This window comes from Rhodococcoides fascians A44A (assembly GCF_000760735.1).
In the GTDB taxonomy this organism is placed as follows: Bacteria; Actinomycetota; Actinomycetes; order Mycobacteriales; family Mycobacteriaceae; genus Rhodococcoides; species Rhodococcoides fascians_E.
Genome location: NZ_JMEX01000001.1, coordinates 57,539 through 102,650, shown reverse-complemented (window position 1 = coordinate 102,650; position 45,112 = coordinate 57,539). Strand labels below are relative to the sequence as shown.

Here is a 45,112-nt window from a genome sequence, read left to right as displayed (position 1 = left end):
TCCCCGTCCCCTCTAGCGCCGTGGCCACCACCGCGCATGACATCCCCGCAGAGACCACCGAACAGGAGCACAGCAGATGAGTCCGCAGACCGAAGAACGCGTGGTCCGCACTTACGCGGGATGGTTCAACGAACGCCGCGTGTTCGCCTTCAACCTCACCCCGATCGCCTTCGCCTCCCTCGCTGCCATCCTCGTCATCACCCTGGGCATCATGTTCACCGCCGGTGTTCCGGCCGCGTTGACCATCGGTATCCCGCTGGTGGTGTTGTGGCTGCCGCTGATAATCAGCATGGGCGACAAATCCGCCTACGAAGCACTACTGCTGGGCCGCCAGTGGGGCCGCCAACGCCGCACAGCCCAGCACATCTACCGCGCCGGACCACTGTCCAATCAAGCGGGCGGACGCTCCCGTCTGCCCGGTATCGGCGCGGACACCGAACTGTGGTGGGCCCTCGACAAGTTCGGTAACCGCTTCGGTTTCGTACGCATGCCCTCCACGCACCAGTACACCGTCACCTTGCGGTGCAGGGTCGGCGGCGCCGCCGGTAACGATCAAGAGCTGATCGATTCGTTCGTCGGGTCGTGGGCGAACTTCCTCGCCGGACTCGGCCAGGTCGGCAACATCGCCGCGATGTCCGTCACCGTCGAAACCCTGCCCGAAACCGGGGAACGCGCGCAGGCGAACCTCGCGGCGATCACCGATCCCGGCGCACCGGCCGAAGCCCTGGCGATCATGGCCGAACGCATCGCCGCCGCCGACAACACCGGCTACCGGGTGCATTCGCGGATCTCGATCACCTTCGATGCCACCACCCCCGCTCAACGCAAGGACCCCATGCTCGCCGCCGCGGTGATCGGCAACCAACTCCCCGTCTTCTACGGCCAGCTGGCGCACTGCAACGTCACCGCCCTGCCGATGTCCGATACCGAGATCTCAGCGACGGTGCGACGCGCCTACGACCCGGCCGCCGAATCCGACATCGAAGCCGCGCTCGCCCGTGGGGACTACGTCAGCGACTGGGCTGATGCCGGTCCGATCACCGCCGAAGAAACCAAGGACACCTACCTGCACGATTCGGGATGCTCTCGGGTCTGGGTGATGCGCACCCCGCCCTCGGGATTTCCCACCGAACGGGTCCTGCTGGGGCTTTTGGCCCCGAACTCGTCGGTGCCGCGTAAACGCATCACCCTGATCTACCGCCCCTACAGTCCCGGTGATGCCGCGAAAACCGTGGAGGGGGACTTCAAGTCCGCCGTCGGGAAAGTCAACACCGCCCGCGGAATCGCCTCCGCACAAGCCGGTCTCGAACTCGAAGCCAGCTCCGCTGCCCGTGTCGCCGAAGCCCGCGGCCACGGTCTGGTGCGGATGTCGATGATCGTCACCGCCACCTGCCTGGACGAGAACGACCTCGACGCACTGGAGCCGGAGATGAAAGCCCTCGCCTCAGGCGCACGCCTGAACCTGCGGCCCGCGTACCGCCATCAAGCCGCCGCATTCCTGTCCGGTCTCGCGCTGGCCGGTGTGCTGCTACCCGACCACGCCACCATCCCCAAATCACTACGCGCATAACCCAGATCAACCATCGCGAAGGAGTTTTCATGAACGCCGCCACACCGCAGCCCCGCTCGACGCCCGGACCCGACCAGAACACAGGAGTGTTCCCCGCCTCTGCACTGCTCACTGTCTCCGCCGAGCTACACACCGGCGACCTCACACACCGCATGGACATCGCCCGTCCCGCCGCTAAGAACGATTCCGGTTTCCTCGGCCGCGCCTTCCGAAACCTCGACGATGCGGCGGTGCTCTGATGGCCGCGCTGTCGGGCAAGTTGCTCATCCGCAGGCGGATCGCGGATCTGACCGGGGCGAGTGAACCGCGTCAGGTCCGCTCGACCCGGCAGGTCACAGATCCGATGAAACGGGCGCGTGAGCGCCGCGTCGCCGAAGCGAAGGCCCGCAAGAAGCAAGAACGCGCGGACGCGATTGCCGCCCGCCTCGCACGCGACCCTTCACGCGCCGACCGGATCGAAACACCCTGGCGCAAGGCGCATCGGCTCAAAGCCCGTGGTTTCGCCGGCCGCGGCGGTGGCCGGATGGGCGTCGTGGAACATCCACCGACGTTCCGGGCGACGACCGATCAGGCGTGCGGGATGTGGCCGCACTACGTCGGCACCGGGCATCCGCAGATCGGCACACCCCTCGGTGTGGATCCCGACAGCGGCCAAACCGTCTGCTACGATCCGATCTCCGCGGTCTACCGGGCTCACCTGCAGAACACTCCGTCAGCGTTCCTGCTCGGGCTGCCCTCGCTCGGCAAGTCCACAGTCGCTCGCATCATCGTCGCCGGGGCGATCGCGCAAGGTCAGATCCCGATCATCCCGGCCGACCTCAAACCCGACGAAGCAAAGCTCGTCGAATCGTTCGGGGCATCGGTGACCCGCCTCGGACACGGTGAGGGCTACCTCAATCCCCTCGCGGTCGGGGCGCTCGGCTCGATTATCGCTCTGCTCGATGATTTCCCCGACGTCCAGCGCAAGGTCCGCGCCCAAGTGTTTCAGCGTCGCCGTCGCCTCGTCCTCGGGCTGTGCGAGCTCGAGCGCGGCGGTGAGCTGAACCAGAGTGAGCTCAACGTCGTCTCCGCCGCGCTGCGAGAGCTCGACGCCGATCCCCGCTTCACCGCCGAGCAGCCCCCACTCCTGGGGGATCTGTATGCGTTGATCGAGCACGGCTCGACCGAGCTGCACCGCAAGACCCTGACCACCGGAAACCCAGAGCGGTACCGGCAGAAGGTCGAACCACTCCTGGAAACACTGATGGCCCTGTTCGACGGTGAACTGGGGGAAGTGTTCTCCCGCCAGACCACCTCCCCCATCGATGTCTCAGGTGAGCGCCCACCGGTAGCGGTGTGTGTCGATATCTCCGGAATCGGTGTCGACGACCCGAAACTGGAAGCGGCGATCATGCTCGCCTGCTGGTCCGACGCGTTCGGGGCCATCGAAGCCGCACACGTCCTCGCCGACGTCGGGCTCCGTCCGCAACGCAACTTCCTCGTCGTCCTCGACGAACTGTGGCGAGTACTCGCCGGCGGATCGCGGATGGTGCTGCGGGTCGACCAACTCACCCGTCTGACCCGCACCATGGGCACCGCACTGTTGATGATCACCCACACCGTCAAAGACCTCGAAGCACTCGATTCCGACGTCGACATCTCACGCGCGAAAGGATTCATCGAGCGTGCGGGTGCGGTCATCGTCGGCGGTCTGCCCGATGCGGAGATGGACAAGCTCGACTCCATCGTCCCCTTCACCCGCCAGGACCGAGAACTCGTCTCCTCCTGGTCCACCCCAGCTGGGTTCGACGACAACGGTATCGAGCAAGCCCCACCCGGACGCGGGAAGTTTCTGCTGCGCATCGGCACCGCACGCCGGCCTGGGGTGCCGTTCAACACCATCATCACCGCCACCGAGGCCGCACTGGGCTACCACGACACCAACACCCGATTCGCCGGTGTCGCCGCCCAGAAGGCGGCGGCATGATCGCCGCCGGACGACGCGACAGCGACCTGCACACGACAGAGAGGCCCGCCATGACTGCACCAGCCGCCGATCCGTTGCCATTGGCTGCGTGGACGGTACTGATCGCCAAAGCCGCTGCGCTGGGGTTCATCACTCCCGAACCGGACGGTCCCGGTCCATTCGGCTTCCGCACCGCCGATCCCGCCGCTGGCGGTCTCGCATGAGAGGTCGCACCTTCCCGGCCGAAATCCGCAACCGCGCCGTCGAGCTCGTCTCGGAGTTGATCCCCTCCTCACGCTCGACGTGGGCTGCGATCGAACGCACGGCCGCGCACATGGGTCTGCATCCGAACACCGTCCGATTCTGGTATCGGCAAGCCCAAGGCGTCACCGACGAACGGCCTTTGCTTCCTTCCGAGCAGTCCGACGAAATCGCCCGTCTACGTGCAGAACTGGCACGAGCGCAGCAGCTGAACGCCGAGCTGATCACCGACAACTCGCACGAGCACCTCCGTCACCACACCACCGCCACATGGAACGAAAGGACTGCCCTGTGAGCACTGGCCGCGGAGCCCGCAATCCTCAATCCGGTCTCGACCCGACCCTGGCGATGTGTGGGGCTGCCGCCGTCCTCGCGATCAGCGCGTACGGCGGGATCGAAGCCGCCCTACACCTGGGCAGCCCACTCTCCGGGATCGACCAGATAATTCCGGTCGGGCCGATCACCCTGATCAGGGGCCTCGCCGACGGTTCGGTGGTGTGGTCGACCGGAGCGAGCGTGATCATGGTGTTCTTCGGTATCCTCGCCCTCGCAGCGACCGTGCTGGGAACTGCATGGATGCTCCGTCGCCGCAGGAAGATCACGCGCGTCGACGACGCCGGCCTGTATCTCGGGCGGCCACGGGAGATGAAACGTCTGACCGACAAGTCACTACGCGCCGACATCGCCCGTCTGGGAACAGCACTGGATGCCGACGAGGTTCCCGGCGGCACCCTCGGGCGGATGGTGCTCGGACCCAACCGATTCGGTGTCACTCTCTACCCCGGCCCGGAGGATGTGTGCACGCACATCTGGGGTCCACGTGTCGGCAAGACGACATGCGTGATCATCCCGCAAATCCTCGCCGCCCGCGGCGCGGTACTGACCACCTCGAACAAACGCGACGTCGTCGACGAAACCCGCACCTACCGCGCCGAGAAAGGGTCGGTGTGGGTGTTCGACCCACGCGGGGTCGCCTTGGAGATGCCGTCGTGGTTCTACGACCCGCTGTCCTGGGTTCGCTCGGCGCGCCCGTCCGCGACGGGTGTCTTGGTCGAGGAGGATTCGCCGGAAGCCGCGCAGCGCCGCGATGCTCTCACCGACCTGCTGGGCAGCGACTTCGTCTCCCGGATGAATCAGTCCGCCCAGGAGACGAAAGCGTCGATGCTCGCGAACATCTTCGCCACCTCCTCTGCCGGGGAGAAGGCGCGCCGTGATCCGTTCTTCGATCCGATGGGTGAACGTCTGCTCACCGGGCTGTTGCTGGCGGCCGCGGTGGCAGAGCTGCCGCTGCCGATCGTCTACACCTGGGCCAGCGACGTCGGCGATCGAACTCCGATCCGGTTGCTCGAAGAACACGGTTTCGAGGTGTGGGCGGCGGCGATGCAAGCCCAGTACACCGCCCCGGACAAGCAACGCGGCGGCGTGTTCGCCACCGCGAGCAACATGATCGGCTGCCTGGCCTACGCCGAACACCACCCGTGGATCAGCCGCATCGGGGACCACGACACCCGCCCCGAGTTCGACCCGGCCGCGTTCGCCGCCGAGACCTCCCCGACGCTGTATTCGTTGTCGATGGAAGGCGTCGGGGAATGCGGCGCCCTGGTCACTGCGCTGACCGTGGCCGTCACCGATGCCCTCGTCGACGCAGCCACCGCCACCCCGATCAGTACCTCACCACCGCTGCCTGCGGGCCGGTTGCGGGTTCCGGCGACCTACGCTCTCGACGAAGCCGCCAACGTGGTGCGGTGGAAGGATCTGCCGAACCTTTACAGCCACTTCGGCTCTCGCGGCATCCTCGTCTCGACGATCCTGCAATCGTGGTCCCAAGGTGAGGAGTGCTGGGGACAGGGCGGGATGCGCAAACTGTGGGGTGCCTCGACGATCCGCGTCTACGGCGGCGGTGGGTCGACCCAGGACGGCCGATTCCTCGACAACGTCTCCGAAGCGCTCGGTGATCACTGGGAGATGACCGAGACCGTCTCCGCCGGCCGCGGCGGAGCCTCTCGCTCGACCGCACGCCAGCAGATCCGCACCCTCACCAAGGCCGATCTCGTGGCCATGCCCGCTGGACGTGCGGTGCTCGCCGAAGTATCCAAATGCCCGGCGGCGCTGGTGGAAACGCTGCCCTGGTACACCGGGCCCTACGCCGAAGCAGTCGCGGCCGCGAAGATCCGTGCCGGTCAAGACCCCACGGTCGAGGCCTTGGCCGATGATCCCGAGCTCGGAGATCCGCAGTCGCTGCTTGCTGCGCCGAAGACGCGGCTACCGAAGGCATCGAGCGTGAGCTTGGAGAAGAATGCATGAGCGAACACGACGGCGACTACGAGTACACCGGCAGCCAGGGCGAACACGGCGAGCCGTACAGCGATGACCCCTACAACCACGGTGAGCCGTACGACGACAACGATCCGTACGCTCCTGCGACGTCCGAGCCGCCGCCGTCCGAAGAAAACTCTTCCCCCGCGATCGGCACCGAAACATCCGACCATGATCGCCGGACGGTCGCCGGTGCCGATGATCGAAGCCACGCAACACCATTGGGCGAGGGCGCGATACCGCAGCATGTGATCGAGGCCGCGGTCACCAAACGGTTGCGCCAGGAAGCCGAACGCGCGGCCGGGGCTGTGTTCGAGCAGCGGCTGACTCCGGAACTGTATGAACAGCTGATCGAGGCGACGACCCGCCGAGTCGATGCGCAGTTGACTCTCGATCTGCGAGCGGAACAGGCCGCAGCGGATGCCGCCGAAGAGGAGGTGAACAATCCACCACAGTTGGTGTATGCCAACAAGTTCGACTTCTTCGACGACTACCTCAGCGATCTCTATCGCCGCGAGGTGACGTCGGGAACCCAGAAGGCGTGGTGCCTGTCGTGGTGGAAGCACACCGAAGCGGTAGCGATCGTCGACGGGCTGTGGAGGGGATGGGAAAAAATGCGTACCGATCCCGGAACTGGCTGGTCGGTGTGGAAGAAGGACCATGCCGATCATCACATGAGCATCCTGTTCGACCCCAGCGGCACATTCGCCAAATGCTCGGTCCGAAACGGTCACTACCCGCTCGACCCTCTGCCCTCCGACCCCGTTCCCGCGGCGCTACGCGGGGAACCCATCGAACACGGACCACTGTCTGACTGATAACACGAGCACGATGCCAGCACCGTCGTAGCTCGTTGCACGACGCCCACCACCCGAACCCTTCACCGAATCGAGGTTCTGCATGAGTACCGAACACTCCGACATCTCCCGCGAACACTCCGCAGTGTTGCGCACAATGCTGCAAGTCGCCCTGCAAGTGAGCGAACAGCTCACCCGCCGCCGCGAACAACGCCTCCGCGAGGCCGCCGCCGCCAGTGACCGCCGCGGCCGCGAACTGACCACCCGGCTACGCGCCGAACAGTCCTCCGCCGAGACCGCCCTGCGCGCCGTACATCGCGACCGCTGGTGGGCCGATGCGCAGCCGGAGCAGATCGGGCAGCAGATGCGCCTGGCGAACACCTGGAAAGACCGCTCCCCCGTCGCAGCCGAAGCAGCCGAGGTCATCAACGAGCAACTACGCACCCGCTACAACATCACCCGCAGCCGCGAGAACCTCGACATGGCCGCCGTCAGTGCCGCGGTGCAGCGCGACATCTCCATCCAGCAGCGCCGCGACGCCGCCGCCGCGCAGTACACCACCGACGGTTTCACCGTCCTCGACGAGCAGCCGCGCGGACCCGGCTTCGTCGCAGATCGGTTCCTGCGCACCGGCGATACCTTCGATCGACCGGTCACCGACGAGACCGTCCGCCGCGCCCCAGGCACGTGGGCCGCGCACCTGACCTACTCACCCGACACAGACGCCGTGGTGGCTTCGTACTACTGCACGAACGTCGACTCGCTGCCCTACCTGAGCCACGAGCACCCCACTGCCGCCAGGCAGTTCGACGAGCTCTACCTCGACAGTGCCCCCGCTGACCGGCTCGCGGATCTGCACTACACCGCAACCGGTTCTGCGAAAGAGAACATGCGTGAGCGGATCCGGGAACGTTTCGGCATCGACGCCGGCTCGATCGACGCCGGCACCCGCACCGCGCCGCTCGGTGCACTCCTGGGCGAGGTCGAACGCGCACGCACCGACCCCGACGCGGCACGCAGAGAAGCCGCCGACGTCGATCGTGCGAGGGTGATCTCCGATGTCATCGACCCCGCCGGCGAACTCGACCGCGACCAGCTCGCCGCCGCCTGGCAGTGGCACACCGGCGTCAACCCGCGCACCGCCGAACACCAGCTCTACGGCGGCACTACAGGTAGCCGCGACGGAGAGGCATTCGAGAACTACCTCACCCACGTTGCCGCCGACTGGGCTCGCGAACACAAACCCGAACTGATCACCGACCGAGTGCCCGGAGCGCGTCGAGAAGCCATCGCACAAGCGTGGATCGAGAACACCGGCAGCGACTACCCCCGACTCGATCCCGAGGCGACACGAGCGCTCCTCGGCCCTGTCCCACCGCTCACCACCACCGACCTCGACACCGTCACCGAGTGGGGCGCGCAGCATGTCCCGCGCGATGTCGAGCGCTACCAGAACTACACCGGGACACAGAAGACTGCGGCCGAGAACGAACTGCGCCTGAGCTTCGACGTCCACCATGCACGCACGTGGGCCAACGATCACGCACCAGCCTTGGCGGCAGGCTTCGCCCAAGCCGAATCATCCCCCGACCGCCCCGCCTACCTCGCCAGTCGCGGCGAACTGATCGACGCCTGGAACAGCGCCCAGCGGCCCATCGACACCGACCTGACCGGTGGTACCGCCGGCGCCACGTCGACCGCCCCCCGGTCGACATCACAGCAGCCGCCGGGCACGCCTGCGTACGACAGCGCCGAACGCCGCACCCGGGACATGGATGCATTGCGCGCGGCCGGCGTCGACGCCGAGGCCGTCAACGCTCACCGCGTCACCGACATCGGCAACGCCAAGCCCGCGACCGCTATCGATCCAAGTGCACCGACGGGAGCACAAGCAAGCAAGGGCGACCGATCCGGCAGCACGAGCATCAGCCACGACCGCGGAAGCCGCTGAGTGCAAAGTCGTCGATTATTGCCCTATGCCCACACCACAACACTTGGTGTGGGCGTCGGGGCGGGCAAACTGTCCGATGCCCAGGGTGCTTGTGTTACCACCGCGCGGAAGGCACTGGAATCTCAACGGCACCACCAGTCACTTATGCCCCTCTAGACAAACCGTCTGTTGCGTTTCATAATTCGGGGGGTCGTATCAACCTGTGAGTCGTGACGTCACATGAGGGAGTTCGATGATCCGAAGGCTTCGGAAGATATCGCGTGCCACTACAAGTGCGAGCCTGGTTGGCGCAGTTGCCGTCGCACTACTGGTCGGCGCGGCGCCGCCGAGTTACGCGGACGAGAACAGCAATGGCCACAATGTCGGCGGAGCAATCCTTCAAGAATGGATTGCCGTCGGCCGCAACGGGTTCGCTGTCACCGACGAATTAAATGCCAACTACGGCGGGAAGTGGCAGGCGTTCTCCAACCACAATTCGATCTACTACCATCGTGATACCGGCGCTCACCAGGTGGGAGGGCTGATACGAGATCGCTGGGAACAGCTGGGCTGGGAGAACAGTGGTCTCCATTTCCCAACCTCGCGCGAACTGGATGCCCGCAAACCAGGCAGGTTCAACCGCTTTCAGGGCGGCAACATCTATTGGAAGTCTGGCGCGTCCGCCGCATACAATGTTCAGGGCGAAATTTTGAAGAAGTGGGGACAACTCGATTACGAGAACGGCGCTCTCGGGTTCCCTACCAGCAACGAAGTCAAGCTCACTCGTTACGGTGGCGCAGTCAGTTCATTCGAACGTGGAGCCATTTATTGGTCGCCCAACACCGGAACTCACGTCGTATGGGGTCAAGTTCTACAAGCTTGGGCGTCCCGCAATTACGAAAACGGACGGTTCGGCTACCCGACAAGTGACGAGTTCGACTTCATGGGCGGAAAGGCACAGAATTTCGAGTTCGCCACTATCGATTGGAAGCCGGGTGATCCATCTCCTCCCCCTGCTGACCTCAATCCCCAGGTAGCTCCAGCAATCGCTGATTACAGTGCGACCAATCCTCCGGTCGACGCACGACAGCAACAGAGTGTTCCGGAGGAATCGGTCCAACCATCAGACGCGTCGTCCCCGGCGGATGAACTCGAGCCCGCACCCGTGGAGGAAACAACCTCACCCGAGTCGAGCCCGAGCTCGGACACGACTTCGGAGTCCACATCTGTGCAAACCACCCCGTCACCGAATTCGGAAGCGGACCCGTCCTTGGAGCCGCAGCGAATCCCAACTGGATTCAACTTCATGGGCAATCGCTCGCTTCCGGCGCGAACGCAGGAAGAAGAAGATCAAGGAAATCCACTGCGCAACTGCGGTATTAGGGCCGACTTCAAAGGCAATCCACACCCGTCGCAGACCAGACGGAACGGCCAGCTAGCTTATCCGGGTCAGATTCACACAACGGCCGCATCGAACTGCAGTTACTTCCCGACTGCATCCAGACATTCGGTCGAAGGAGGCACCGGCGTCTATAGGTGGTGGTTCAACCGAGGGGTTGGTCTGCCACAGATTCCGGGCGGAGCGGCGAACAAGGTCATAACCAGAGGTGGTCTTCAGGTACGCATCGACAGTAACAAGGCCAGAATTGTTTTGACGTCAGCAGTGGGGTGCACCCCTGGGACCAAGTTCCGTTATTACAGTGAGTTCATCGGTACCTATCAGTATCCGCAGGACCGTGAAGCACAGCAAAAAACGGTAGGTGTGCAGAACGGACGAGGTGAAGAGCAGCTTTGCCTCGGAAATTGACCATCCGCACCGCGGCTTTGTTGATGACGCTGACTGTGGCGGGGTGCGCGCACAGCGCGGAAGCACCCACCACAGTCAGTTCATCGGCTGACCAGACCACGACCGGGACGAACGACCTTCCCTCGCTTCCTGAAGGATCGTTTACCGTCGCTGGCCCTCCCCCCATCGCAACTGTCGGCAGTCAGGTACTTGACCGCGTTGGGTACAGCTGGGTCGACGAGGACGACAACCAGGTCGTTACCGACGACCCGCCGGCTGTCAGCTGGACCAAGCTTGCGCAGGACAACCCGGTTACCGTAATCACTGTGGACAAGCGAGCCGTCCCCACGTCAGTGCTGTACACAGGCTATCCGGCAATCGATCCAACGAACCGGTACCCGGTGACGGGCCCTGGCGAGCCCCTGGAATGCACCTTCACGTCAGATCAAGAAATCGATGTTGAACCAGGCCGTTGCTACTACTGGCCGGCGAATGACACGATAGCGATCGCATTTTTGACGGCGCAGGACAACTACTTCTCGATCAACGCCTCATGGGTCTCGTATAGTCTTCCGTCTGGACAATTATCGATCTACCCTCATGCGAATGCGTCCTGGACAGCGACTTTCACGTAGAATGAGTTGAACACTCAATGATCAGCTGGACTCAGATCTCGGCCGATGCTGACGACCGCCTGATGGCGGAGGCAGGCTATCCGGACGAATGCAATCGAGGCTGGTTACCACAGTTCGCGGCACGGGCGCAGGTGCTCCATCCTGCATTCCGGACCGAGGTGATCGACGGTCGGCCACTTACCTATCCAGTGAGATGGAGAACGGTCGCCGAGACGTTAGGTACCGATCTCGATGACCACAGCACGTTCGGCTCCCTGATCTGTTCCAACACCCCGGATGCTGTTGTGGACGGTCTTTTCGATGTGCCCCCCGAAGTTGGTCAGCCTCCGCTTCCACTGCGCGCATTCTTCGATTCATTTGCCGACGTCAGCTGCCGCGGCTTGATATGGACATCGTTGCTTCGCGCACATAGTCCCCTGCAACAACGACCTGAAATGGGCTCCGAGATCCTCACCCGTGCAGGTTTGTCTTATCTCGCTGTCACCGCGTACATGGCCTCTACCGAGCCTGAAATAGTTCCAAACCTGTGGTGGCCCGCGGACAAGCGTTTCTGTGTTGCAACGGGTATCGACGAGCAACACACGACGCTACTTGCGAAGGATCCGCAGGTGTTGAACGATCTGTTGCACCTAGCCGACGAATTCGGAGTCGAGTACCGCAGGTCCGAGCGCTACTGCTGAAAGACGTAGCATCAGATCCTTCACACGTAGTTACACCGGACCCTGCCTGCGCGCCTTCCACATCGTATGCTCTCGGCTGAATGCTGCCTCCGCATCGTGAGCAAACTGCGCCCATTCGTCTTCGGTTCGGTTTTCCTGAACCGCGGACGCTAGCAGCGAGATGTCATGGCTGGTCACCGAATAAGCTTCGGACAGCTGCGTATATTTTTTGGCTTGTACCCAGGTTATAATTCCAGTCGTACCAGTAACCAACACGCTCATCAAATCAGTGTCGAAGTGTCCACGGATCCGCACGATTCCAAGCACAAGCGCAACTAGTGACACGACAATTACGGAAATACGGCCCCACCGCGCCCGTCGTTTGTTCCAGTTCGATTTTTTCGAGTACCACCTGAGTTGATCATCGACTCGATCGCGGACATACACTGCTCGCCTAACCTCAAGAGAGCTTGCACGCAACTCAGCCATTGTCTCCGTGACACTAGCGTTAGCGCGGCTGGCAGTCGGCACGTCAAGACGAGTTAGCTGATCAAGAAAACCGGTCAAAGTTTCACGAAAACGCTCCTTCGAGGAAGAGTCGCTCAACCGAAAAGCCTCTCCCCCAACCGCGTATTCCCATGAAGCAGCCTTGATAGATTCGCTGGCAGCGCGAGCTTCGTACCATTCTCTTTCTGCTTTTTCTGCAATTTTAGAAACCTGAACGAGAATTATTCCGCCGAACACTATCAAGACAACGATAGGCCCCAGCCCTCCGAGCACGTCACTTGGCAGCAAAGCGGCCGCAGCAGCCACCGCAAGCGCGATAATTTGGCCACCGACTACACCGTAGAATAGCTTCTGCTGAACCGCAGATCGCTCTTCGGCTGCCTCGAGAAGCGACGGGAACGACACAGAGAAGCTGGGAGATGCCGCGTTCACGGTCGCACCTTGGTGTGCGCGGCAATGGGCGCAGTGCGCTTGTCGAAAGCCTCGTCGATGTATCTTTCTGGATCGAGCCGGAATTCGTCCCAGGTAGCGAGGACACAATATCTGTCCTCCTCACTCCATGAGCATTTTTCGTTTGGTATGAAGTAGTTGTATCCAAACTCTTTGATTACGGTGGAGTTGCCCATATTGACGTGGCGATGCGTTCCGCCGCATGTGAAGCATGTGTAGTCCCCCAAATAAACGGAAGACTGCATGGACGGCAGGACCACACCCAGTAATCCGCTTTTACTGTTGCCGACTCCGTTGTAGAGAGAACCTTGAAGTTCTTTCTTTATGTAATACTGTTCAACTGCGCCCATATCCTCCGAGCTGTGAGTACCTATCAAAAATATGGTAACCGTCGAATCCTTCAGATAATCGGATCGTATACGCCGCATAATATAATCCTGGTCGTCCGATGGAATGGGCTCATCCAGGGATTTGTCGACATAGTCAAGATGGTCCCATGACTGAATTTCAGTCTTATAGTTTGCGTCTTCTGTTTTGAACGAAATGAACACCTTGTGCCCCACAATAACCCTTTCACGTCATGAAACCGAACCTGCGGTATAACATACCGCCGAGATGCACGTCGCGACATCAAGTTGCGCGTCCGGATGCTGGTCCGGGGTCAGCGGCGGTATCCGCGCGACGGTTGACGGCTGTCTGAGTCGGCGAACGGGGTGAACCAGTCCTGTGGTGCGAGATTGACTGCGCCGGGGTGTAGCTCGTGGGAGCGTAGTTCGGTGTCATCGTCGAACAGGGTCAACACATCGTGGTCTTGAAACAGGAAGTCCAGGGGCCCGTCCCAGTCGTCGTCGCTGGGGTGTGCGTCGATGCCATTGACGAGTTCGGCTCGGATCTCGGGTTCATCGGTGGCCAAGGCGCGGGCACGCCCAAGGATCAGATGCAGGGCCATTTCCTCCCCCGTGCTGCGCGGTTCAGGGTCTGCCCCGTTTTGAGCTTCTTCGGCGAGGTCGTCGAAACAGCGGGCCTGCTCACGCCACCACGACACCGGTTGAGTCCAAGTACAGGGTGGGAAGTCGCTGAGGATCGAGATATCCCGGGACGCAGTCTCGGGGTGGGCGGCGATGTCTTCGGCGGCGTCGTAGACATCGTCGGCGAGCAGCCAGGCTGCGGTCTCAACGAAGCAACGCTGCCGCGGCGTCAGCTCGATCACCAAATCATCAAACGCGTCGTAGGCGGCATCGGCATCATCGACCGAGGCGAGCGGGCCCGCGGCGTGTTCGCCGCTGGTATCGATGTGCTCGCCGTCGCCGCTGCGCGCACGCCGACCACGACCCGTCCCGAAGTTCACGGGGATCACGACCGCATCGTCGTCACCATGGTCCATACCGTCGCACTATAGGACCGGAATGCTGCCGTCGCGGGTGGCACGCCGCCACAACGAAAGGCCTGTCCTCGCGGTGTCCCGCACCCGATGCGGCTGCTATGTGACTACCGACACCCCCGAGTTCCGTGCACCGACAGTTTCGATAACTGAGCTGTCCAATGAGGCGCTTTTTCGCAGCGCACCCACCAAGGCGCGCCAGTCAATACGGCAATAGTGGCGCACCGCTTCTCGGTCAGTTTCTCGCAGGCTGTGATCGCACTATCAACTCCAGCTACGAGACGCCTCCCGCGCGATTTATCGTGACGCAGCGAGCGCAACCATCTGGGGGTCCGGTTCTTTGCCTTGCTTCTGGGCGGCCTTGACTGCAACCTTCGCAGCCGCCCTCCGTACCGCCATGCTGCGCACCCGCTTCGGCTGACCGCCAGAGACGGCGCGGGCACTGCTACCGGCGCTCGATGTCATCACTGATCTCCGTCCGTGGTGTCGGTCTCGTCCCCAGTATCGCTTCCCGCGACCTGTTCTGCCAATGCCTCGATGATCGCCCGTTCGCTGTCGGTCGCCAGATCCGAATCGAGCAACCCACCCAGGATGATCCATCCCATCTCCGCTGCACTGTCGTCATCGCTGCCGGTGCGTTCGAGCGCCCACGTCACTCGCCGCCACCATTCGGTGCGACGATTCGTTGCGATCCTTTTGCGCAATGGTCAGATACACACCTGCCACCGCGACGATCGCAGCCAGAAACGGTGCCGCAATCTGCACCGTGACCAACACTGGATTGATCGTCATTCGATCAACTCGACCTTCCACTCACGCGTCGGACAACTGCACTCGATACATCTGAGACCATCAACGCCCACGATCTCGGTCATCGCTCGAACGTCCGTCCGTGGACCCCGACGACGCTCGTATCTGCTCGTCGGTGGGCTTGTCGCCCCACCTCTGATCGACCCCGCGTGTGTTCAGCTCTGCGAGGCGATGAGCGCGCAGCTCTTCTTCTGTCAGCTCCTCGTTCGATGCACTCCCGCCGCCGGTACGCGCGGCAGCCCTCGCCTGCTCGGCGGTCCCCGTCGACAGTCGCGTCATCCGCACAACGTTCGCCACTTCGGGATCGAGGTCATCGGGCATTCGAGTACCCGAATCGACGCCGTCGCCGCTGCGCACTCGGTCCTCGCCCTGCCTGGGTACCTCGACCTGAGATACGCGCACACCGCCGGCAGCAACGTCGACGGACGGTGCCGGTGTGAACCTGCGTGACAACCGAGAATGCAGTCCCTCCAACTCAGCGCTACGTACAGCCACCAACTGCTCTGCCCGAACCAGATCACCGGCCGCTCGTCGTGCGTCGGCGATCGCATCCATGGTGCGCATCAGTTGCCGCAACAACAGCACTTGGCTGGCGCCGGAGCTCTGGATCTGGGCCTGCATGAGGATCAGCGCGGCTCCGCCGCCGCTGAGCCGCTTGTCGACCCGCGGTGCACGCTGATGCGCCGGCATCTGCGCCGCGTAACCCAATGCCCGCGATGCGGACGCCAACGGGCCCGGTGTGGTCTCCACTCGCGCCGACCATGCCGCGAACACACCCGATGTGCGCCCGGCCGCACGCGCCCACTGCGCATGATCGTCGACCGGAATCGACGACAGATACTTGTTCCACTTCTCGATGTCCTGCGCGGCCCGTGCCACCAGCTCCGGATCGATGCGTGCGCGCTCGCGACCGTTCGTGACGGTCACTGCCGCACCGCGACGCGAGGAGCTCCATTCGCCTTCGGCCGCCGTACGCGCGTCGGTGCTCTGATCCCACTCGTCACGCAGACGGGGCAGCGTCAAATCCTTCGCCAACCGCCCGCCGCCGAACCACACCGGCTTCATCCCCGCCGCGCGCTGAACTTCGGTCAGTGCCGCCGCGACCGAGTAGCCGACCACTCCTGCATCGGTGCTGCCCTTGTCGTACCGCGGGCGCACCAACACCCCGCTGCTGCGCAGACGGCGCACGAACTCTGCTTCGGTTTTCGATGCTGTCGCGGCCGCCCGGACCGTACGTTCGAGGCTCACCCGCACCGGCTCCGCGAGACCGTCGCGCTTCGCCTTCTCCAACTCCCCTGGCTTCAGACCGCGAGTACCTTTGTCCGCCTCGCGGGACGTCAGAACCTCCAATCCGTAGCGGTGTTCGAGGGTGTTGCACGCTTGATGGGCACGCTTGAAATCGTTGAACGTGTTGACCTTTGTACCGTCCTCGCGGACAGCGGAGGCCGCGATGTGAATGTGGTCGCCGCCGGCCTTGGTTTTGCCGTGCCGGATCGCCACCCAGCGTGCCGGTGCGCGCGGTGAGTCCGGGTCGTCGAAGTCCATTTCCTTCATGAAGTCCGCCGCGATCGCCGCCCACTTCTCGTCCGACAATTCCCCCTCGTCCGGGTTCAGCGACAGCGAGCAATGCCACACGTTCTGGTCCGATGTCGCATCGGCCAACGCGACAGACCGGGATACACCGTCGTCGAGCGCCGCCGACATCGCGCGCTTGTTCGTCACCGACACTTCGGTACCGAACACCACTCGCGCCGTGTCCAACTTTCCGGCGAGCCCGATCGCATCCTCGTGTGACAGCTCTCCCGTCGGCGCCGTGAACATGATGGCCTCGTGGCCGGCGACGACGTGCTGGTTCTCGTGCTCGTTCGACTTACCCGGACCGGCGAGATACACCACCAGCCCGGTCATCTTTGCGCCGCGTGTGATGTTCGGAATCAACGCCCCACCAGATCCCGTGGGAGCCGCTCGATGCGATCGAACACCCGACGAACCGCCGCCGCAGCAGCCTCGGTCTCCGGTGCGAACTCCCCCGTCGCATTCGCCACCTTTGCCAACTGGTTCAGGTTCCGGCCGACCGCTGCGATGAGCTTGGCGACCGCGAACAACTCCGTCAGGTCCTCACGAGACACCGACGCACGCGGAGCCTTCAACGCGGAGTCCGCGAGCAGCCGCGCGACCGTCACACCCTGCACCCGAGCAGCCGCCTGCACCGCGAGCTCCTGCTCATCGGTCAACTTCACCACGTGCCGGTGCATCCGCCCGCCGACGACGTTCGACTGACGGGTGCGCAACCACCCCGCTTTGGTCTCACCCATCACCCGCTCCTCACGTCCGTAAACGTTCATCCGGCCAGCGCAGCGACCCCACACCTGGGGACCCACACGAGCCAGTGTGGCAGGTGACCGCCGAAATCGCCAGATTTAGGGCACCCAAGTTATAGCTTGCTCCGCCCGGGGCACTTGCTCCGGGCGGAGCAAGTGGGGGTGGCACACGGAGCCTGCGGAGGGGGTCTCCCCCAAGACGCCAGGACGAGCGCAGCGAGTTCCGATTTCGCGAGCCACAGGTTGCGCGGCCGGCGGTTGTCCCCGGCTGTGGATTTCGGGCCCGATTGTGGGTGCCTGAGACCGAGCGGAGCGGCCCAGGAACTCTCGGACATCCACATGAGGACACAGTCCGATCCCCAGTTGGGGGCAACCGTGCTTGGCCTCTATTAGTAGGCGCACATCTGCGTTCGGATACCGCAGCCACCCGCTGGGCATGATTGATGGATGAGTGCATTGAACCGCCCCGACGTACGCAAGGGGCTACGCCGACTGATGCCGACCACGACGGCGACACGAGTCGTCGCCGGCGCAGCTGTACTCGTCGTGGTCGGAGTGGTTTGGATCTTGTGGGGTTCGCCAGAACCTGGACAAGGCGCCGGAGTCGGCGGCCTCGCAGTCCTGATCGCCGCACTCATCACCTTCTACGGCGGCGAACGCGGCCGCAGGCAAGACGCCGAAGCGAGCGGCAGGAGTCACCGACTGGAAAGCACACGCGATCTACGCGCCCGCTTCACAGTCGGCGCAGCCCAACTGACCGACCGCGCCGCCACGGTCCGCCTCGCCGGCGTCTACTCCCTTGCCTCACTCGCCGACGACTGGCACGGTGCAGGCTTTGACACCGAGCGTCAGGCCTGTATCAATCTGCTGTGTGCGTACCTTCGCAACGACACCACGAATACCGACATGCTCGAAGCCCAACTAGCCGACACGGCGTGGCTGTCCAACGCGACAATCCTGCGCCAGGAGGAGGAACGGGTGCGTACAGCGATAATCGATACGATTCGACATCACCTCAGACGAATGCCCGAGGTTCTGGGAGAACCATCATGGGTCGGCGCGGACTTCGATCTGTCCGGCGCGCACCTCGACGGTGCGGACTTCTCAAACAGTAACTTCGACACCCGAGCCCGTTTCGTCACCGCCAACCTGAAGGGTGCGAACTTTTCGGGGTGCCAACTGTCGTCCGCGAACTTCAACTGGGCATACATGGAGAACGCGGACCTCTTTAACGCCAAACTCAACGGAGCACACATGATCGGCACGAACGTGAACAATGCCAAGCTGATGAGCGCGTTCCTTTACCAAGCAGATTTGAGCAAAGCCCAACTGCGGAACGCGAACTGCGGAGCGACCAACTTCGGCAGTACACGTTTGATCGACGCAAACTTGACCGGCGCGGAACTCGATCATGCAGTGTTGTCGTACACCCACATGGCGGGCGCGAACCTTCGCGGAGCCAGCCTCACCATGACGGCCTTCCACGGAGCCGACCTACGCAACGGAACCGACCTCACCGATGCACGAGGTTTCGGCTCCGGCCACACCGCAGAGATTCAATTCGACGCCACCACAACGTGGCCCGACGGCGGACACATCCCCCCTGAAGCGGTCATCGAACACGAGACGAAACCGAATCCACCACAGAAGTAGTCAAGCTTGTACGCACGCAGTCAGGCGAAGGCGTCGAGGTCGAGTGCGATTTCGACGCCGTCTTTTTCGACGACGATTTTCGGGTGCACAGCGCCGGCGGCAGTGAGGTACTGCCGCAGCGTCGACAACAACAGATCATCGCGGCTCTCGATCCTCGACACCGCACCCTGATTCGTTCCGAGCAACGCTGCCATCTCCATTTGCGTGAGATTGCCGGCTTTCCGGATGTCAGCGAGCCCTTCCGCGTACACGCGGTTCATCTTCTCGCGTTCGGCCGCGAACACGGCCACCGTGTTCGCGATCGCGGGCTTGGTGCGCAGTTGTTCGATCCGCTCGTTCGCGCGCCTGAACGTTCTCTTCTCACCCATCATTGCTCTCCTTCACTCTCGCGGAGCCACCGCTCGATCGCGACATCAGCCCTGACGCCGACTCCGTCGTAGAACACATCACCCATCCGCGCCTTGTCGGCCGCGAACAACGCCACCACCACCCTCGTACTGTCGGGCGGAAACCAGCAGATCAACCGCAACGCGATCTGTGCATCGAACGGATGCGCCGTCCGCCACACCGGAAACCGCTTCGACTGCCGCACGCGTTTGAGATCCGGCCGATCCTCCGACGGCGGACCGTCGAGTTCACGCAGCTGCACCAACGCATCGGTCACCCGAGCAAGCACCCGCACCGACGCCGGGTCTCCCGCATCGGCCTTCGTCTCGATGCGATCGAGCCAGTCGAAGAACTCTTCCGGTGCATCAACATCCACCACCCGAGTATACCTTGCACGGTATATGCTGTGCAAGACATAGCAGTTATGGTGGGCGTGCATCGAGCGGCCCGATTCGATACCGTTGTGCACGGATTCGGACGTCATGCAGGACGCCCGAGGCCACGACAGACACAGCGCCCACACACCATCCACCGGTGTGCGCTCGGGCGTTTCCTTCGTAGCCTCGAAAGGCTCTGCCATCATGAGCACCCCTGCACTCGACCCGACCTCTGTCCGCGCCGCCGCACAAGCCGCACTCGCGAACCGCCTCGACTACATCGACCGCATCGTCGATGCACAGAACACCCGCGCCGACGCCGCCGAGAAACTTGCCGCCGCAGCCGAGACAGAGAAGAACGCGGCCGCCGCCGAAACCGCCGCCATCAAAGCAGCACTCGACAGCGGATGGACCGCCACCGAACTCCGCACCGCCGGATTGAAAGTGCCCACCAGCCTGCTCAAGAAGACACCATCACCCGCCGGCGGCAAGACAACCACGACGCGCAAACCCCGCATCGTCCGTCCCGCACCCGACCGCGACACCACCACCAGTGCGGAAGGTGCCGACGCACCAGCGGCCACCGGGGATCCCGACACAGCCGAGACCTCCGGTGCCCGCGACTACGCACAGGCACGGTGAACCAGCCGATGACCACCACACCCACCGGCACCACCCACCCCGGCACTGCACCCGCCCCCGCCGACCGACAGCCCGCATCGTCCACGACTGAGCATTGCCCACGCGTGCTGATCGGTGTGGAGGTCGCGACACTCGACCAGTACGGTGACCCTGGTTTCGTGCACTATCGCGGCGACTTCCACACCGGGACCGCCGCAGCCGGGTTCGCGATCACCCAAGCCCACAACGTCATCACCACATACGAGCCAGGCCGCGTCGCCGCCGCCCTCACCGACCACACCCACAACGACCCCACCGGCCGCAACGACGAGCGATCGACGACAGTGATCGGCAGTACCGGTGAGATCGCGTGCGCTCTCGCCGCCGACCCCACCTACGCCGCCGGCGTACGACGCGTGCACCTCCCGCCGCCCGCCGACGTCCTCGACATCATTGCCGCAACCATCAGCGACTCAACCGTCAGCGACGACAGCAGCAACGCAGATGGCGACAGCGACGGCGACGGCGCAGGGTGGTTCGTACACATCCGTACCGTGCGGCCGGGACCGATCCCCGACTCGAAAACCGTCCTCGGACCACTACCGCACTCGGCCGCCGAATCAGCAGCCGGACTGCTCGCGCAACGACTTGGCGGCGACATCACCGCCCACCCCGACCGCGGCATCATCACGGTGCGCCACCACGGGACGGTGACCGACGAAGACGAGCAGGCCGTGCAGCGCTACGACCGCATCACCGCCGCCCGCGCACAGCTCGCGACCCTGCCCGTCGGGAGCGTCGAGCATCATCGTCTGCTCACCGACCTCGCCGCTGCTGCATATCGTCCAGGAGACCCCCGATGAACCCACCCGACGGCACCGACGACACCGCACGCACGCCTGCGGACTGGGCGGAGCTGCACGAGGCCGAACTCGGCATTCTGACGCAGTTGTGTTCCCCGGAAGCATGCGATGCATTCGGCGTCATACACCGCGGGGTGCGCGCCGAGACCGCAGAACGGTTCGCAGCGCTGCTGCGCACCATCAACACCCTGTCCGGTCCGGGGTTCGCCGACCGTGCCTCGGCCGAACTGCTCGAGGTGGTCGCCGAAACCGGGGAGGTGGAGTTGATGGCCCGCCACCATATCGATGATCCGATCGGGGCGCTGGCGTTGGCGCAATTGATGCGCACCATCGCCGACAACCGGCCCGTACTCGGGGAAAGCTTCGGGCTATGACCACCACCCCGCCCTCACTGTGCCATCACTGGCGGCGGTTAATATTTCACCCGTCGCATCCGAGAAGTGGTGGTCCCTTTTTTCGGGTGCGGCAGGCGCGGGAGACAGGTCGTCTTTTTTCCACTCCCCCCCGGGTAAAGGATGGCTCCCCCACTGTTTCCCGCGCCACCCTCCACCCCGACGTTGATACGCCGATGCCGACCTACAGTGGAAGGTGCGCCCCGCCCCAGGGGTTGAGCACCGACCGCCGTGGCCCCGGTGCGGGGCGCGCTCCATCCGATCGGGCGTGCTTCGTCTGATCGAGCTGCACGTGGGCGCGGTCGACCCGCACCACTGAGATTTCAGGTGTCGGTGGTTCAGGTGCCGGTGGGTGCCTCCCACCGCCCGGTGTGGCCGTTGAAGATACGGCCCGTCGCGTCGGGGATTCGGGTGTCACGGACAGTGGCCCAGCCGCCGACACGCGCGCGTGAATCATCGAGGTCGAGCTGTTCGCCTTTTTCGTCGTAGACGATCCCGGCCCACACCATCGCCCGTAGTTGCACTGTCCCGGACTGGGCGACGACGCGGCATTCGGTGAGCAGGGGGCAGTCCAATCGGCACGCGCGTACCGCCGCGCGCAGACCGGGTGCGCCGGTGCGGTCGACGTCCCACCCGGCCGGGTTCTGACGGCATGGGATCGGCGCGTCGGGGGCGATCAACCGTGAATGCGCGGTCTCCACCGGGACACCCCGGGAGTCTCGGTGGCGGGACTGCCGCGGGATGGGGTTCGGGGGTATGGCGGGGGTCATCGCGGCCAGGACTGCACCAATGCGGCGGTACCGGCGTGCAGGGTGTTGAGTTCGGCGACGATGTAGGTAAGCCAGTTCTCGATCGTCGGCGGATCAGGTGTAAGCGTCGACGGCAACGCTTGCACCTGGTCGATGGTCAATTCGTCGATGTCGTCGGGGTAGTCGGTGCTGTCCCCTGCCACGACGTGCAGGACTCCGGTGTTGCCGGGGAAGTCGTAGCGGATGGAGAACTCGACCTCGTGTTGGGTGGCGTCGGTGAAATCGATACCGAATGTCGGTTCGTTCCACCGGCCGGTGTTCCAGGTGATAATGTCGTCGCGGATCGCGAAGCCCAGATACCAGTGCGGTTCGATCGCCGAATTTTTTGGATCGATTCCAATATGGGTGTGGCGGTCCCATCCTTCGGTGTGATCGAGCCGGTCCAGGTGCAGCGTCAACAGCACCTCGTCACGCGAGGTCGTGGTCTCGGGTGCGGCGTCCGGGGTGGTGCCTGGGGTGGTGTCACCGTGGCGGTTCGGGGTGCTCATGGTCTTCATTGTCCTACCGGTAAGTGACGTGCACGTGTCGCTGCCATGCGGCGTCAACACATCTTGACGATTTACCGTGCCTCAGCGGCCCGTGCTGCGTGATCGAGGGGACACAGCCCTTGTCGAGGTTGCGAGCGCCCGGTTGTGTTCATGGTTTCGTTGCCGGTGGCCGCCGGGAGGGTGCCCAGGCGTTGTCAGGCGGCGCGGTGCCGACGGACCATCCCCGACCCGCTGCGCGGCTCCCCGGCACCGGTGTCCTCGATTTCGTCCGACACGGTGGCCGTATCACCGAGGGGACTCCGGCAGTCCAATGCGCGACGGGTACAAGGTAATCCGCCATCGCGTACAGGTTTTCAGATAGCGATAGAGGGACAGCACGTCCGATTCCTCGGGGCGGTGTGCTACCTCGCCTATGTACGTATCGCCGGGTCGTGGAGGTCGTCGACGTGGGCGGTGTCCATGGTCTCCATCATGCTTGGCGGGCCGGTAGCAACAAGTCCGGGCCACCCGTACCGGGCCTGACGCCAGACGGCGCTGTGAATCCCCGCGATCTGTTGGTGTGCATGGTTTTTCGGTGTGCGTGGTTTGCCGGTCTGCGTGGACGCGGCGGGTCAGCGTGGCCAGCCGTGCACCAGCGCGCCGGTGGCGCGGTGCAGCTCGTTGAGCGCGTCGACGAGGTAGCTCAGCCACCCGGCTGCGGTCGGCGGATCCGGTACGAGGGTCGAGGGGACAGTGTTCTGGGCGTCGGTGTCGAGATCGCCGAAGTCGGATGGGTAGTCCGTTTCTGCAGTGTCGGTGACGTTCGGTGCGCCGGCGATGTCGTAAGTGATCCGGAAGACGATCACATGCTGATCGGGGTCCTCGAAGATCGCCCCGAGCGCGAGTTCACCCCATTTCTGCCGGTCGTAGGTGATCACTCCGGTGTCGATCGCGCTCTGCAGCAGCCAGTGCTGCTGCAGTTGCAGCAGGTGCGCGTTCCCAGCCGGTCGCGCACGGTATCGCCGAGTTCGTGGACCCGGTCGGTGTGCAGGGTCAGCAGTGGTGCTTCGGCGATCTCGTCTTCGGTGGTGGTCATGGTTGCGTCCTCTGCTCTGCCGTTCACGGCCGCGGTGCCTGCATCGGAGTTGGTGCCCGGCTCGGTCACGGTGTCTGGATCGGGGTGGGGGTCGGTGTAGGTGTGGGTGACGACGAGGACACCGGCGTCGGTGTGCACGTTCGCGCTCTCGCCGAGCGCGTCGACGAGACGATCAGCGAGCAGCACGGCATCACCTGCACGGTAGGTCCCGATGGTGGTCCAAGCTGCGGGGTCGTAGGACAGTTCCGATGCCGAACACACCTGCACGGTGATCGCGCCGGGGCCCGGGGCGACGGACTCGAGGTCGTGTGCACTGTGGTGGACGGCGGTGATCGCGGCGCGGACAGCAGCCGGGAGACTGTCATCGACGCCTGTGTCCACGACGGGGTCGGTAGCGGGTGTGGTGGCGGGTTCGTCGGTCATTGCTGTCGAGCTTGTCATGCCCGCCCTCCCATGGCGGCGGGGTCTGGGCGTCGGAACTGCTCGAGGCGGGCGAATGCGTCGCGTTGCCGGCGCCCGAGGGTGACCATGTGGTCGAACAACTGCTCTTCCGGCAGCTCTTCGGCGGCCTGGGTGATCGATGTTCCGGCGGTGCGGAAGCTGCGGCGGTAGGCCTGGGAGAGCACGATGTCGGCGTAGTGGGTGATCAGGAGCGCTTCGGCTCCGGCGGTGATGACACCGTTCAGACGTCGGCGCAGGAGTGCGTCTTTCGCGCCGTCGGCCCCGGATCGGATGAGCGCGTCGGTGACACTGGCCGGGTCGTAGGGCCGGGTATCGGTGACCAGTCCGGCGATGATGGTGAACACGCGGCCGTAGGCGACGTCGTCGAAGTCGCCTGCGGTGAGAGCGGCGGTGATGCGCCGAATCTCGGTGCTGCCATTGGCGGGGTGAAAGCTCCACATCAGGGCACACAGCAGCAACGCTTCCGGGTCGGTCGCCGGCTCGAATACGTTCCCACTGTCGATGTCCCCGCCGTCGTCGGCAAGCGCGAGAGCCACTCCAGCAGCAATACCGTTGCCCGCGTCGTTCGGTGCGGGTACTGCACGCAGTGCGTTCATAGCGGTCCTTTTCGGCTCGAAGGGCGGATGGTCAGCCCGGTCGAGCCGGGGCGAATTCTTCGTAACAGTCTATGGTGCAACACTTTTCGAATCGCTTCAGCATACCGCACAAACGGGCCGATATCCAGCCAGAACTGCTACCATTTGATCGAATATCATTGCGCTGATCCATCTTTCGACGAACCAAGCCTCTGCGTCGGGTGTTCGTGTCGGTTCCGGCTACGGTGGCGCACCGATGTCGCGGGTATCGCTGCGTTCGGTGATGTACTGGCACATGTTGCATGGCAATTGTTTTGGTCGATTTATACGCCTCGACATTTCGCGTTCCTGATGTTCCTGAGTCCCGTGATTCAGTGAAGGGTGTCGGGGCAAGGCCGGGTGGATTATGGGTGGTGGTGTTCGAATGTTTCGAGGGCATCGAGTGCGTCGTCGAGGACGAGTCGGCCGCTGCTGGTTCCGCCGGTGCCGATCGTCAGCACCACGCCCTCGTCGAGGGCGATGCGGTACACCGGTCCTGTTGCTGCGACGACATCGGAGGCGGCGTCCATCAGCGCCGAGCGGGCCGCGTTCGCGGCGGCGTGGGCGGCGTCGGTGCGGGTGAGTTCGCTGCCGGCGGCGGTCAGTGCCGGGCGGCGACCGAAGACGGTGGTGGTCAAGGTCCAGGTGATCACAAGGGGTGTCCTTCGGGTGCGGCGGTCGGGGGCGGCAACAGTGTGACACCTCAGGGCGCGCGAGCGGACGCACTGTCGACGGGTTTCACCCGGGCCTGTGGATGAACAATCGCCTTGTGGACGGCGCAGCCGGATCGGCCCGGACCTGGTGGACGGGGTCCGGGCCGATCGACTACGGGCCGGTGTGGGGGGGCGCTCAGGCTCCGCTGTCGGTGTCGGTGTCGGTGTCGTCGAAGGCGTCGAGGACTTTGGTGGGGTCGCGGCGGTAGCGGCCACCGTCGGCGAATGCACCGACCGAGACGCGGTGCAGCGTCCGGAATTGCTCCATCAGGGTGTCGTAGCTGTCGTGGTCGACGATGCGCCAGGTCACCGGGCCCATGACGAGTTCGACCCAGTGGATGGGTCGGCGTTGGGTTTCGCTGTAGCGCTGGACGTTCTCGACGTGGTACTTCGGGGTGTCGAGATAGACGACGGCGAGGGTAGCCATCGCGAACTCTTCGCGCACGGTCAGCGGTGCACCGACTTTGCCGGTGAGTCCGAACATCTGGGAGCGGACCGAGGCGAACGCGGAGATGAATCCGTGGACGGCGGCGGCGTTACGGAAGATCAGGAAGAACGGGCCGAGGTTGATGTGCAGTTCGGCGGTGTGGGATCCGGCGTGCAGGACCCGCACGTCGATCACGCCGATTTCGGCGAGGATGGCGGTGGTGTGGGTGATCACGGCGTGAGCGTCGGCGGCGCGCATCGCTGCTTCGCGTCTGCGGTCCATTCCCGTGATGTCGAGCGGTGCGCCTTTGCGCTTGTATTTCGCTGCCATGATCGATACTCCCTGGTGACTCGGTGACGTACCCGTGGAGGGGGTTCCGCCAATTTTTTTGCCGTTCTGGCAAGGGAGAGTTGGACCGGCACGAGGGGGCCGGAGTGCAATTGCCGGGCCGAAAGTTTTCAGCCGAAGGCACGCTGTGTGAAAAGTTTCGGAGCCCTCCGGGCCGGGAGCGCAGCGGACGCAAGGCGGTTGCGCGGAGGTCACCGCCGGTCACAATCGGACAGCCAGAAAGGGAAAACAAAAATTCTTTTCATAACACGGAGCGCAGCGCAGTTCGATTCGGTGGACGCCCGCAGGGCGGCCCGGCTTCGACCTTTTGCGAAAAGTAATGCACAGCACCAGAAGTAGTGCACAGCACCACAGGCTCTGCATTTTTCCGGTGTTGAGCACCGGCTGCGCGGACGAAGATCGAGCGACCACCTCCAGGTAAGTAGATGTTGGAGGCGACTGTGGGGGAGCGACGGAAGCCGACCTGGCACGATGTCGCGGCAGCACTGATGAGAAACAGGGGGCCTGGTGGTGCAGTACGAGCAGCGGCAACCGTCCGCCCGTCGCACAACGGTCAGCTCGACAAATAAATAAGACATGCAAAACACCCGAGCGCATTACGTCCTACCGGGCACGCGGGTCGGCGACAATGCGGCACGCTATTATGAATCAGAACATGTTCTGATTCGGTCGGTATTCACGTGGTACGCGGTGGTTTATTCCGGCCGAGTGCGGTGGGGTCCGGTGTGATGGTCGAGAGAGGCGTTTTCGTGGCGAAGCAGGTATCTGTTCACTTGGTCGATGACATCGATGGATCGGTCATTTCCGATGATTCCGGTGAGACGATCGAATTCTCGGTCAGTGGCGTCGAATACGTCATCGATCTGAAATCGAAGAATGCAACAGAGTTTCATCGCAAGCTCGACTACTACATCGGGCATGCGACACGGGTCGGTGGACGCAAACGCAAGCCATCGTCCAAGTCGGTGTCGCCGTCTGTCGGCGGGGCGACGACCAAGCGTGATCCGGCGCAGACACGGGCGATTCGGCAGTGGGCTGCCGACGAAGGCTACGAGGTCAACGATCGTGGCCGCATCCCTGCCGACATCGTCGAGGCGTTCGAGGCTGCACACTGACTCGCTGCCGCCAGTGATGTGGTGGCGGATCGACGGCGCCGGGTTTTAGACTATGCCGTGACCGTCCTGGCTGGGAGAGCAGGCGCTACGCAGGTGGGTCGGTTGTCTCTTCCGTGCGGGTGTGGGTCCTTGTGCGGGAGAATGGGGCCGTGTCCGCTCTCACGGGGTGGGCACACCGAGGAAGGCTCCGCGTCGGTCTGAAGCCGATGCGGAGCCTTCTTTGCGTGAGGTTTTCTGTGGACGGAACTCTGCAGGTGGGAGGCGAGTGGGGTCGATGCCCGGTGTGTATTCGCTGCTGATTCCAACGTTGGTGATCGCTGCTGTGGTGGTGGCGACGCTTGTGCCGGTGTTGGTGGTGCTCGAGGTGACGCGGCTGATAGCTGCGCTACGGCGCCGGTGCCGCTCGCCCCGCCCCTGACGACCAGTGTTCGGCACGGCGTGCTCAGTGGTACAGAAATTGCAGGCACGCCGGCGGTCGACCGATATCGTTGCCGGAGAGGTCGGTCGTGGTCGCCGTCCACGGACCTGCAATTCTTCGATTCGTGGCTCGGCTTGTGCAGCCGCCGGTGTAGGGAGGTGTGTGGATGTCGATTGTGATAGCTGTGGTGGCGATTGTGGTGGGTGTGGGGGTGAGTCTGGTTCTGCGGTATCGCCCACCACGTGAGGGCGTGTATGCGGTCGCTGCCGCACGGTGGGTGGCATGTCTGCTCACTGCGGTCGGTGTGCTCGCTGCCGTCGACGTGTTCTCCCGGGTCACCACTGCTATGTCCGGTGCGGCGGCGGTCGGGGTGACCGTGATGGTGGTTGCAGCGGCCCTGCGGCCCGACATCGCGCCCCGCCAGACCCCTGCTCCGTCGGGAGTGTCTGTCGACCACGTCGAGTAACCGTGTCGGGGTAGCCGCGTCGGCATCACATCGCACCATGAAGTCGACTGTGCAGGTACACCATTGCATTCCTGCGGGCTTGTGTGCCTGGGTTGTGCCGAGTGCCTGAACGTCGGGCGGTGAGCTAGCGGCGGGTTAGGTGGTGTGGAGGGCGGGGGCGAGGGTGGTGTGCCAGGCTTCGCGGAGTTGGTCTTCGAACAGGGCCCAGGTGTGGGCGCCGTCGGGGCGCATCGACACTGTCGCCGGCACCCCCGCCGCCTGGAGAGCGTCGACGAAAATGCTGGTGCAGTGGTTGACGAGCGCTTCGACGATCATGCCGCCGAAGGGCGGCACCGCACCGGGTGGGATGCGGTCGACCGGCCCCGGCGCCCCTGTAGAGGCGGAGACGTAGACGGCGGTGCCGCGGAGGCGTTCGACGTTGACGGCGGGGTCGTGTTCACGCCACCCCGGTGCTCCGGGTGGCCCCCACATGTTGAACGGATTGTTGAGCCCGCCCGCGATCATGGCCGACATCCCTGCGGTCGCCAATGGATGCGAGGGCGCGGGGCATCCACTCAGCGATGCTGCCGCGTCGAAGACATCGGGTGCTTGGATCGCCAGATCCAGTGCGGGGCCGCCGGACATCGACAACCCGGCGACCGCGCGGCGGCCGTTGCTGCCGTAGGCGGTGTCGATCGCGGCGGGTAGCTCGCGGGTCAGGTATGTCTGCCACCGGTTGACCCCGAGAACAGGGTCCGGTGTCTGCCAGTCGGTGTAGAAGCTGAATCGTCCGCCGACCGGAAGGATCACGGTGACGTTCTTGTCGGCGAAGAATTCCTCGATACCGGAATTGTTGAGCCAGCCGACACCGTCCTCGTTGCCGAGGGCGCCGTTGAGCAAAATCAACGATGGCGCCCCACCACCTCTACCTGCCCCACCACCTGCGCGGGTGGGGCGGAGGACTTCGTTGACGATGGTGCGGTTCATCGCCGGGGAGAACACCTCGAGGATCTCCCGGGTCCCGGACACCTCACGCCGCTGCACCACCGCGGCGATGTGCTCTGCTGCTGTGCTCGACGACCCCGCCCCCAGCACCTCCCCCAGCTCCCCCAGCCCTGCTGCCGGCTCGAGTGCTAGAGGGACTGCAGGCGCCGAGTATTCGACGAGCGGTGCAGGCGCCGGTACGGGTGCAGGTGCCGGTTTCGCGGCGGCAGGATGCATTCCTGCAGTTGCGAGTACGCCGGTGAGAGCGGCCACGATTAGCACCGCAGCGCCCCTGTGTGGCGCACGGGATGAGCGCATGCTGCTGAGCTGCGCATCGGGACCCGGTGGCCTCGGACTTGCCGTTTGCTTCGGACGTGTTGGTCTCAGGGGCCACATCTGCACCAGGTGAGCATGCCAGGTGTGGTGGTTCGTGTGGTTCACGAACCGGTCACGAAAACATACCGTTCTGTTCGTGTCGCGACGTCTTGGTTGCTGTGTCCGGTTCTACGGTGACAGGTATGACCGTGTCCGCCCACCGACGCCCCTCATCTCCGCCTGCACTCCAGCCCTCTGCAGCGCGGCCCTCTGCAGCTCGTCCGGTCGGGTCTGGCGCCCGCACCGAGCGGGTCGACGGCCACGGTGCGGCCGGGACTGGGGTGGGCACCGAAACCGCCTCCGCCGCTGCTGCTTCTGCGGTATCAGGGCGTGGGGGCGGGGGTGCGTCCGGGTCCGGGCCTGGTTCGGCTCGGTTCGGGTGGCGGTGGATGGTGGGGTCGGTCATTGCGGTGGTGGTGGCGGTGGCGGCGCACGGCTGGTTTCTGGGGTGGCGGGGTGCGTTCGGGTTGTTCGGCAACGGGGTCGACACGATCGTCTACCGTCACGGCGGGCAGATGGTGGCGGACGGGCTGCCGTTGTACGAGTTCGCGTTGTTCGAGGTGGGGTTGCCGTTCACCTATCCCCCGTTCGCGGCGTTGGTGTTCGTGCCGTTGGCGTGGATGAGTGTCGACACTGCGATCGCGGTGATGCAGATCGTCAATGCGGTGTTGGTGTATGCCGCGGTCATGGCGTCGTGGCGGATCCTCGGCTACCGAGGGCCACGGGTGTGGCTGATCAGTGTGGGGGTGGCGGCGGGGGTGTCGTGGCTCGAACCGGTGCGGATGACGATGTGGCTCGGTCAGATCAACCTGCTGCTGTTGGTGCTGGTGTTGTTCGATCTCGCCCGCGCCGACGGTAGCCGTCTGCGCGGTGTCGGGGTGGGGATCGCGGCCGGGCTGAAACTGACCCCCGCTTTCTTCGTGCTGTATCTCCTTGTTCTGCGGCAGTGGCGCAGCGCCGTCACCGCGGCCGCTGTGTTCGCGGTGACCGTGGCCGCGGGTGTGGCCATTCTCCCGAAGGATGCGTGGCGGTTCTTCACCGGTGCGATGAGCGAGTCGGAGCGGATCGGGGCGTTGGCGTCGCCGGCGAATCAGTCCCTGCACGGGGCGTTGGCGCGGGCCTGGCCCGGGCACACCCCGCCGGTGTGGGTGTGGCTGGCCGGCGCCGTGGTGGTCGCAGCAATCGGGTTGTGGGCGGCGCAGCGGGCATATCGGGGCGGAAATCGGTTGTTGGGGTTGACGATCTGCGGTCTGAGCACTCCGATGGTGTCGCCGTTCGCGTGGGGTCATCACTGGGTGTGGTGCATCCCGCTCACCGTCCTCGCGCTCGACTACGCACACCGGCACCGCAGCAGGTGGGCGTGGACGGTCCCGGTGGCGGTGATACTTCCGGTGACCGCATGGTTCTTCACCGACTACCGCGGCATCAAGGCGATCGGCATTTTCATGTTCGAAGGCCCGGCCTGGTTCGACACCGCTGTGCAGCTGGCGTACCCGGCCCTGTTCGCTGCAGTCGTGGCCGCAACTGCCCTGTCCTACCGCGGAGCGTCGAACGCCTGCCGGTGACCGGCGAGCTCGCCGAAGCCGGTCGCACGCGCCGAAGCCGGTCCGTGAGCGTGGGATCGAAAACTCCGAGGGTGTCGGGATGCGGGCTCCGCGGGTATCGGGACCAAACCTAGGTCTGCGGGGCGTCGGCGGAGGTTATGCTGACGTCGCCGTAACGGACCGGCCGGTCTTCCCATACCTGGGTTTACCTCCACGATTGACGTGCGGCGGCTGGTCGCATGTGGTGTATCTGTTCGGTGCTGTATCGGAACGAAAAAGGGGGATCGAGCGATGCCGTATTTCGGTGTGCTGGTCTTGTTGTTGTGGGTGTTCGCGCTGATCGATGTGGTCACTGCCGATGAGGGTGGGGTGCGGTATCTACCGAAGATGGTGTGGTTGCTGCTGGTGATCTTCGTTCCGTTGGCGGGGTCGCTGGTGTGGCTGGTTGCCGGGCGTCCGGTCGGTGGCGGGATCTGGGGCGGCTCCGGCACCGATGTTGGTGTGCGTGGTCGTGGTCAGGGGGTGTCGGCGTTTCCGGAGTACGAGACCCGTCCGGGTCGTCAGCTCGCGCAGAATCCGGAAGCGGATGAGGAGTTTCTGCGGCAGTGCCGAGCGCGTGCGGAAGAGCAGCGCCGTATCGAGCGTGAACGCCGCCGCCGCGACACCCACTGAACCCTCCTCTCCCCTCCTCATTCCGCCCTGTCCGACTACTGACCCCGATCCGAGCGTTGCCCTATCCGATGTGTGTCGTGTCCCGTTCGCAGTGTCCGACAGACGATCACGCGTTCGTTACCGGCCCCGGGCCGTTCCCGACCAGTGGCACCGGCAGCGGTAGCGGCCGGCACCACCACCGTTTTCACTGGTCCGCTGCGGACCTGCTCTGGGCGTGTGCGATCGGGTGTCGGTGGTGTGGGGAGGTCATGGCGGTGAAAATGATCTCGATCGATTCCCGCACCCGCTCGGAGTAGAACTCGGCACCCTCGAGCTGACTGTCGATCGCCGCCGATGCGGGATCGGAATCGTCGATCGTGCTGCGACTGTGCGCGATTGTGTCGGCGAGGGCGGTGTGGGCGAGGGTGGTGTGGGCGTGGCAGTGCCCGGTGACGGCGGCGATGACGGCGCGGCTCAGATGTCCGGCGGTGAACGGTGGCCGTAGTGCGCCGGTGTCCGCGGCGGTGTGGGCGAGGGCGGTGACGGCTGATTCCCAGATGCGGCTGGGTCGCCGGTGCCGGAAGCGGGGTTCGGTGAGCAGGACGGTTTCTGCCTGCAGGATGTAGCGGCTGCGGTAAGCGGCGGTGATGGTATCGACCAGGAGTGCGATCGCAGCCAGGGCCGGGTGACCGGCGAGGGGATGCACCGCCTCGGTGGCCGCAGCAACCACACCGGCACCGATGATTTCGGCGGTGTCGCCCGTGCTGGTGGTGTGGATTGTGGTGGTGGGTTGGTGGGTGGTGATGGTGGTGTAGAGGTCATCGGCGGCGGTGAGGACGGCGTCGGCGAGTTCGGCTTTGCAGCTGAAGTGGAAATACAGTGCACCTTTGGAGCAGCCGACGAGGTCGAGCATGGTGTTCACCGATGCGGCGGTGTAGCCGTGGACGGTGATCTCGTGGGCGGCGGCGGCGACGAGCAGACTGCGGGTGCGGTGCGCGCGGGGTTGCTGCCGCCTCCCGTACGGGGTGCGAGTGTCGGGTTCGCCGACCCAGTCTCGCGCTCGGGCCGGGTTCGAGGCTGCCGCGGTAGCGATATCACCGACCGACACACCGCCTTTTGCCGTTGCGGTTGGTGCGGTCACCGGGAACGCCGCCGACGTCGTCTCCCACCCTCGGCCGGTAGCCGACGCAGACGAGCGCACGCCGGCGGACGCGGGTAGGTCGTGGTGCAGGGCCGGGGCGACGGGCGAGTGCAGTGGTGTGGGGTCGTGGCCGACGGCGTCGAGAACGTCCTGCATCGACCGGATGGTCGGGCGGAGGGCGCGGGCCGCGGCGCCGGGTTCCCAGCCCAGGGCGGTGTCGAGGCGGGCCAGGACGCGGGGGGTGAGTGCGCCGGTGCCGGATTCGATCTTGTACACCGTCGGAGTCGAAGGCCCACCACGGCTAGGGATGTCTGACTTGCGCAGGGCGAGGTCGATGCGGCGGCGGCGGGCGGCGAGTGCGAACCAGTGCGTGTTCGGTACCGCGTCCCCTGTCATCCACCACCCTTCCCTTCACCCGCGGCCCACGTCGACGTTCGTCTTCCGTCCCCCCGGGGTTTGACCGGACCGGATCGGACACACCACGCGTGGGAGTTTCCGCGTGGTGTGTCCGATTATGCCCGGCTGTACCGCGGTCACAGGGAAGTGCGCACGCGGTCGGGTGAAATAGGGGGTGGGTCAGACGATGTAGGCGCCGGTGGCGGCCGACCAGGCGATGGTGCCGTTCAGGAAGGTGCTGTATTTGCTGCCGTCGGGGTTGGTGACCTCAGGACCTTTGGGGAAGGACAGGGAGCTGGCGGGTCCGCCGATCGAGTTGTAGAGGTCGCGGATTTCCCCGCACACGGTGTAGGGGGACGGCCAGTACGCCTGGCAGTCCGCAGCAGCGCTGATGATCGCAGATGATCCAGCGGCGGGTGCGGGTGCGGGTTCGGCGTGTGCGGCGCCGAGTCCGGTGAAGGTCGCAGCGCCGAGGAGGCCGGCGACGACAAGTCCGCGGACACCGGCAGTGAGGGTGGTGGATCTGTTCATGGGCATATACGTCCGTTCGTGTTTCCCGCCAGGAGTGCGCTGGCCGTAGCCGCTCTCCGGGTGGGACTGATGGTTACCTGGTCTTTACCGGTGCCGCACGTGGCACGAGGCATCCGGTAGTGACGGTAGCACCGGTCACGGGTGATGGTCGTGCATCAGGTCAACCCAATTGAGCTTCCCAGCAGCGCCAAATTGGTTGTTATATAGCTTATCTCGTTGCATACCATTCACCCCGTTTGCGTGTCAGCGACCAAATGGGGTCATCGGTATGCTTTTCTCCGACGGAACGAGATAGTAGTCCGTTTGTAAAGATTGTTTCTAATGTTGTTGTTGTGAATCTGTGAGGCGTCAGTGAAGATGCTGTGAGCGGCCCAGTTCGGGGAACCGCATTCTCAAAGAAGGAAATCCATGATGATTTCGTCGAAACCACTGCGTCCACCGCGCAGTCGATCCCGTTCAGCGACGCGGTCGTTGTTCACCGCCGGCACAGTGGCCCTGATGCTGATCTCCGGCACCTCGGCCGCGCTGGCGCAGCCGTCGACCACTCCTGCGCCGACTCCGAGCGCTGCACCCGACTCTGGGCCTTCAGAACTCGCACCGACACCGGTGGATCCATGCGCTACACCGACCACAACAACACCCACCAGCACGACCACTGCACCACCGACTACAACCACCACGGCAGTTCCGACACCGTCGTGCGACACCGCACCCGCAGCTCCGGAGTCCTCGACGACCATCAGAGCGCCGTCCACCACCTCCTCCGAGCCAGCCCCATCCGCCGCCCCAGCCGCGCTGGCACCCGAGGCGGCGGCCCCGTCGCTGGCGCAGGCACCGCTCCCGGCCGAACCCGCTGCCGACGAGCCGGTCGCGCCGACCGACGAGGAACTGTCGTCGAAGACCGCAGAACCCGATCCGGACTGGACACCGACGGAGAACCCGAAGTCCACGGTCACACCCGGTCAGATGCGTTCGGATCGGGAAGAGATCCCAGCCCCGTTCACCAAGGAAGACGCCGACAACGCCGAAACCATGGAAGCCCGCCAGCGCATGTCCCGCGCCGCAGTGGGTTGCCAAACCTACTGGCCCTCCCCTTACGAGGTGTGCGGGGTCATCCGCGACAAATACAACTCCCTCGGCGGGCCAGGAAGCTTCCTGTCCTTCCCGAAAACCAACGAGCTGACCAACCCCGGCAACACCGGCAAGCGCAGCGAATTCCTCAACGGACCCATCTACTGGTCCGCAGCCACCGGCGCCCACCCCGTCGTCAACAGCTTCCTCAACCGCTGGGGTGTCCACAATTATGAGACAGGTTTCCTTGGGTATCCGACTACGGATGAGATTGTGCACTCCGACGCGATAGGACGGCGTCAAGAGTTTCAGAATGGCGCGATCTATGTAGCCTTCCAAAATGCAATTGGCTCAGCTATCGCTAACGGGGCAATTCGCGACAAATGGAACGAACTCGGCGCCCATGCTGGGTGGCTTGGTTATCTTACATCCGATGAATTTACAGTTGGCGTAACTCGATATCATGATTTTGTCAACGGCCGAATTTATATGACTCCTTGGGGCGGCACTGAAGCGGTTCCCAGCATCAGGGGACTGGAAAATCCAGCTGCCTCCGACGATGACTGCACTAGAACTGCGTACGTGGCCGGAGAGTGCGTTGTGAACGGAGGGTTCGAGGATGTCCTCGATACTTTGTCAGACTGCTACTTCGGTATGGGAGGCGGACGCTTTATTCCGGACGATGTTATTGTTCTTGAAATCAAGCACCCCACTGGAAAGTTTCCGACCGTTACGCTGTCATGCGGAAACTACAGGGACCACATAGCCGTCAGACACGATACGTACTTAGACCCCGAAAATTTTCTGATGTGCGCGGCCATAACTCATACGGTTGGTGATTCGTACTCGCGAGTCGCAGATGGGTACAGAGGCGTTCGTTGGACCAACGGCAAAACCGGCACACCTGGCACAGAGGTCTACAATCCTGCAAACAACGAAATCGTAACCATCTATGCAGGCCCCGACGAGGACAACGGTCGAGACTGGGGCGGATGCGCAAACGGCTACATTCAGGACCGGCCGCAACCATGAGAGTAGGCAGTGCTTGAGCAATCTATTCGCACGAGGCGAGCAACGGATCATCGAAACTTTGTTGGTTCAAGAAGTGGTGTCTCTCAACGAGGCGCGTCGACTTCGAACCCCTGGGCCAGCTGATCCCTTTCTCCGTGATGCGGTCGATAATCTGGCAATGGACCTGACCGCGCATAGCTTGGGTGATGCGGGTCCATCTTCGGTGCTGGAGCAGCTTGAGCGATTCGGTTCTGCAGTGGCACAAAGCCTGCAGGAATGTCGGGCGCTGTACCCCGGCAAGATCGGCCAGGCCGTCTTCGATGGCGTCTTAGGAATCACACGAGAAAATCGCGCCGAAAGGCGTTGGTTGATATTGGGGTCCATCGGAGCACCTGCCGCTGACCATCGCGAGGCCGCCATGCACACCTGGGTCCGCGTCCTTGTCGCACGTGTGACTGATGGGCTACTGCATCCCGTGCTGGGGGCCCAACAGATTGCATCTGTCGGGCCCCTGTCCGTCCTGGACGGGTACGATTCGCGGGAAACTCAAGTAAATAGAGCTGCAACCCAATTGTATTTGCACTGGCGAACTGAGGTTGATACCAGAAGTCAGACAGAGCAGAAAATATCTGCTCTCTTCAACTCACTTCACTGGCGAGCATAGTCTGCGACCTGACGGTCACAGCCCGTTCCAGGTCAACGAGGTGCTTGACTACCTTCAACGCCAGTTGGAAGTAAACGAGCAGATCAACCAACAAGTTGTAGCGGCGGTCCGGGTGAAGGCTCGGGCCGCGGCGCCGGGTTCCCAGCCCAGGGCGGTTTCGAGGCGGGCCAGGACGCGGGGGGTGTCCCTATGGTTCCTGTCAAGCTGCGTGAGCTGCGGGCGGTTGGTAAAGGGTCTTGTTCTCGAGCATGGCGAACAGGACGTCGCAGCGGCGTCGAGCGAAACAGATGAGGGCTGCGTTGTGTTTTTTGCTTTCGGCTCGTTTGCGGTCGTAGTAGGCGCGACTGGTGGGGTCGTGCAGTGCGGCGAAGGCCGAAAGGAACAACGCTCGTTTGAGTTTGCGGTTGCCCGATCTTGCAGGGTGCTCACCTCGGATCGAGGTACCGGATCGGTGGGTTACAGGTGCCATGCCGGTGTCCGCGCGGCGGTCGCGTTGCTGATCGCCGGAATCACCGAGGTGTGGGTCGTTACCCAGCCCTCAGAGACTGCAGACTCACCCAGCCAGACGGAGGTTCCAAACATGACTCAGCAAAATGGGCAGTCCGACAATCAGGACACCGAACAGGATGATCAAGACAGCCTGGAGGAACCCACTATCGGCGACGGTGAACCTCAGACCCCCCAGGAGTTCACCCGCGACTCGGAGCCGGATCCGTTCACGGTCGACGATGGACTTCTCGCAACCGATTCAGACGAGCCGACACCTGGATCCGGATGGTTATTCAACGGCTGATCTCGTGAGTTGAACAGGTGCGGTGCATGCTGGATCGTCCAGCATGTACCGCATCTCTTTGATACTGCATCTCCGATTTCTGATTCCTCACAGTCACACCCCGACCCTCTCAGTCACACCTGACGGGTCACACCCAACTGTGAAAGTGCTCTTCCCCGCAATTGAAAAGGCGTCCACCCTCTCGCTTCGCCCCCGACACCGTTGCAGAAGAAAACAAACCAGCAACTGCCCTGTCTACGAAATTCGCTAGAGATGACGATTGGACGCCGACCGGAGGCGATCAGCGAGCTTTCCGCAGCCGAGCACGCTAGCGTGTCTTAAACGATCTTGGTCTCAACCGGTCAACGCATTACCGATCATATCGGTGTTGGTGCGTCGATTACCGCGGGCGTAGTTGCTGCCTGAACCGGGTGGGTGACGTTTCCCTTGGGATCCCGGTTGCTGATGTCTGACGGCTTCGACTGGGTCTGGGCCAGGTTATTGCGTTGCCGCGGATCTGGGTCAGCAGGATGATGGACCTATCAGTCGGTGCAGGTAGGGAGCGGACGTGGAAGATCCACAGGCAGAGGCATACGGGCGGGTGACGAACCCGGAACGGTTCGCCCCGGTGATCGAGGCTGCCGAGAGTGTGGTCGCCGACCTGAATTGCAGGTTCGATGTGATTGTCACCCGCGGTCCCGCGCCGTCGGCGAAGCCGGCGATAGTTGATTTGGTGCAGATCACTCCTGTTCGTGTAGATCAGGCGCCGTTGGCGATCACGTTCACTTCGTTTCCTGGTCTGTATCTCGACGTGGGCGCGTGGACTCACATCGCCCTTCCTGCGTGCGGGTGTGACGCGTGCGAGGAGTCCGCAGAGGACGTCCTGCAGGATTTATCCGAGTATTGCGAGGCGCTGACTGGTGGGCGGCTGTCCGAACGGATCGTCGGCAAATTCCGGCCTACCCTTCAGCACTCTTGGAACGGTGACGGTTGGGGTCGGAGTGGGAGGTTGACACTGACCGCAACACGGGCTGCCGAGCTGCGTGCCGGACCGGTGCAGCCGCCGACGGATGGCAGCTGGCGACCGTGGTCCCTACGCTCCTGAGTGCGCGGTGGACGAGGCCTGGCCGGGTAAGCCGTGATCGAACGAAAGCCGACCGTGACACCCTCGACGCGAGCGTGCAGTACCACGTGCGCGATCGCACCGATTTCCTTGCCGTTCGGAGGGGTTCGTAGTGAACCAGGCCATGCTCGCATCCTGATACACGGTGGCCCACACTTTTGTTGCGCCCGGAAACAACGCTGGTCTCAGCGGGCCGACACATCATCGACTGCAGGTGGTCAGCCCCAAAAGATCGGGTCGCCACTGTGTTCGATGTGGTCGAGCAGGTCTTGCACGTGCGAGCTCGGTTTCAGTGGTGTGTAGCGGTGGAAAGTGAGGTTGCGGTCCCGGTAGTACAAGGTCCACAGCCGTGTCCTGTGTGTGTAGCGCAGACGAGCGATCGGGAACCGTGTCCACTCCGGTCCGAAGTCCTCACGCCACGGTGGTCGGCATTCGCAGATCGTCAGATGACGGTCGTCGACGTCGCATTCGACACGGATCTCGTGGCGCAGATGCGCCGGAACCCTTCCTGTGCAGTATTTCACCACTCGCGCGACGTCGAGTTCGGGAAGTCCGGTGGCAGCCATGATTGTCATCATGCCCACCCGGACAACTGTGGCGGAGTCAGATGGCCCAGAAGGCATCGGATGTGTGTCGCTGCTGCTGGATCGGACTGTTCCAGTTCAATACTCGCCGGAGCCGCCTGTTCAGCCGTTCGGCGATGGCGTCGAGGTCGGGCTGGGTGAACGTGCGCAGGTCCGCGGTCTTGGGCAAATATTGGCGCAGCAGTCCGTTCGTGTTCTCATTGGTTCCACGCTGCCAGGGATGGTGCGGGGCGCAGAAGTAGATCGGCATCGACAGCGCTGCGGTGATGCGTTCGTGCTCGGCCATCTCCCGGCCCCGGTCCCAGGTCAACGTCCGTCTCAAATGTGGTGGCAGCTGCTCGAGGTAGGCGATCAACGCGTCCGCGACAGTGTCGGCGCGGTACCCGTCCGGCAATGCAACGACATGGGTCATGCGGGACTGGCGGTCGACCAGTGTCGCTACCGCCGACGGCCTCGTCCCGAACACGAGGTCCCCTTCCAGATGCCCAACCTCGCTACGATCCTCGGCTTCCGGGCTGCGGTGCTGGATGGAAATCATGTTCCGAATCCGCCCGCGCCCGTGAGAACGTTTCTTGCCCCGCGGCCGGCGAATCGAACGATCGGTGCGCAGTTGATGAAACGTGTTCTTGTCGAATACTTTTCGGCTGGGAGTATAGATGTATCGGTAGATCGTTTCGTGCGAGATCCGCATCTGTGGATGCTCCGGGTACGTACGCTGCAGCCATACGGAGATCTGCTGCGGTGACCATTGCTCGCCGAGCATGTCCACCACCAGCGCCCGCAAAATCGGCCGCTGCATCAACGTCGGAGTTTTCGGGCGGCGTGCTCGCACGTCGGCCGCGAGCTCGGCGTCGCCCGCCCGATACTTCTGCCGGCCGCCGTTTCGAGCTATTTCCCGCGAGATCGTCGACGGAGAACGCCCCAGCTGCTCGGCGATGGTGCGCGCGCTGTCCCCGGCTGCGATCCCGCGAGAGATCTCCTCTCGTTCAGCCACGGTGAGATGGCCCTCGCGGCGTCTGCGTGGAGCAGGCCGAATGCCGCCGTACACCGACAACAACCGTCTGACCTGCATGGAATTCGTCCCCAGAACACGACCGATCTCCCGGGAAGATTCCCCACCCCGATGCATAGCCCAGATCGTGTTCTCGTGTTCGGGCGAGAACCCACACGTACCCCTGATCACCACAACGTTCACCTTCGCATCGTGTCACCTGCACTGATGCGTTGACTCGTTGAGACCAAGATCGTTTTAGACACGCCGAAGATCTTGTCAGTTTCAGAAGTGGGCGTCATGTTTTCCTGGGGTTTCACCTCCGATTGCAGTGGTCTTCTGACATTCTGAGTGCAGAAGTGGACTGCACAATCGGTCACCTGGGTCGGGTGTTCGGAGGCTGCAATGGATGCGGAGAAGTTCGACGTCGTCGAGGCTGGTGTCTTGACCGCGTCGGCCGAGCAGTGGGAGCAGGCACGGGCACGGTTCGCAGTGCTCAACGAGCTGATGAATCGATCCGCGATCGGTACCTCCGCGGTCGAGGATGCAGCGCAACAGTTGAGTGTCTCGCCCCGGCGGGTGTACGCGCTGCTGTCCATACTCCGGAATGGGGAAGGGGCGGTTACCGATCTACTGGTCTCCGCGCCCGCAGGCGGACGTGGACGCTCCCGCGTGCCAGACGAGGTGGAAGACGTGATCACCGAGCACATCAACCGTGAATTCCTGGCTCGTCAGAAACTCAGTGTCGCTGCACTACATCGTCGTATCGCGCAGGCCTGTCACCGCGCCGGACTCCCGATCCCAGCCCGCAACACAGTCAATGCCCGGATCGCAGCAATGCACCCGGGCCGTGTCGCACGCTCACGTGGCGGACCGGACGCCGCCAGGTCGCGGCAATCCGCGGGCGATGTCCCGCCGCCGGTGACGGCCGTTCTCCAGCAAGTACAGATCGATCACACCGTGGTCGATCTGATGATCGTCGACGAATACGACCGGGCGCCGATCGGACGTCCTTATCTCACGATTGCCATCGATGTCCTCAGCCGCTGCATACCTGGGTTCGTGGTAACTCTCGATCCGCCGTCCGCAGTGTCGGTCGGGTTGTGTCTGGGCCGGGTGTGCTCGGACAAAAGCGTATGGATCGACTCTCTGGGCCTCGGCGCGGATGTGCGGTGGCCGATGGCCGGAAAGCCGCACCGCCTGTACATCGACAACGCTTCCGAGTTCAAAAGTGAAGCGCTCCAGCGCGGTTGCGAGCAACACGGCATCGACCTCGGCTACCGCCCACCCGGCAGGCCGCATTACGGCGGGATCGTCGAACGCATCATCGGCACCGTCATGACCCAGGTCCACGAACTCCCCGGCACCACATTCTCGAACCCAACTCAGCGGGGCAGCTACGACTCGGATAGTAAGGCGGCGTTGACGTTACGAGAACTGGAACGCTGGCTGGTCCTGGCGGTCGCGGCGTATCACGCAGAGGTGCACACCGGCCTCCGGCAGAGCCCGGCTGCGCGGTGGACCAGCAGCACCGACGCTGACAGTGCTCTGGCGAGCTCGACGGTGGTGGACGAGACCGCATTCCTGGTGGACTTCCTTCCCGTCATCCGCCGTCGCCTCACGCGGACGGGGTTCGTCATCGACCACATCCAGTACTTCGCGAACGCTCTGAAACCGTGGATCGCCCGACGAGAGACCCTGGGCCAGTTTGTGATCCGCCGGGACCCACGAGATCTGAGCAGGGTGTGGGTCCTGGACCCCGACAGCGGCGGCGGATACATCGAGGTGCCGTATCGAACGATGTCACATCCAGCGGTGACCTTGTGGGAACATCGCGCAGCAGTGACACGACTGCGCGAACACGGCCGAGCACATATCGACGAACACGCCTTGTTCTCGATGATCGACAAGATGCGAGAGATCGCAACATCGGCGCAGAAGGACACCAGACGGGCTCGACGTAACCGCAGTCGTCGTGCGCACCTGAGCAGCGTCGTGACATCACCGAACGCGATGGGCCCGCCCGAGCTTGGCCCAGGCACCGACGACGTGTCGGTTCCGATCTTCGACGACATCGAAGAATGGTGAAACGGTGAACAACGACCCCCGAATCACGCCCGCAGGCGACGGCGACGACCGTAGCTGCCAAGACATCGACCCCGGTAGTGCGGACCTCAACCATCTGCGCAGTTCGGTCAGACCGATCGCGGTTCTCCCTGCCGCGCAACGCATCAGGCACATTCGCACGGAACGGTGGATCGGGTATCCGCGTGCACGGTCGGTGATCGAGCACCTCGAGACGTTGCTGGGGTGGCCGGATCGGCAACGAATGCCGAACCTGCTTCTGATCGGACCGACGAACAACGGCAAGTCGATGATCATCGAGAAGTTCCGGCGTGCGCACCCTGCGGTCACCTTGCCCGACCGTGAGCAGATACCGGTGCTGTGTATGCAGATGCCCCCGGACCCAGCACCCGGACGGTTCTACCTGGCGATGCTCGCGGCACTCGGAACGCCGATGCGCCCGCGAAGCCGCGTTCACGAACTCGAACAGCAAGCGGTTACGCTGCTGCGAGCGACCGGGGTGCGGATGCTGATCATCGACGAGCTCCACAATGTTCTTGCCGGCCGCGACAACGTGCGCCGAGAATTTCTGAACCTGTTGCGGTTTCTTGGCAACGAGCTGCGGATCCCTCTCGTCGGAGTCGGTACCCGAGAGGCGTACCTCGCTATCCGCAGCGATGGGCAGTTGGAGAACCGTTTTCACCCCATGACGCTGCCGATCTGGACCAACGACACCGACACCCGCTCCCTGCTGGCGAGTTTCACCGCCAGCTTCCCATTGCGTGCGCCCTCGCATCTGACATCGGCGGAGATGACCGACTACCTCCTCACCCGGTGTGAGGGCACCATCGGCGAACTGGCCACGCTGTTGACCGCGGCCGCAGTGACCGCATTAGAGGCCGGAGAGGAAGCGATCACCTCACAGGTGTTGACGCAGACCGTCTACTCCGGGCCTACCGAACGCCGCCGCCACTTCGAGCGGCACCTGGCATGACAATTCCATCCGATGCCCCTGCAGCGCACACAGCGCTCGCCCACAGTGCGTATCCGCGGTGGCCCCTTCACCCGCAACCACTACCTGGTGAGACTCTGATGTCGTGGCTGGCCCGGACCAGCGCACTGTATTCGTCGATCAATACAGCGGACCTTCTCGACGGGCTCGGCTTCGAGAGTCCGGGCGTGGACCTGGACCGCTACACACCCGAGCCGGTGCTGGACGCCCTCGCCCAGAGGAGCACCTGTGCGGCGGAACGGCTGCGTGAGATGACGCTAGCGGGGTGCACGCCCTGGCTCCTCGACAGCACCGACCCCGCCGAATGTGACTTCGACACCTACGCCCATCAGTTCTCTGTCCTACTACCGGCGGGTCTGGCGATGGCAGATCGACGTCGACGCGCACCGCCCGCCGGCATGTGGCTTCCCTGGGTGAGCAAGCTCGATACGCGGGCATGTCCCTTGTGTATCGACGACCTCGACACAGACGCCGATATCGCGGTCATGATGGCTCATCAGTACCCGATGCTGACCAGCTGCACGAAACATCACTGTCGACTGGAATTCTGCAGTGTCGTACCCGGCAGGCTGGTCTTCTGGGAGAGGACACCAGCAGGCTCGGACGATCACGCATCACCGATACCGGTACCGGCAGTCGTCGCAGAAATCGACCGGCGCACCGCCGCCGCATTGACGAGCGGGTCGGTCGAGCTCGGCGCGGGCCGTGTTCATGCCGCAGTGTGGTTCAGGCTGCTGCGTACCGTCGTCGACGAGGTATCGACGCCGCTGGTCCGCACCGGATGGTGGGCGAAGCCACTGAGCGCGATCTGGAAGTCCACCGGCCATTCTCGCCCGCTCCGGACATCATGGGTTCCGTTCGAGCAACTGCGGTGGGACGAGCAAGCGAAGGTTTTGTTTGCCGCCGCGACCGCGATCATCGCGGTGGAGAACGATGAGATGGCCGCGAGCGGTGCTGATGCCTGCTTGCTGCGGCCGCGACGGTACGAGCCGGTCGATCCGGGGACCGCTCCGACAAGGTCTCGCAGTCCGGTACCCGCCCGCAGCGCTTGGGACGGTGTGATTGCGGCGATCGATGCCGCTGTCGCCGCCGCCCGCGTCGACAGCGACGCCGCCCGATCTCTGTTCGGATTGGCGAGAACGGGTTGCCGCACCGAAGAAGACATCGATGAGCTGGCCTATGCCTTCGTCGAGCTCGGCATCCGACTGGACTGGGACTGAAGCGCGCATGATCACCCCACGTTTTTCTACGCCCGCTTTTACGCGGGCATCAATCGCCTCCTGTAGTCACCCACGGTCTGTGTGCGGTGACCGACGAGAATTTCCGTTCCCGCACCGTCTTCGTCTAAATCCCTGCTCAGCGCGTTTCAACTCGAAAGAGCTGTCGGGGGTGCTCGCTACAGTCCCTGTCATGGCAGATCGGCAGCTAGGTGAGGTCCTGGACACGGATTCAGTCGTCCCGGTGAGGAGTGCGGAGGTGTTTCCGGACCTGTCGGGCGAGGTCGCCGCTCGGATCGAACGGTCGATGGCGTCGGCACGGTCCGGTGCTACCCGCCGCGCCTACGATTCGGCGTGGCGACGCTTCGAGACCTGGTGCACCGTCGCCGGGCACCACGCGTTGCCG

Annotated in this window: 50 protein-coding genes and 1 pseudogene (1 of these 51 only partly in view); 27 read left to right on the top strand and 24 right to left on the bottom strand. The window is 63.8% G+C overall.

Features of this window, described 5'->3' with window-relative positions; genetic code table 11:
* Positions 1 to 76 precede the first annotated feature (76 nt).
* The 11 genes from BH95_RS00520 to BH95_RS00470 all read left to right on the top strand — a co-directional run bounded on the left by BH95_RS00520 (position 77) and on the right by BH95_RS00470 (position 11,920).
* Positions 77 to 1,570: an SCO6880 family protein gene (locus BH95_RS00520; protein WP_052059932.1), complete on the top strand. Its 1,494-nt coding sequence runs from the start codon at positions 77 to 79 to the stop codon at positions 1,568 to 1,570.
* 29 nt (positions 1,571 to 1,599) lie between these two features.
* Positions 1,600 to 1,809 carry a hypothetical protein gene (locus BH95_RS00515; RefSeq protein ID WP_037180536.1) on the top strand — a complete coding sequence of 70 codons (210 nt, stop codon included), beginning with the start codon at positions 1,600 to 1,602 and terminating at the stop codon, positions 1,807 to 1,809.
* Positions 1,809 to 3,536: a hypothetical protein gene (locus BH95_RS28670; RefSeq protein ID WP_052059931.1), complete on the top strand. Its 1,728-nt coding sequence runs from the start codon at positions 1,809 to 1,811 to the stop codon at positions 3,534 to 3,536. Before BH95_RS00515 ends, BH95_RS28670 begins: the two co-directional genes overlap by 1 nt.
* Positions 3,537 to 3,586: 50 nt before the next feature.
* Positions 3,587 to 3,739: a hypothetical protein gene (locus tag BH95_RS28665; RefSeq protein WP_157773029.1), complete on the top strand. Its 153-nt coding sequence runs from the start codon at positions 3,587 to 3,589 to the stop codon at positions 3,737 to 3,739.
* Positions 3,736 to 4,071 (top strand): transposase, encoded by a 336-nt coding sequence (locus BH95_RS28660; protein ID WP_052059930.1) that lies wholly within the window; start codon positions 3,736 to 3,738, stop codon positions 4,069 to 4,071. Before BH95_RS28665 ends, BH95_RS28660 begins: the two co-directional genes overlap by 4 nt.
* Positions 4,068 to 6,080 (top strand): type IV secretory system conjugative DNA transfer family protein, encoded by a 2,013-nt coding sequence (locus BH95_RS00495; RefSeq protein ID WP_052059929.1) that lies wholly within the window; start codon positions 4,068 to 4,070, stop codon positions 6,078 to 6,080. Before BH95_RS28660 ends, BH95_RS00495 begins: the two co-directional genes overlap by 4 nt.
* Positions 6,077 to 6,910 (top strand): DUF4913 domain-containing protein, encoded by an 834-nt coding sequence (locus BH95_RS29340; RefSeq protein WP_244164743.1) that lies wholly within the window; start codon positions 6,077 to 6,079, stop codon positions 6,908 to 6,910. Before BH95_RS00495 ends, BH95_RS29340 begins: the two co-directional genes overlap by 4 nt.
* A gap of 82 nt (positions 6,911 to 6,992) precedes the next feature.
* Positions 6,993 to 8,840, top strand: a complete 1,848-nt coding sequence (locus BH95_RS27730; RefSeq protein WP_052059928.1) for a hypothetical protein — start codon at positions 6,993 to 6,995, stop codon at positions 8,838 to 8,840.
* Between the two features lie 232 nt (positions 8,841 to 9,072).
* Positions 9,073 to 10,626: an LGFP repeat-containing protein gene (locus BH95_RS27725; RefSeq protein ID WP_052059927.1), complete on the top strand. Its 1,554-nt coding sequence runs from the start codon at positions 9,073 to 9,075 to the stop codon at positions 10,624 to 10,626.
* The gene (locus tag BH95_RS00475; protein WP_037180533.1) at positions 10,623 to 11,240 is read left to right on the top strand and encodes a hypothetical protein; all 618 of its coding nucleotides are present in this window, start codon (positions 10,623 to 10,625) and stop codon (positions 11,238 to 11,240) included. Before BH95_RS27725 ends, BH95_RS00475 begins: the two co-directional genes overlap by 4 nt.
* A gap of 17 nt (positions 11,241 to 11,257) precedes the next feature.
* Complete coding sequence (locus BH95_RS00470; protein WP_037180531.1) at positions 11,258 to 11,920, top strand: hypothetical protein; 663 nt, start codon at positions 11,258 to 11,260, stop codon at positions 11,918 to 11,920.
* A gap of 30 nt (positions 11,921 to 11,950) precedes the next feature.
* Here BH95_RS00470 and BH95_RS00465 read toward each other — a convergent pair whose 3' ends face one another.
* From BH95_RS00465 to BH95_RS00440, 7 genes are all read right to left on the bottom strand, one after another.
* On the bottom strand, positions 11,951 to 12,838 hold the full coding sequence (locus tag BH95_RS00465) for a DUF4231 domain-containing protein (protein WP_037180529.1): 888 nt from the start codon (positions 12,836 to 12,838) through the stop codon (positions 11,951 to 11,953).
* Complete coding sequence (locus tag BH95_RS00460; protein WP_244164741.1) at positions 12,835 to 13,407, bottom strand: TIR domain-containing protein; 573 nt, start codon at positions 13,405 to 13,407, stop codon at positions 12,835 to 12,837. The genes BH95_RS00465 and BH95_RS00460 overlap by 4 nt, the downstream gene beginning before the upstream one ends.
* Before the next feature lie 110 nt (positions 13,408 to 13,517).
* Positions 13,518 to 14,240: a hypothetical protein gene (locus BH95_RS28655; protein WP_157773027.1), complete on the bottom strand. Its 723-nt coding sequence runs from the start codon at positions 14,238 to 14,240 to the stop codon at positions 13,518 to 13,520.
* A gap of 461 nt (positions 14,241 to 14,701) precedes the next feature.
* Positions 14,702 to 14,893: a hypothetical protein gene (locus tag BH95_RS29335; RefSeq protein WP_244164740.1), complete on the bottom strand. Its 192-nt coding sequence runs from the start codon at positions 14,891 to 14,893 to the stop codon at positions 14,702 to 14,704.
* Positions 14,859 to 15,029, bottom strand: coding sequence for a hypothetical protein (locus BH95_RS29330; protein ID WP_244164738.1), 171 nt, complete (start codon positions 15,027 to 15,029; stop codon positions 14,859 to 14,861). Before BH95_RS29330 ends, BH95_RS29335 begins: the two co-directional genes overlap by 35 nt.
* A 60-nt stretch (positions 15,030 to 15,089) precedes the next feature.
* Entirely contained in the window at positions 15,090 to 16,955 is a 1,866-nt protein-coding gene (locus BH95_RS00445) for a relaxase/mobilization nuclease domain-containing protein (RefSeq protein ID WP_208601131.1), read from the bottom strand.
* Between the two features lie 26 nt (positions 16,956 to 16,981).
* A complete protein-coding gene (locus tag BH95_RS00440) occupies positions 16,982 to 17,362 on the bottom strand; it encodes a plasmid mobilization protein (protein WP_037180525.1) in 381 nt (126 codons plus the stop codon).
* Between the two features lie 453 nt (positions 17,363 to 17,815).
* Here BH95_RS00440 and BH95_RS27710 point away from each other — a divergent pair, with 453 nt between their 5' ends.
* Positions 17,816 to 19,021 carry a pentapeptide repeat-containing protein gene (locus tag BH95_RS27710; protein ID WP_052059923.1) on the top strand — a complete coding sequence of 402 codons (1,206 nt, stop codon included), beginning with the start codon at positions 17,816 to 17,818 and terminating at the stop codon, positions 19,019 to 19,021.
* Positions 19,022 to 19,041: 20 nt separating this feature from the next.
* Here BH95_RS27710 and BH95_RS00430 read toward each other — a convergent pair whose 3' ends face one another.
* Both BH95_RS00430 and BH95_RS00425 read right to left on the bottom strand, forming a co-directional pair.
* Entirely contained in the window at positions 19,042 to 19,389 is a 348-nt protein-coding gene (locus BH95_RS00430) for a helix-turn-helix domain-containing protein (protein ID WP_037180523.1), read from the bottom strand.
* Positions 19,389 to 19,784, bottom strand: coding sequence for a hypothetical protein (locus tag BH95_RS00425; protein WP_037180521.1), 396 nt, complete (start codon positions 19,782 to 19,784; stop codon positions 19,389 to 19,391). The genes BH95_RS00430 and BH95_RS00425 overlap by 1 nt, the downstream gene beginning before the upstream one ends.
* A 205-nt stretch (positions 19,785 to 19,989) precedes the next feature.
* On the opposite strand from BH95_RS00425, the gene BH95_RS00420 reads away from it, so the two are divergent.
* From BH95_RS00420 to BH95_RS00410, 3 genes are read left to right on the top strand one after another with little or no spacing between them, the layout of a single operon-like run.
* Entirely contained in the window at positions 19,990 to 20,427 is a 438-nt protein-coding gene (locus BH95_RS00420) for a hypothetical protein (protein WP_037180519.1), read from the top strand.
* 8 nt (positions 20,428 to 20,435) lie between these two features.
* Complete coding sequence (locus BH95_RS00415) at positions 20,436 to 21,269, top strand: methyltransferase (RefSeq protein WP_157773023.1); 834 nt, start codon at positions 20,436 to 20,438, stop codon at positions 21,267 to 21,269.
* Positions 21,266 to 21,643, top strand: a complete 378-nt coding sequence (locus BH95_RS00410) for a hypothetical protein (protein WP_037180515.1) — start codon at positions 21,266 to 21,268, stop codon at positions 21,641 to 21,643. Before BH95_RS00415 ends, BH95_RS00410 begins: the two co-directional genes overlap by 4 nt.
* A 356-nt stretch (positions 21,644 to 21,999) precedes the next feature.
* On the opposite strand, the gene BH95_RS00405 is transcribed toward BH95_RS00410, so the two are convergent.
* The 7 genes from BH95_RS00405 to BH95_RS00375 all read right to left on the bottom strand — a co-directional run bounded on the left by BH95_RS00405 (position 22,000) and on the right by BH95_RS00375 (position 26,579).
* Positions 22,000 to 22,362 carry a hypothetical protein gene (locus BH95_RS00405; protein ID WP_037180513.1) on the bottom strand — a complete coding sequence of 121 codons (363 nt, stop codon included), beginning with the start codon at positions 22,360 to 22,362 and terminating at the stop codon, positions 22,000 to 22,002.
* Positions 22,363 to 22,427: 65 nt separating this feature from the next.
* A complete protein-coding gene (locus tag BH95_RS00400; RefSeq protein ID WP_157773021.1) occupies positions 22,428 to 22,958 on the bottom strand; it encodes a hypothetical protein in 531 nt (176 codons plus the stop codon).
* A 611-nt stretch (positions 22,959 to 23,569) separates the two neighbouring features.
* Complete coding sequence (locus BH95_RS00395; protein WP_037180510.1) at positions 23,570 to 23,875, bottom strand: hypothetical protein; 306 nt, start codon at positions 23,873 to 23,875, stop codon at positions 23,570 to 23,572.
* Positions 23,872 to 24,474 carry a hypothetical protein gene (locus tag BH95_RS28650; RefSeq protein ID WP_157773019.1) on the bottom strand — a complete coding sequence of 201 codons (603 nt, stop codon included), beginning with the start codon at positions 24,472 to 24,474 and terminating at the stop codon, positions 23,872 to 23,874. The genes BH95_RS00395 and BH95_RS28650 overlap by 4 nt, the downstream gene beginning before the upstream one ends.
* The gene (locus tag BH95_RS00385) at positions 24,471 to 25,091 is read right to left on the bottom strand and encodes a DnaB-like helicase N-terminal domain-containing protein (protein ID WP_052059922.1); all 621 of its coding nucleotides are present in this window, start codon (positions 25,089 to 25,091) and stop codon (positions 24,471 to 24,473) included. Before BH95_RS00385 ends, BH95_RS28650 begins: the two co-directional genes overlap by 4 nt.
* 383 nt (positions 25,092 to 25,474) lie before the next feature.
* Positions 25,475 to 25,762, bottom strand: coding sequence for a hypothetical protein (locus tag BH95_RS00380; RefSeq protein ID WP_037180505.1), 288 nt, complete (start codon positions 25,760 to 25,762; stop codon positions 25,475 to 25,477).
* A 196-nt stretch (positions 25,763 to 25,958) separates the two neighbouring features.
* Positions 25,959 to 26,579 carry a hypothetical protein gene (locus tag BH95_RS00375; RefSeq protein WP_052059921.1) on the bottom strand — a complete coding sequence of 207 codons (621 nt, stop codon included), beginning with the start codon at positions 26,577 to 26,579 and terminating at the stop codon, positions 25,959 to 25,961.
* Between the two features lie 767 nt (positions 26,580 to 27,346).
* Between BH95_RS00375 and BH95_RS00370 the strand changes: the two genes are divergently transcribed.
* A complete protein-coding gene (locus BH95_RS00370; protein WP_037180582.1) occupies positions 27,347 to 27,712 on the top strand; it encodes a histone-like nucleoid-structuring protein Lsr2 in 366 nt (121 codons plus the stop codon).
* Between the two features lie 159 nt (positions 27,713 to 27,871).
* Here the strand turns inward: BH95_RS00370 and BH95_RS28645 are convergent, their stop codons facing one another.
* The gene (locus tag BH95_RS28645) at positions 27,872 to 28,147 is read right to left on the bottom strand and encodes a hypothetical protein (RefSeq protein ID WP_157773016.1); all 276 of its coding nucleotides are present in this window, start codon (positions 28,145 to 28,147) and stop codon (positions 27,872 to 27,874) included.
* Between the two features lie 149 nt (positions 28,148 to 28,296).
* On the opposite strand from BH95_RS28645, the gene BH95_RS00365 reads away from it, so the two are divergent.
* The gene (locus BH95_RS00365) at positions 28,297 to 28,596 is read left to right on the top strand and encodes a hypothetical protein (RefSeq protein ID WP_157773014.1); all 300 of its coding nucleotides are present in this window, start codon (positions 28,297 to 28,299) and stop codon (positions 28,594 to 28,596) included.
* Between the two features lie 135 nt (positions 28,597 to 28,731).
* On the opposite strand, the gene BH95_RS00360 is transcribed toward BH95_RS00365, so the two are convergent.
* Positions 28,732 to 29,832 carry an alpha/beta hydrolase gene (locus BH95_RS00360; RefSeq protein ID WP_244164736.1) on the bottom strand — a complete coding sequence of 367 codons (1,101 nt, stop codon included), beginning with the start codon at positions 29,830 to 29,832 and terminating at the stop codon, positions 28,732 to 28,734.
* A 491-nt stretch (positions 29,833 to 30,323) separates the two neighbouring features.
* On the opposite strand from BH95_RS00360, the gene BH95_RS00355 reads away from it, so the two are divergent.
* Together BH95_RS00355 and BH95_RS00350 are read left to right on the top strand one after the other, a co-directional pair.
* Positions 30,324 to 31,499, top strand: coding sequence for a glycosyltransferase 87 family protein (locus tag BH95_RS00355; RefSeq protein ID WP_037180501.1), 1,176 nt, complete (start codon positions 30,324 to 30,326; stop codon positions 31,497 to 31,499).
* 270 nt (positions 31,500 to 31,769) lie between these two features.
* Positions 31,770 to 32,150 (top strand): PLD nuclease N-terminal domain-containing protein, encoded by a 381-nt coding sequence (locus BH95_RS00350; protein WP_037180499.1) that lies wholly within the window; start codon positions 31,770 to 31,772, stop codon positions 32,148 to 32,150.
* A 184-nt stretch (positions 32,151 to 32,334) separates the two neighbouring features.
* Here the strand turns inward: BH95_RS00350 and BH95_RS28525 are convergent, their stop codons facing one another.
* The 3 genes from BH95_RS28525 to BH95_RS27700 form a co-directional block, all read right to left on the bottom strand.
* Entirely contained in the window at positions 32,335 to 33,666 is a 1,332-nt protein-coding gene (locus tag BH95_RS28525) for a TetR family transcriptional regulator (protein ID WP_052059920.1), read from the bottom strand.
* A gap of 180 nt (positions 33,667 to 33,846) precedes the next feature.
* Positions 33,847 to 34,197 (bottom strand): LGFP repeat-containing protein, encoded by a 351-nt coding sequence (locus BH95_RS28105; protein WP_080737919.1) that lies wholly within the window; start codon positions 34,195 to 34,197, stop codon positions 33,847 to 33,849.
* Between the two features lie 392 nt (positions 34,198 to 34,589).
* The gene (locus BH95_RS27700; RefSeq protein ID WP_052059919.1) at positions 34,590 to 35,153 is read right to left on the bottom strand and encodes a hypothetical protein; all 564 of its coding nucleotides are present in this window, start codon (positions 35,151 to 35,153) and stop codon (positions 34,590 to 34,592) included.
* 10 nt (positions 35,154 to 35,163) lie between these two features.
* On the opposite strand from BH95_RS27700, the gene BH95_RS27695 reads away from it, so the two are divergent.
* On the top strand, positions 35,164 to 36,300 hold the full coding sequence (locus BH95_RS27695) for an LGFP repeat-containing protein (protein WP_052059918.1): 1,137 nt from the start codon (positions 35,164 to 35,166) through the stop codon (positions 36,298 to 36,300).
* A gap of 13 nt (positions 36,301 to 36,313) precedes the next feature.
* A complete protein-coding gene (locus tag BH95_RS28640; RefSeq protein WP_157773012.1) occupies positions 36,314 to 36,943 on the top strand; it encodes a hypothetical protein in 630 nt (209 codons plus the stop codon).
* Between the two features lie 199 nt (positions 36,944 to 37,142).
* On the opposite strand, the pseudogene BH95_RS00330 reads toward BH95_RS28640, so the two are convergent.
* A pseudogene (locus BH95_RS00330) lies at positions 37,143 to 37,424 on the bottom strand (transposase); the annotation flags it as partial.
* A gap of 99 nt (positions 37,425 to 37,523) precedes the next feature.
* Here BH95_RS00330 and BH95_RS29205 point away from each other — a divergent pair.
* Both BH95_RS29205 and BH95_RS29935 read left to right on the top strand, forming a co-directional pair.
* A complete protein-coding gene (locus tag BH95_RS29205) occupies positions 37,524 to 37,736 on the top strand; it encodes a hypothetical protein (RefSeq protein WP_080737918.1) in 213 nt (70 codons plus the stop codon).
* A gap of 547 nt (positions 37,737 to 38,283) precedes the next feature.
* Positions 38,284 to 38,820 carry a DUF6226 family protein gene (locus BH95_RS29935; protein ID WP_052059917.1) on the top strand — a complete coding sequence of 179 codons (537 nt, stop codon included), beginning with the start codon at positions 38,284 to 38,286 and terminating at the stop codon, positions 38,818 to 38,820.
* Between the two features lie 236 nt (positions 38,821 to 39,056).
* Here the strand turns inward: BH95_RS29935 and BH95_RS00315 are convergent, their stop codons facing one another.
* Both BH95_RS00315 and BH95_RS00310 read right to left on the bottom strand, forming a co-directional pair.
* Positions 39,057 to 39,404, bottom strand: a complete 348-nt coding sequence (locus BH95_RS00315) for a DUF3024 domain-containing protein (RefSeq protein ID WP_037180569.1) — start codon at positions 39,402 to 39,404, stop codon at positions 39,057 to 39,059.
* A gap of 37 nt (positions 39,405 to 39,441) precedes the next feature.
* Positions 39,442 to 40,551, bottom strand: a complete 1,110-nt coding sequence (locus BH95_RS00310; RefSeq protein ID WP_080737917.1) for an IS30 family transposase — start codon at positions 40,549 to 40,551, stop codon at positions 39,442 to 39,444.
* A gap of 267 nt (positions 40,552 to 40,818) precedes the next feature.
* Between BH95_RS00310 and BH95_RS00305 the strand changes: the two genes are divergently transcribed.
* From BH95_RS00305 to BH95_RS00290, 4 genes are all read left to right on the top strand, one after another.
* On the top strand, positions 40,819 to 42,501 hold the full coding sequence (locus BH95_RS00305) for a Mu transposase C-terminal domain-containing protein (protein WP_032389201.1): 1,683 nt from the start codon (positions 40,819 to 40,821) through the stop codon (positions 42,499 to 42,501).
* Between the two features lie 4 nt (positions 42,502 to 42,505).
* Complete coding sequence (locus BH95_RS00300) at positions 42,506 to 43,471, top strand: TniB family NTP-binding protein (RefSeq protein ID WP_230074848.1); 966 nt, start codon at positions 42,506 to 42,508, stop codon at positions 43,469 to 43,471.
* Entirely contained in the window at positions 43,468 to 44,709 is a 1,242-nt protein-coding gene (locus BH95_RS00295; protein ID WP_052059915.1) for a TniQ family protein, read from the top strand. Before BH95_RS00300 ends, BH95_RS00295 begins: the two co-directional genes overlap by 4 nt.
* 190 nt (positions 44,710 to 44,899) lie before the next feature.
* Positions 44,900 to 45,112: the beginning of a site-specific integrase gene (locus tag BH95_RS00290; protein ID WP_032364181.1), read on the top strand. The gene runs 954 nt beyond the window's last position; 213 of the gene's 1,167 nt are visible here — the first part of the coding sequence; its start codon is at positions 44,900 to 44,902; the stop codon falls past the right edge of the window.

Bases quoted from the DNA above. Each gene is read 5' to 3' on its own strand.
- BH95_RS27730 (WP_052059928.1), top strand. From the start codon at position 6,993: ATGAGTACCGAACACTCCGACATCTCCCGCGAACACTCCGCAGTGTTG.
- BH95_RS00355 (WP_037180501.1), top strand. From the start codon at position 30,324: ATGGTGGGGTCGGTCATTGCGGTGGTGGTGGCGGTGGCGGCGCACGGC.
- BH95_RS00410 (WP_037180515.1), top strand. From the start codon at position 21,266: ATGAACCCACCCGACGGCACCGACGACACCGCACGCACGCCTGCGGAC.
- BH95_RS00420 (WP_037180519.1), top strand. From the start codon at position 19,990: ATGAGCACCCCTGCACTCGACCCGACCTCTGTCCGCGCCGCCGCACAA.
- BH95_RS00515 (WP_037180536.1), top strand. From the start codon at position 1,600: ATGAACGCCGCCACACCGCAGCCCCGCTCGACGCCCGGACCCGACCAG.
- BH95_RS00415 (WP_157773023.1), top strand. From the start codon at position 20,436: ATGACCACCACACCCACCGGCACCACCCACCCCGGCACTGCACCCGCC.
- BH95_RS27695 (WP_052059918.1), top strand. From the start codon at position 35,164: ATGCGTTCGGATCGGGAAGAGATCCCAGCCCCGTTCACCAAGGAAGAC.
- BH95_RS00385 (WP_052059922.1), bottom strand. From the start codon at position 25,091: ATGAACGCACTGCGTGCAGTACCCGCACCGAACGACGCGGGCAACGGT.
- BH95_RS00430 (WP_037180523.1), bottom strand. From the start codon at position 19,389: ATGGGTGAGAAGAGAACGTTCAGGCGCGCGAACGAGCGGATCGAACAA.
- BH95_RS28650 (WP_157773019.1), bottom strand. From the start codon at position 24,474: ATGACAAGCTCGACAGCAATGACCGACGAACCCGCCACCACACCCGCT.
- BH95_RS27710 (WP_052059923.1), top strand. From the start codon at position 17,816: ATGAGTGCATTGAACCGCCCCGACGTACGCAAGGGGCTACGCCGACTG.
- BH95_RS28670 (WP_052059931.1), top strand. From the start codon at position 1,809: ATGGCCGCGCTGTCGGGCAAGTTGCTCATCCGCAGGCGGATCGCGGAT.
- BH95_RS28665 (WP_157773029.1), top strand. From the start codon at position 3,587: ATGACTGCACCAGCCGCCGATCCGTTGCCATTGGCTGCGTGGACGGTA.
- BH95_RS00315 (WP_037180569.1), bottom strand. From the start codon at position 39,404: ATGGCTGCCACCGGACTTCCCGAACTCGACGTCGCGCGAGTGGTGAAA.
- BH95_RS00375 (WP_052059921.1), bottom strand. From the start codon at position 26,579: ATGGCAGCGAAATACAAGCGCAAAGGCGCACCGCTCGACATCACGGGA.
- BH95_RS27725 (WP_052059927.1), top strand. From the start codon at position 9,073: ATGATCCGAAGGCTTCGGAAGATATCGCGTGCCACTACAAGTGCGAGC.
- BH95_RS29340 (WP_244164743.1), top strand. From the start codon at position 6,077: ATGAGCGAACACGACGGCGACTACGAGTACACCGGCAGCCAGGGCGAA.
- BH95_RS28655 (WP_157773027.1), bottom strand. From the start codon at position 14,240: ATGGACCATGGTGACGACGATGCGGTCGTGATCCCCGTGAACTTCGGG.
- BH95_RS00295 (WP_052059915.1), top strand. From the start codon at position 43,468: ATGACAATTCCATCCGATGCCCCTGCAGCGCACACAGCGCTCGCCCAC.
- BH95_RS00440 (WP_037180525.1), bottom strand. From the start codon at position 17,362: ATGGGTGAGACCAAAGCGGGGTGGTTGCGCACCCGTCAGTCGAACGTC.
- BH95_RS00365 (WP_157773014.1), top strand. From the start codon at position 28,297: ATGTCGATTGTGATAGCTGTGGTGGCGATTGTGGTGGGTGTGGGGGTG.
- BH95_RS29330 (WP_244164738.1), bottom strand. From the start codon at position 15,029: ATGACGATCAATCCAGTGTTGGTCACGGTGCAGATTGCGGCACCGTTT.
- BH95_RS00350 (WP_037180499.1), top strand. From the start codon at position 31,770: ATGCCGTATTTCGGTGTGCTGGTCTTGTTGTTGTGGGTGTTCGCGCTG.
- BH95_RS00445 (WP_208601131.1), bottom strand. From the start codon at position 16,955: ATGACCGGGCTGGTGGTGTATCTCGCCGGTCCGGGTAAGTCGAACGAG.
- BH95_RS00520 (WP_052059932.1), top strand. From the start codon at position 77: ATGAGTCCGCAGACCGAAGAACGCGTGGTCCGCACTTACGCGGGATGG.
- BH95_RS00400 (WP_157773021.1), bottom strand. From the start codon at position 22,958: ATGAGCACCCCGAACCGCCACGGTGACACCACCCCAGGCACCACCCCG.
- BH95_RS00470 (WP_037180531.1), top strand. From the start codon at position 11,258: ATGATCAGCTGGACTCAGATCTCGGCCGATGCTGACGACCGCCTGATG.
- BH95_RS00305 (WP_032389201.1), top strand. From the start codon at position 40,819: ATGGATGCGGAGAAGTTCGACGTCGTCGAGGCTGGTGTCTTGACCGCG.
- BH95_RS28525 (WP_052059920.1), bottom strand. From the start codon at position 33,666: ATGACAGGGGACGCGGTACCGAACACGCACTGGTTCGCACTCGCCGCC.
- BH95_RS29205 (WP_080737918.1), top strand. From the start codon at position 37,524: ATGACTCAGCAAAATGGGCAGTCCGACAATCAGGACACCGAACAGGAT.
- BH95_RS28105 (WP_080737919.1), bottom strand. From the start codon at position 34,197: ATGAACAGATCCACCACCCTCACTGCCGGTGTCCGCGGACTTGTCGTC.
- BH95_RS28660 (WP_052059930.1), top strand. From the start codon at position 3,736: ATGAGAGGTCGCACCTTCCCGGCCGAAATCCGCAACCGCGCCGTCGAG.
- BH95_RS00310 (WP_080737917.1), bottom strand. From the start codon at position 40,551: ATGCATCGGGGTGGGGAATCTTCCCGGGAGATCGGTCGTGTTCTGGGG.